Origin of the sequence: Variovorax paradoxus, from assembly GCF_030815975.1 — a bacterium.
Classification (GTDB): Bacteria; Pseudomonadota; Gammaproteobacteria; order Burkholderiales; family Burkholderiaceae_C; genus Variovorax; species Variovorax paradoxus_N.
In genome coordinates this window covers 5,222,813-5,276,981 of sequence record NZ_JAUSXL010000002.1, presented here as the reverse complement: position 1 = coordinate 5,276,981, position 54,169 = coordinate 5,222,813, and the positions used below count along the sequence as shown (strand labels likewise).

At 67.9% G+C, this 54,169-nt stretch carries 56 protein-coding genes and 1 pseudogene (2 of these 57 cut by a window edge); 29 read left to right on the top strand and 28 right to left on the bottom strand.

Translation table 11 applies throughout. From position 1 onward, the window contains the following. On the top strand, positions 1–1,115 hold the end of the coding sequence (locus QFZ47_RS28665; RefSeq protein WP_307658845.1) for a malto-oligosyltrehalose synthase. The gene continues 3,982 nt to the left of window position 1, outside the view; only the last 1,115 of its 5,097 coding nucleotides appear in the window; the start codon falls outside the window, past its left edge; its stop codon occupies positions 1,113–1,115. A gap of 267 nt (positions 1,116–1,382) precedes the next feature. Here the strand turns inward: QFZ47_RS28665 and QFZ47_RS28660 are convergent, their stop codons facing one another. Together QFZ47_RS28660 and QFZ47_RS28655 are read right to left on the bottom strand one after the other, a co-directional pair. Beyond that, positions 1,383–1,721, bottom strand: coding sequence for a PRC-barrel domain-containing protein (locus QFZ47_RS28660; RefSeq protein WP_125964896.1), 339 nt, complete (start codon positions 1,719–1,721; stop codon positions 1,383–1,385). A 155-nt stretch (positions 1,722–1,876) separates the two neighbouring features. Continuing rightward, positions 1,877–2,317 (bottom strand): helix-turn-helix domain-containing protein, encoded by a 441-nt coding sequence (locus tag QFZ47_RS28655; protein WP_307658844.1) that lies wholly within the window; start codon positions 2,315–2,317, stop codon positions 1,877–1,879. 74 nt (positions 2,318–2,391) lie between these two features. Here QFZ47_RS28655 and QFZ47_RS28650 point away from each other — a divergent pair, with 74 nt between their 5' ends. Then, positions 2,392–3,252, top strand: coding sequence for a class I SAM-dependent methyltransferase (locus QFZ47_RS28650; RefSeq protein WP_307658843.1), 861 nt, complete (start codon positions 2,392–2,394; stop codon positions 3,250–3,252). A 6-nt stretch (positions 3,253–3,258) separates the two neighbouring features. On the opposite strand, the gene QFZ47_RS28645 is transcribed toward QFZ47_RS28650, so the two are convergent. Genes QFZ47_RS28645 through QFZ47_RS28635 form a run of 3 tightly spaced genes read right to left on the bottom strand, consistent with a single transcriptional unit; the run spans position 3,259 to position 7,141 of the window. After that, a complete protein-coding gene (locus QFZ47_RS28645) occupies positions 3,259–5,790 on the bottom strand; it encodes a cbb3-type cytochrome c oxidase subunit I (RefSeq protein ID WP_307658842.1) in 2,532 nt (843 codons plus the stop codon). Continuing rightward, positions 5,787–6,743, bottom strand: coding sequence for a cytochrome c oxidase subunit II (locus QFZ47_RS28640; RefSeq protein WP_307658841.1), 957 nt, complete (start codon positions 6,741–6,743; stop codon positions 5,787–5,789). Before QFZ47_RS28640 ends, QFZ47_RS28645 begins: the two co-directional genes overlap by 4 nt. Beyond that, a complete protein-coding gene (locus tag QFZ47_RS28635) occupies positions 6,740–7,141 on the bottom strand; it encodes a c-type cytochrome (protein ID WP_307658840.1) in 402 nt (133 codons plus the stop codon). Before QFZ47_RS28635 ends, QFZ47_RS28640 begins: the two co-directional genes overlap by 4 nt. A gap of 87 nt (positions 7,142–7,228) precedes the next feature. Between QFZ47_RS28635 and QFZ47_RS28630 the strand changes: the two genes are divergently transcribed. After that, positions 7,229–8,092 carry a c-type cytochrome gene (locus tag QFZ47_RS28630; RefSeq protein WP_307658839.1) on the top strand — a complete coding sequence of 288 codons (864 nt, stop codon included), beginning with the start codon at positions 7,229–7,231 and terminating at the stop codon, positions 8,090–8,092. 12 nt (positions 8,093–8,104) lie between these two features. Here the strand turns inward: QFZ47_RS28630 and QFZ47_RS28625 are convergent, their stop codons facing one another. Next, entirely contained in the window at positions 8,105–8,368 is a 264-nt protein-coding gene (locus QFZ47_RS28625) for a hypothetical protein (protein ID WP_307658838.1), read from the bottom strand. Positions 8,369–8,402: 34 nt separating this feature from the next. Continuing rightward, on the bottom strand, positions 8,403–8,834 hold the full coding sequence (locus QFZ47_RS28620) for a hypothetical protein (protein ID WP_307658837.1): 432 nt from the start codon (positions 8,832–8,834) through the stop codon (positions 8,403–8,405). A 243-nt stretch (positions 8,835–9,077) separates the two neighbouring features. On the opposite strand from QFZ47_RS28620, the gene QFZ47_RS28615 reads away from it, so the two are divergent. Beyond that, positions 9,078–9,515 carry a hypothetical protein gene (locus QFZ47_RS28615; RefSeq protein ID WP_307658836.1) on the top strand — a complete coding sequence of 146 codons (438 nt, stop codon included), beginning with the start codon at positions 9,078–9,080 and terminating at the stop codon, positions 9,513–9,515. 12 nt (positions 9,516–9,527) lie between these two features. On the opposite strand, the gene QFZ47_RS28610 is transcribed toward QFZ47_RS28615, so the two are convergent. Continuing rightward, positions 9,528–11,309 (bottom strand): thiamine pyrophosphate-requiring protein, encoded by a 1,782-nt coding sequence (locus QFZ47_RS28610; RefSeq protein ID WP_307658835.1) that lies wholly within the window; start codon positions 11,307–11,309, stop codon positions 9,528–9,530. 255 nt (positions 11,310–11,564) lie between these two features. Between QFZ47_RS28610 and QFZ47_RS28605 the strand changes: the two genes are divergently transcribed. Together QFZ47_RS28605 and QFZ47_RS28600 are read left to right on the top strand one after the other, a co-directional pair. Continuing rightward, positions 11,565–11,879 (top strand): plasmid stabilization protein, encoded by a 315-nt coding sequence (locus QFZ47_RS28605; protein WP_307658834.1) that lies wholly within the window; start codon positions 11,565–11,567, stop codon positions 11,877–11,879. Between the two features lie 24 nt (positions 11,880–11,903). Then, positions 11,904–12,377, top strand: a complete 474-nt coding sequence (locus QFZ47_RS28600) for a CBS domain-containing protein (RefSeq protein WP_307658833.1) — start codon at positions 11,904–11,906, stop codon at positions 12,375–12,377. A gap of 26 nt (positions 12,378–12,403) precedes the next feature. Here QFZ47_RS28600 and QFZ47_RS28595 read toward each other — a convergent pair whose 3' ends face one another. From QFZ47_RS28595 to QFZ47_RS28585, 3 genes are all read right to left on the bottom strand, one after another. Next, positions 12,404–12,796: a VOC family protein gene (locus QFZ47_RS28595; RefSeq protein WP_307658832.1), complete on the bottom strand. Its 393-nt coding sequence runs from the start codon at positions 12,794–12,796 to the stop codon at positions 12,404–12,406. Positions 12,797–12,814: 18 nt separating this feature from the next. Beyond that, positions 12,815–13,417 (bottom strand): cysteine hydrolase family protein, encoded by a 603-nt coding sequence (locus tag QFZ47_RS28590; protein ID WP_307658831.1) that lies wholly within the window; start codon positions 13,415–13,417, stop codon positions 12,815–12,817. Positions 13,418–13,539: 122 nt separating this feature from the next. Then, on the bottom strand, positions 13,540–13,740 hold the full coding sequence (locus tag QFZ47_RS28585) for a hypothetical protein (protein WP_307658830.1): 201 nt from the start codon (positions 13,738–13,740) through the stop codon (positions 13,540–13,542). A gap of 380 nt (positions 13,741–14,120) precedes the next feature. Between QFZ47_RS28585 and QFZ47_RS28580 the strand changes: the two genes are divergently transcribed. The 6 genes from QFZ47_RS28580 to QFZ47_RS28555 all read left to right on the top strand — a co-directional run bounded on the left by QFZ47_RS28580 (position 14,121) and on the right by QFZ47_RS28555 (position 20,402). After that, a complete protein-coding gene (locus QFZ47_RS28580) occupies positions 14,121–15,293 on the top strand; it encodes a DUF3182 family protein (protein WP_307658829.1) in 1,173 nt (390 codons plus the stop codon). After that, complete coding sequence (locus QFZ47_RS28575; protein ID WP_307658828.1) at positions 15,274–16,053, top strand: alpha/beta hydrolase family protein; 780 nt, start codon at positions 15,274–15,276, stop codon at positions 16,051–16,053. Before QFZ47_RS28580 ends, QFZ47_RS28575 begins: the two co-directional genes overlap by 20 nt. Positions 16,054–16,073: 20 nt before the next feature. Next, a complete protein-coding gene (locus tag QFZ47_RS28570) occupies positions 16,074–16,556 on the top strand; it encodes a hypothetical protein (protein ID WP_307658827.1) in 483 nt (160 codons plus the stop codon). A 95-nt stretch (positions 16,557–16,651) separates the two neighbouring features. Continuing rightward, positions 16,652–17,146 (top strand): hemerythrin domain-containing protein, encoded by a 495-nt coding sequence (locus QFZ47_RS28565; protein WP_307658826.1) that lies wholly within the window; start codon positions 16,652–16,654, stop codon positions 17,144–17,146. A gap of 144 nt (positions 17,147–17,290) precedes the next feature. Beyond that, positions 17,291–17,890 carry a hemerythrin domain-containing protein gene (locus QFZ47_RS28560; protein ID WP_307658825.1) on the top strand — a complete coding sequence of 200 codons (600 nt, stop codon included), beginning with the start codon at positions 17,291–17,293 and terminating at the stop codon, positions 17,888–17,890. Positions 17,891–17,981: 91 nt separating this feature from the next. Beyond that, positions 17,982–20,402 carry a catalase gene (locus QFZ47_RS28555; protein ID WP_307658824.1) on the top strand — a complete coding sequence of 807 codons (2,421 nt, stop codon included), beginning with the start codon at positions 17,982–17,984 and terminating at the stop codon, positions 20,400–20,402. Positions 20,403–20,427: 25 nt separating this feature from the next. Here QFZ47_RS28555 and QFZ47_RS28550 read toward each other — a convergent pair whose 3' ends face one another. Both QFZ47_RS28550 and QFZ47_RS28545 read right to left on the bottom strand, forming a co-directional pair. Next, positions 20,428–21,741 carry an NAD(P)/FAD-dependent oxidoreductase gene (locus QFZ47_RS28550; RefSeq protein WP_307658823.1) on the bottom strand — a complete coding sequence of 438 codons (1,314 nt, stop codon included), beginning with the start codon at positions 21,739–21,741 and terminating at the stop codon, positions 20,428–20,430. Beyond that, positions 21,742–23,166 carry a homospermidine synthase gene (locus QFZ47_RS28545; RefSeq protein WP_307658822.1) on the bottom strand — a complete coding sequence of 475 codons (1,425 nt, stop codon included), beginning with the start codon at positions 23,164–23,166 and terminating at the stop codon, positions 21,742–21,744. 192 nt (positions 23,167–23,358) lie between these two features. Between QFZ47_RS28545 and QFZ47_RS28540 the strand changes: the two genes are divergently transcribed. After that, complete coding sequence (locus QFZ47_RS28540; RefSeq protein ID WP_307658821.1) at positions 23,359–25,014, top strand: phospholipase D family protein; 1,656 nt, start codon at positions 23,359–23,361, stop codon at positions 25,012–25,014. Between the two features lie 31 nt (positions 25,015–25,045). On the opposite strand, the gene QFZ47_RS28535 is transcribed toward QFZ47_RS28540, so the two are convergent. The 4 genes from QFZ47_RS28535 to QFZ47_RS28520 form a co-directional block, all read right to left on the bottom strand. Continuing rightward, on the bottom strand, positions 25,046–25,549 hold the full coding sequence (locus QFZ47_RS28535) for a murein hydrolase activator EnvC family protein (protein WP_307658820.1): 504 nt from the start codon (positions 25,547–25,549) through the stop codon (positions 25,046–25,048). 102 nt (positions 25,550–25,651) lie between these two features. Beyond that, positions 25,652–26,155 (bottom strand): CreA family protein, encoded by a 504-nt coding sequence (locus QFZ47_RS28530; protein WP_370880624.1) that lies wholly within the window; start codon positions 26,153–26,155, stop codon positions 25,652–25,654. Positions 26,156–26,163: 8 nt separating this feature from the next. Beyond that, a complete protein-coding gene (locus QFZ47_RS28525; protein WP_307658819.1) occupies positions 26,164–26,715 on the bottom strand; it encodes an NUDIX hydrolase in 552 nt (183 codons plus the stop codon). A 19-nt stretch (positions 26,716–26,734) separates the two neighbouring features. After that, positions 26,735–27,436 (bottom strand): fumarylacetoacetate hydrolase family protein, encoded by a 702-nt coding sequence (locus tag QFZ47_RS28520; RefSeq protein WP_307658818.1) that lies wholly within the window; start codon positions 27,434–27,436, stop codon positions 26,735–26,737. A 90-nt stretch (positions 27,437–27,526) separates the two neighbouring features. On the opposite strand from QFZ47_RS28520, the gene maiA reads away from it, so the two are divergent. Both maiA and pgeF read left to right on the top strand, forming a co-directional pair. Beyond that, on the top strand, positions 27,527–28,165 hold the full coding sequence (gene maiA / locus QFZ47_RS28515; RefSeq protein ID WP_307659041.1) for a maleylacetoacetate isomerase: 639 nt from the start codon (positions 27,527–27,529) through the stop codon (positions 28,163–28,165). Between the two features lie 14 nt (positions 28,166–28,179). Then, the gene (gene pgeF, locus QFZ47_RS28510; RefSeq protein ID WP_307658817.1) at positions 28,180–28,956 is read left to right on the top strand and encodes a peptidoglycan editing factor PgeF; all 777 of its coding nucleotides are present in this window, start codon (positions 28,180–28,182) and stop codon (positions 28,954–28,956) included. Here pgeF and QFZ47_RS28505 read toward each other — a convergent pair. Beyond that, the gene (locus tag QFZ47_RS28505; RefSeq protein WP_307658816.1) at positions 28,888–29,211 is read right to left on the bottom strand and encodes a hypothetical protein; all 324 of its coding nucleotides are present in this window, start codon (positions 29,209–29,211) and stop codon (positions 28,888–28,890) included. The two genes, pgeF and QFZ47_RS28505, sit on opposite strands and share 69 nt — an antisense overlap. Before the next feature lie 116 nt (positions 29,212–29,327). On the opposite strand from QFZ47_RS28505, the gene phaC reads away from it, so the two are divergent. Next, on the top strand, positions 29,328–31,079 hold the full coding sequence (phaC, locus tag QFZ47_RS28500; RefSeq protein WP_307659040.1) for a class I poly(R)-hydroxyalkanoic acid synthase: 1,752 nt from the start codon (positions 29,328–29,330) through the stop codon (positions 31,077–31,079). A 48-nt stretch (positions 31,080–31,127) separates the two neighbouring features. Further along, positions 31,128–32,306, top strand: a complete 1,179-nt coding sequence (locus tag QFZ47_RS28495; RefSeq protein ID WP_307658815.1) for an acetyl-CoA C-acetyltransferase — start codon at positions 31,128–31,130, stop codon at positions 32,304–32,306. Between the two features lie 487 nt (positions 32,307–32,793). Here QFZ47_RS28495 and QFZ47_RS28490 read toward each other — a convergent pair whose 3' ends face one another. Next, positions 32,794–33,705, bottom strand: coding sequence for a LysR family transcriptional regulator (locus QFZ47_RS28490; protein ID WP_307658814.1), 912 nt, complete (start codon positions 33,703–33,705; stop codon positions 32,794–32,796). Between the two features lie 161 nt (positions 33,706–33,866). Between QFZ47_RS28490 and QFZ47_RS28485 the strand changes: the two genes are divergently transcribed. The 5 genes from QFZ47_RS28485 to QFZ47_RS28465 all read left to right on the top strand — a co-directional run bounded on the left by QFZ47_RS28485 (position 33,867) and on the right by QFZ47_RS28465 (position 38,871). Beyond that, entirely contained in the window at positions 33,867–34,844 is a 978-nt protein-coding gene (locus QFZ47_RS28485; RefSeq protein ID WP_307658813.1) for a Bug family tripartite tricarboxylate transporter substrate binding protein, read from the top strand. A gap of 8 nt (positions 34,845–34,852) precedes the next feature. Continuing rightward, complete coding sequence (locus QFZ47_RS28480; protein WP_307658812.1) at positions 34,853–35,761, top strand: HTD2 family dehydratase; 909 nt, start codon at positions 34,853–34,855, stop codon at positions 35,759–35,761. A gap of 17 nt (positions 35,762–35,778) precedes the next feature. Continuing rightward, entirely contained in the window at positions 35,779–36,960 is a 1,182-nt protein-coding gene (locus QFZ47_RS28475; protein WP_307658811.1) for a CaiB/BaiF CoA transferase family protein, read from the top strand. Then, a complete protein-coding gene (locus tag QFZ47_RS28470; RefSeq protein ID WP_307658810.1) occupies positions 36,957–37,817 on the top strand; it encodes an HpcH/HpaI aldolase/citrate lyase family protein in 861 nt (286 codons plus the stop codon). Before QFZ47_RS28475 ends, QFZ47_RS28470 begins: the two co-directional genes overlap by 4 nt. Before the next feature lie 85 nt (positions 37,818–37,902). Then, positions 37,903–38,871, top strand: a complete 969-nt coding sequence (locus QFZ47_RS28465; RefSeq protein WP_370880652.1) for a tripartite tricarboxylate transporter substrate-binding protein — start codon at positions 37,903–37,905, stop codon at positions 38,869–38,871. 89 nt (positions 38,872–38,960) lie between these two features. On the opposite strand, the gene QFZ47_RS28460 is transcribed toward QFZ47_RS28465, so the two are convergent. From QFZ47_RS28460 to QFZ47_RS28450, 3 genes are read right to left on the bottom strand one after another with little or no spacing between them, the layout of a single operon-like run. After that, the gene (locus QFZ47_RS28460) at positions 38,961–39,209 is read right to left on the bottom strand and encodes a toxin-antitoxin system YwqK family antitoxin (protein ID WP_307658808.1); all 249 of its coding nucleotides are present in this window, start codon (positions 39,207–39,209) and stop codon (positions 38,961–38,963) included. A gap of 14 nt (positions 39,210–39,223) precedes the next feature. Next, positions 39,224–39,742 carry a CinA family protein gene (locus QFZ47_RS28455; protein ID WP_307658807.1) on the bottom strand — a complete coding sequence of 173 codons (519 nt, stop codon included), beginning with the start codon at positions 39,740–39,742 and terminating at the stop codon, positions 39,224–39,226. Beyond that, positions 39,735–40,367, bottom strand: coding sequence for a DJ-1/PfpI family protein (locus tag QFZ47_RS28450; RefSeq protein WP_307658806.1), 633 nt, complete (start codon positions 40,365–40,367; stop codon positions 39,735–39,737). Before QFZ47_RS28450 ends, QFZ47_RS28455 begins: the two co-directional genes overlap by 8 nt. A 203-nt stretch (positions 40,368–40,570) precedes the next feature. Here QFZ47_RS28450 and phbB point away from each other — a divergent pair, with 203 nt between their 5' ends. From phbB to QFZ47_RS28435, 3 genes are all read left to right on the top strand, one after another. Continuing rightward, on the top strand, positions 40,571–41,308 hold the full coding sequence (phbB, locus tag QFZ47_RS28445) for an acetoacetyl-CoA reductase (protein WP_215247264.1): 738 nt from the start codon (positions 40,571–40,573) through the stop codon (positions 41,306–41,308). Between the two features lie 125 nt (positions 41,309–41,433). Beyond that, positions 41,434–42,777 (top strand): dicarboxylate/amino acid:cation symporter, encoded by a 1,344-nt coding sequence (locus QFZ47_RS28440; RefSeq protein ID WP_307658805.1) that lies wholly within the window; start codon positions 41,434–41,436, stop codon positions 42,775–42,777. A 47-nt stretch (positions 42,778–42,824) separates the two neighbouring features. Further along, positions 42,825–44,528: a cation:proton antiporter domain-containing protein gene (locus QFZ47_RS28435; protein ID WP_307658804.1), complete on the top strand. Its 1,704-nt coding sequence runs from the start codon at positions 42,825–42,827 to the stop codon at positions 44,526–44,528. A 13-nt stretch (positions 44,529–44,541) separates the two neighbouring features. Here the strand turns inward: QFZ47_RS28435 and QFZ47_RS28430 are convergent, their stop codons facing one another. Then, positions 44,542–44,946, bottom strand: a complete 405-nt coding sequence (locus tag QFZ47_RS28430; protein ID WP_307658803.1) for a hypothetical protein — start codon at positions 44,944–44,946, stop codon at positions 44,542–44,544. A gap of 395 nt (positions 44,947–45,341) precedes the next feature. Here QFZ47_RS28430 and QFZ47_RS28425 point away from each other — a divergent pair, with 395 nt between their 5' ends. After that, positions 45,342–46,700: a homoserine dehydrogenase gene (locus QFZ47_RS28425; RefSeq protein WP_307658802.1), complete on the top strand. Its 1,359-nt coding sequence runs from the start codon at positions 45,342–45,344 to the stop codon at positions 46,698–46,700. Between the two features lie 9 nt (positions 46,701–46,709). Here QFZ47_RS28425 and QFZ47_RS28420 read toward each other — a convergent pair whose 3' ends face one another. The 4 genes from QFZ47_RS28420 to QFZ47_RS28405 all read right to left on the bottom strand — a co-directional run bounded on the left by QFZ47_RS28420 (position 46,710) and on the right by QFZ47_RS28405 (position 51,636). Then, a complete protein-coding gene (locus QFZ47_RS28420; RefSeq protein WP_307658801.1) occupies positions 46,710–47,702 on the bottom strand; it encodes a Bug family tripartite tricarboxylate transporter substrate binding protein in 993 nt (330 codons plus the stop codon). Between the two features lie 52 nt (positions 47,703–47,754). Continuing rightward, positions 47,755–48,951 carry an acyl-CoA dehydrogenase family protein gene (locus QFZ47_RS28415; protein WP_307658800.1) on the bottom strand — a complete coding sequence of 399 codons (1,197 nt, stop codon included), beginning with the start codon at positions 48,949–48,951 and terminating at the stop codon, positions 47,755–47,757. A gap of 12 nt (positions 48,952–48,963) precedes the next feature. Then, a complete protein-coding gene (locus QFZ47_RS28410; RefSeq protein WP_307658799.1) occupies positions 48,964–50,538 on the bottom strand; it encodes an AMP-binding protein in 1,575 nt (524 codons plus the stop codon). A 105-nt stretch (positions 50,539–50,643) separates the two neighbouring features. Further along, a complete protein-coding gene (locus QFZ47_RS28405) occupies positions 50,644–51,636 on the bottom strand; it encodes a LysR family transcriptional regulator (RefSeq protein WP_307658798.1) in 993 nt (330 codons plus the stop codon). Between the two features lie 219 nt (positions 51,637–51,855). Between QFZ47_RS28405 and QFZ47_RS28400 the strand changes: the two genes are divergently transcribed. Further along, positions 51,856–52,200, top strand: a complete 345-nt coding sequence (locus tag QFZ47_RS28400) for a DUF1090 family protein (protein WP_307658797.1) — start codon at positions 51,856–51,858, stop codon at positions 52,198–52,200. A 9-nt stretch (positions 52,201–52,209) separates the two neighbouring features. Here the strand turns inward: QFZ47_RS28400 and QFZ47_RS28395 are convergent, their stop codons facing one another. Next, complete coding sequence (locus tag QFZ47_RS28395) at positions 52,210–53,061, bottom strand: PA4780 family RIO1-like protein kinase (RefSeq protein WP_307658796.1); 852 nt, start codon at positions 53,059–53,061, stop codon at positions 52,210–52,212. Between the two features lie 303 nt (positions 53,062–53,364). On the opposite strand from QFZ47_RS28395, the pseudogene QFZ47_RS28390 reads away from it, so the two are divergent. Both QFZ47_RS28390 and QFZ47_RS28385 read left to right on the top strand, forming a co-directional pair. After that, positions 53,365–53,649, top strand: a pseudogene (locus QFZ47_RS28390) (helicase SNF2); the annotation flags it as partial. A gap of 141 nt (positions 53,650–53,790) precedes the next feature. Next, on the top strand, positions 53,791–54,169 hold the beginning of the coding sequence (locus QFZ47_RS28385; RefSeq protein ID WP_307658795.1) for a Bug family tripartite tricarboxylate transporter substrate binding protein. The gene runs 590 nt beyond the window's last position; only the first 379 of its 969 coding nucleotides appear in the window; the start codon lies at positions 53,791–53,793; its stop codon lies beyond the right edge, outside the window.

Genomic DNA, 54,169 nt, shown 5'->3' with positions numbered 1-54,169 from the left:
TCCACCTGCTCAGTGCCGACCGCGCCCTGCACTGGCCACACACCATGCTCGCGACCTCCACGCACGACAACAAGCGATCGGAAGAGGTGCGCAACCGCATCGACGTGCTCTCCGAAATGCCCGGCGAGTGGCGCGATGCGCTCGCGCGCTGGCATGCGCTCTGCCGCGGCGGCGAGCCGGCGGGCGCGGCGCCTTCACGTGCCGACGAATACCTGCTCTACCAGACCCTGCTCGGCACCTTGCCCCTCGGCGGGCTCGATGCCGCCGGCGCGCCGGCCTACGCCGCGCGCGTGTGGCAGTACATGCAGAAGGCCGCGCGCGAAGCCAAGCTCCACACGCGGTGGACCCAGCCCGATGCGCCGTACGAAGCGGCGCTCGAAGGCATGGTGCAGCGGATTCTTTCGGACCTGTCGAAGGACGGATGCCTTGCGAACATCCAGCGCCTGGCCGATCGCCTGTCGTGGTTCGGCGCCTGGAACGGCCTGACGCTCACGCTGCTGAAGTACGGCTCGCCCGGCGTACCCGATCTCTATCAGGGCAGCGAGCTGGTCGACCTGAGCCTGGTCGATCCTGACAATCGGCGGCCGGTGGACTATGACCTGCGCAGCCGGCGGCTCGAAGAACTCCGGGCGATGGCGGATGAGCCTGACCAGGCAGCGCGCGTGCAGGCACTTGCCGAGGCGCCGCACGACGGCCGCGCGAAGCTCTGGTTCATCTGGCGGCTGCTGTCGATGCGGCGCGAGCACGCGGAGCTTTTCCGCGAAGGCAGCTATGAAGGGCTGGCGGTCGAAGGGCCGTTGGCGCGGCATGTGGTGGCCTTTGCGCGCAGGCACGAAGGGCGCACGCTGGTGGTGATGGCGGGGCGGCTGTTTGCCGGGATGGCACGCAGCGGGCTGGAAGGCGCCGCGCCGATGCTTCCGGCCGCGGCCGCCTGGCGGGGGACGAAGGTGGTGCTGCCCGAGGCGCCCGCAGGCAAGGGGTGGGAGAACTTGCTGACGGGGAATGCGCTGGTGGTCGACGGCAACGCCGTGCGGCTCGAGGAGGCCTTCTGCCTCATGCCCTGGGCGGCCTTGAAACCCGCGAATCCCGTCCGCCAAGCCGGAGACGCACGTTGATCTGGAAGCGCAATTGTTTGAACTATCCCCGTAGTTGACGGAAAACAGTCGCCGGAGCAACACTGCAGGAAAGGGGCCAACCCTGCGAGGAGACCGAAATGCTGTTCAGCCTGGGCCAACTGTATCGCCGTGGTTGGCTGCGCCAGATGGATGCGTTGCTCCTGTTGACCACATTGACTGCCTTGTCCTCCTGGCTCGTGTTCTGGTTCGGCGAATGATCGTCCGGCGGCCGCGGCCGCCGTGTCCGGGGCCTGCGGCCGTGGGCTCCTAGAGCCCGTAGTACTTGTCCACCGTCCCGCTGTACGCATCGTCGTATTCGGGCACCCGGTCGCTCGCATACTTCGGCGCGCCCTCGATCTGCGCCTTGGTCAACGGCACCACATAGCCGTCCTGCGAGGTGTCGTACTTCAGCATGGACCAGGGGAGCGGATAGCGGTCCGTGCCCATGCCCAGGAACCCGCCGAACTCCAGCACCGCATAGCGGACCTGGCCCGAGATCTTGTCGATCATGAGTTCATCGATGCTGCCTAGCTTGTCTCCCGACGTGTTGTAGACGGATGTCCCCTCGACACGTTCCGACGAAATGACTGGATTGGCGCTCACCATGGAATAGTCTCCGGCCGGCATCTCTGGGGGATGACGGCATAGATTGCAGTGCCCAGGAGTGCAACTTTCGACCTGGAAAATTTCCGCCGCATCGGCCGAGAGACCGTCGTGTTGTAGGAGGCTGTCTGGCACCCGGGCGCCGCATGAGGCGGTGCCTACCTGGGCAGCCGGGGCGCTTTCTTTTCGCGCGCGCCAATCGCTCCGGAAGCCGCTGCGCGCACGATGCGCCGGAAGGTCGGGCATTCCATGTGGCTGGGCGCGGGGCAGGCCGCGGCGTGCCGCAGGCCGTCGCGCATGGCGCTCAATTTGCGGATGGTGCGGTCGAGTTCTTCCGCCTTGGCTGCGAGCATCCGCCGGTCGATGCGTGGCCCGCCCCCGGGTGCGAACATGCGTGCGATCTCGTCGAGCGAGAAGCCCGCGGCGCGTCCCACGGCGATCAGCGCCAGGCGTTCCAGCACGCCACCATCGAACAGGCGGCGCAGGCCGCGCCGGCCGGTCGAGGCGACGAGCCCCTTTTCCTCGTAGAACCGCAGCGTCGATGCGGGGACGCCGGATTGCTGTGCCACTTGGGCGATGTCCAGATGTTGTGCCGCCATCTCTTGACCTCAAGTCGACTTGAAGTTGCACAGTCTAGCCTCCGCCTCTTCAGGCAAGCCAAGGACCAACCATCATGGACATCGCGCAGCAGCAAGACAACGAGCAAGCCGCCCTCTGGAATGGCCGTGCAGGCCGCGCCTGGGTCGATGCGCAGGAGTCGCTCGACCGGTTGTTCGCGCCGTTCGAGAACCTGCTCGTGGACGAGGCGCGCGCCGCGTCCGCGCGCCGGGTGCTCGACGTCGGCTGCGGCACGGGCGCCACCACGCTGGCCATTGCACAGGTGCTCGGCGCCGCGGGGCATTGCGTCGGCGCCGATATTTCCGAGCCGATGATTGCCGCCGCCCGGGCGCGTGCCGAACGGGCGGGCGCGCCGGCAAGCTTCATCTGCGGCGACGTGCAGAGACAGGCCTTCGAACCGGCGAGCTTCGACCTGATCGTTTCGCGCTTCGGCGTGATGTTCTTCGACAGCCCGGTGCAGGCTTTCGCGAACCTGCGGCATGCCGCGAAGGATGGCGCCGCGCTCCGGGCCATCGCATGGCGCAGCGCCGCGGAGAACCCGTTCATGACGACGGCCGAGCGCGCCGCCGCACCGCTGCTGCCGAATCTGCCGGCGCGCAAGACGGGTGCGCCGGGACAGTTCTCCTTTGCGGACTGCGATCGGATTTCTTCGATCCTGGAGGAGAGCGGCTGGGCCGGCATCGACATCCGGCCGATCGATGTGGAATGCACATTGCCCGAGAAGGCGCTGCATGGCTATCTCACGCGGCTCGGTCCGGTTGGCCTGATTCTTCAGGAGGCGGACGAGCCCACGCGCGCACAGGTCATCGAAACCGTGCGTACGGCGTTCGAGCCTTATGTGCACGGCAGCGAAGTTCGCTTCACCGCCGCCTGCTGGATGATCAACGCCCAGGCACTTTCCGCATCAGCCGCCTAGCGATTCTCAGCCCAGCAACCGCGGCACGCCTTGCACCGCGAGCGCCCCGATGATCCCTTGCACCGTCACGCAATGCCACATCAGCCCGGTGTTGTCGAGGGTCGCACGGGCCGCGGGCTGCAGCCGGCCCGCCCACGAGCGCACCAGCAGGTAGCCGCCCATCAGCAGCAGCACGGCGATGTGGAAGGCCTGGTAGCCCAGCAGCATGCCGACGGAGGCGCTCCAGCCTTGCGCGCGCGGATCGAGCCCGGCGAGCTGATGGCCGCCGATGTCGAGCGCGGCCGCACCGGCAGCGCAGGCCATGGCCAGCGCTGCGAGCATGCGCAGCCAACGCTGGCCGCGCGGATGCGCCGCATGCAGCTTGCGCGTGGCCAGCGCCATGGCCGCCGAGCCGGCCGCGAGCAGCAGCGCCGCGCCCAGCGGCCAGCGCATGGGCGGCAGCGCGGCGCCAGGCGGCGGGCACACGTCGCTGGCCATCGACAGGTGCACGTGGGTGTACAGCAGCGAGACGAAGATCGTCATGTCCACCGCAATGAGCACGACCATGGCCCACCATGAATGCGAGGCCCGGCCATGCGCACCGACCGGCAGCTGCACGCCATGGCCCGCATCGACTGTGGCCAACGGCGGCGGACGGTCGGAGTCCCACAGCCAGCGCAGGATGCATGCGACCGCGATCACGCCGCAGGCAAACGCAGGCAGCGTCTGTGACACCGTAAGAAGCAGGAAGAAGCCCGCGGTGCCCGCCGCCGCCGCCAGCGGCCACCAGCTGTCGGTCGGCAGGCGCAGCAGGTGCATCGGCCGCGCCTCGCGCGGGCTGGTCACCAGCGTTTCGCGGCCGCCGAACACCGTGCCCGGCAGCCAGTGGCGCCCGGCCTCGACCTCCTGCGGCAGCGCGGGCTGCCGCCACAGCGGATAGCGCGAATCCACTTGCGGAATGCTGCGCACGCCGTATTCGCGCGGCGGCAGCCATTCGAGCGTGCCCGCGCGCCAGGGATTGCCGTGGTCCTGCTGGGGCCGGCGCAGCGTGCGCGCCGCATCCACCATGAAGAGCAGCACGCCGGCTGCCAGCGCGTAGGCGCCGAGGGTCGACAGCATGTTCAGCGCGTTCCAGCCCAGGTCGCCGGCATAGGTGTACACGCGCCGCGGCATGCCGAGCATGCCCGCGATGTGCATCGGGAAGAACGCCAGGTTGAAGCCGCCGAACATGAGCCCGAACACCCAGCGGCCCCAGCGCTCCGAAAGCCGGTGGCCGTTGAAGACCGGCGCCCAGTAGTAGAAGCCCGCGAACACCGGAAACACCATGCCGCCGATCAGCACGTAGTGCAGGTGCGCGACGATGAAGTAGCTGTCGTGCGCCTGCCAGTCGAAAGGCAGCACCGCCACCATCACGCCGGTGAGGCCGCCCAGCACGAAGATGAAGTGAAAGCCCAGCAGGAACAGCGTGGGTGCATCGAGCACGACGCGGCCGCGCCAGAAGGTGGCGATCCACGCGAACACCTGCACGCCGCTCGGCAGGGCGACGATGAAGCTCGCGGCCGACACCACCAGCAGCGAGAGGTTGCCCAGGCCGGCGGTGAACATGTGGTGCACCCACAGCGCGAAGCTCACCGCGCCCACGCCGATGAGCGCCAGCACCACCGCGCGGTGGCCCACCAGCGGCGTGCCCGCGAGCGCGGCCACCATCATCGACACCATGCCGGCCGCGGGCAGGAAGATGATGTAGACCTCCGGGTGGCCGAAGAACCAGAACAGGTGCTGCCACAGCAGCGGATCGCCGCCGCGCGCGGGAATGAAGAAGGGCCAGTCGAACGCGCGCTCCAGCTCCAGCAGCATGGTGGCCGCGATCACGGCGGGGAACGCAATGACGATCATCAGCGCGGTGACCAGCATGGCCCAGGCGAAGATCGGCATGCGCATCAGCCTCATGCCGGGCGCGCGCGTGAACAGGATGCCGACGATCAGCTCGATGGCGCCCGCAATGGCCGAGATCTCGATGAACCCGATGCCCAGCAGCCACCAGTCGGCGCCGCGCCCGGGCGAGAACTCCTTGCCGCTGAGCGGCGGATACATGAACCAGCCGCCGTCCGGCGATACGCCGAAGAACAGCGTGCAGAAGAAGGCGATGCCGCCGATGGCATAGGCCCAGAACGCGTAGGCGGAGAGCATCGGAAAGGGCAGGTCGCGCGCGCCCAGCATGCTCGGCAGCAGGTAGATGGCCACGGCCTCGACGATGGGCACCGCGAACAGGAACATCATCACGGTGCCGTGCATCGTGAAGAGCTGGTTGTAGGTGGCGGCATCGATCAGGCGGTTGTCGGGCACCGCGAGCTGCGTGCGCATCATCAGCGCGAGGATGCCGGCCAGCACGAAGAAGAGCATGGCCGTGGCGATGTAGAACACGCCGATGCGCGTGTTGTTCACCGCCGAGAGATGCCGCCAGCCGGTGGGCGGGCGCCACGCGCGCTCGAGCGCCTCGCGCTCGCCCGCGGGGCGCGGCGGTGGGCTGGAAGGGGCTTCGTCGAGAACTTGCGTCATTTCAGTTGCGCGAGCCAGGCCGCGATGGATTGCAGGTCGGCCTCGCCGATGCGCCCGCCGGAAGACGGCATGCGTGCGCCCGGTTTCAGCTGCTGCGTGTGGGCCACCCATGCAGCGAGCTGTGCGGGCTCGTTCGCCACGGTGCCGGCGCCCAGGTGCAGCCGGCTGCCCACGTGGGTGAGGTCGGGCCCGAGGCGGCTTTCCTCGCTCACGCCGCGCACCGTGTGGCAGGCGTTGCACCGGTGCGCGAGGAAGGCTTCGCGGCCGCGTTCGATCTCGCGCGGCGGCGCCGTTGTCGAAGCGGCCGCCGGCCTGGCCTGCGCCGCGAGCCATGCGTCGAAGGCCGCGGGTTCCTCCGCCACCACGTGCAGCGCCATGCGCGCATGCTGCTCGCCGCAGTATTCGGCGCACTGTCCGCGCCAGACGCCGGGCCGGTCGGCCTGCAGCTGCAGGTGCTGCACGCGGCCGGGCAGCATGTCCATCTTGCCGCCGAGCGAGGGCACCCAGAAGCTGTGGATCACGTCGGCGCTGCCAAGGCCGAAATAGATCGGGCGGCCGACCGGGATGCGGATCTCGTTCGCCGTGACCACCTCGGCGCCGGTGGCGGGGTCGCGGTAGCGCACCTCCCACCACCACATGTGGCCCGTGACGCCGACGATCAGCGCACCGGGCGGTGGAATGGGCCGCCACGGCGGCCGGTGGAATTCGCTGTAGACGAAGAGCGCCGAAAGCACCACCGTCGGAAAGACAAGCCCGCCGCCGAGCAGCCACCAGCGCGTGTTCACCTTGCCGCCGCCCCGCCGGCGAATGGCGAAGGCCAGCAGCAGCATGACGCCGGCGAAGATCAACGCACCGCCCACCACCAGCACGGCGCTCACTTCGAGCAGCGTTTGCGCGACGGGCCCGGCAGCCCGCAGGGCGGATTGGGGCAGGCCCGTGCTCGTGGCGTTCATCGTTCGAGCGCGAGCAGGTAGGTCGCCATGTCGCGCGCATCCTCGGGCGAGACGCCCATGGCCGGCATGGTGGTGCCCGGCACCACCGCGGCCGGCGCGACGATCCACCGCACCAGAGCGTCGCGGCCGTTCGGCACCTGGCCGGCGATGTAGCTGCGGCGGCCGAAGGCGGCGAGCGTGGGGCCGGTGCGGCCGCGCGCCGCCTGCACATCGGGAATGGCGTGGCAGCTTCCGCATTGGTACTGGGCCAGCAGCAGCCTTCCGCGTTCGCGCTGTGCGGGCGGTGCCTGGCCGAAGGCGGGGCCGTCTTCTTCTTGCGGTGTGCATCCGCCCGCGAGCATCGCCAGCACCAGCAGGGCGAGCGGGCACACAGCGCGACGTGACGGGGCGGCCACCATGGCGCGATTCTGCGGATCGGAATGCGGCTTGCGCCGACACGGCGGCGCTGGTGCGCGTCGGACAATGCCGCCAATTGAATGCCGCCGATGGGTGCACCCAAGATCGTCCTGCTCACTCTCGCTGCGCTCGGCCTCGCGGGCGTGGCGGCGGGCGCGCTGGTGGTGTATGGCGGCCTCTACGACGTGGCGGCCACGAAGCAGCATTTCCAGCCGGTCTATACGCTGCTGGAAACCGCCATGCACCAGTCGGTGAAGATGCGTGCCCGCAGCATCGAGGCGCCGCAGCTCGACGACGAACGGCTGGTGATGCGCGGTGCGGCCTGCTTCAGGGACAAGTGCGTGCAATGCCATGGCGCGCCGGGCGTTGCGCAGGGCGACATCGGAAAGAGCATGCAGCCGTTGCCCGGACCGCTGGTGGATGCGCGGCACCACTGGAAGCCGCGCGAACTTTACTGGCTGACCAGGCACGGCATCCGGATGAGCGGCATGCCGGCCTGGGAGTTCAGGCTGTCCGAGGAAGACCTGTGGTCGGTGGTGGCGTTCATGGCGCGCCTGCCCGACCTCACGCCGCAGCAATATGCGGAAGCGACGCGCGTGGAGGCCACCGGGGCGCGGGGCGTGCCGGCACGGCCGGCATGCGGGCCGGCAGCCGGCGCGGCGCCGGTCCAGGCGGGCGATGCGGAGCGCGGGGCGCGCGCGCTGTCCCAGTACGCATGCAGCGCCTGCCACACGATTCCGGGCATCACGGGCTCGTCTCCGAACGTGGGGCCTCCGCTCGCGGGCATCGGCGGCCGTTCGCTGATCGCGGGAAAGCTGGCCAACACGCCGGACAACATGGTGCGCTGGCTGCGCCATACGCACGAGGTCGATCCGCTCACGGCCATGCCGGAAATGGGAGTGGCCGAGCAGGACGCGCGCGACATCGCCGCCTACCTTGCGGCGCTGCGATGAACGGAAGCGCTTCTAGAATTTGGCTGCGGTGCGTTCGCCGTCGACCGTGGCGATGCGCAGGCGGGCCCGCTCGTGCTTGATGACGAGCTTGGCGCAATGCTCCTGCATGGAAGGATCCGTGGGTTGCTGCTCGCTGCAGTCCACGAGAAGCTGCGACTCGGCGAAGTCGAGGCCATGAAGAACCTCCTGCCCATGCGAATTGATGGCCAGGAGGTTGTCCGCCGACAAATGGGCGCGCAGGGCTTCGGAAATGGCGAGCGTCTGCAAGGGCTTCACCGCTTCTCGGGTCCGGTGCCGGGGTTGTCCGCCATTACTTCTTCATTGCCTTGATGTCGGCCTTGCCCTTGGCCTCGGTGGCCTTGGCTTCCTTCACGCAGGCATTCTTGGCGTCGCCCTTCTGGTCGTCGCACTTTTCCTTGGCAATGCTGTAGGCGACTTCCACCTTGGCTTCGGCGACCTTGCGGGCATTGCTGTCGCTGGGCTTCTGCTTCTGCTCGAGTTCGGCCTTGGCAATCTTTTCCTTGCCCTTGGCTTCTTCCATGCAGACGTCCTTGGCGTTGTCCTTCATGGCATCGCAGGCCGCCTTGTCGGCCTTGTAGTCGGCCGAGATCTTGTCGCGCGCGGCCTTGTATTCGGCCATGGCCGGATCGGTGGCCGCCGACGGAGGCGGGTTCACTTGCGCGTGGACCTGGACCATTGCCAGGCAGGAAGCTGCGGTGCACATCAATAACAGTTTCTTCATGGTTGGGCTCCTTGACGCCGGTGGTTTTTCTTGCAGGGGGGAATCCGGCGTCCGAAGTCAATATAGAAGTCGGCAGCGGTGCAGCGGTAGGACGCCTTGCGAAGCGGTCGTAAGCACATGCTGACGCTTTCCCGTGCGAGCGGCGGTGCGTCGGCAGCGCCCCCGGCCGGCGTGGGCGCACGTCCTACCGGCGCGGCAGGCGCGGCGCGCACACTGGCCGAAGCGGACTGAAAGGAGATCGCCATGCAAGAAAAAATGCTTCACACGTTGTTCGCTTCCGCGGCGCTGTGGGCGGCAGTGCTTGCAGCGGGCGCGCAAACCTCGCCGCCGCTTCCGGCCGAGATCGATCCGGCCATCGTCGAATACGGCGCCGCGCGGGAGCGGATCGGCGCCAACCTGAAGGCCGCGCTGGAACAGTGCGAGAAGCAGGTCGAGCCTGCCAGGGCGGTCTGCATCAAGGAGGCCCAGGGGCGGCAGAAGATCGCGCTGGCCGAGCTCGACCATCAGCGCAGTCCCAGCGACGCCAATGCCCGCAGGCTCGCCGAGACGAGGGTGGCGGTGAACTACGACATTGCCAGGGAGAAGTGCAACGAGCGGCAGGGCGGCGACAAGGCCGCCTGCCTGTCGCGCGCCAGCGAGGAAGAATCGAAGGCCAGGGCGGTCGTCAAGACCGGGCAATAGCAGCCAACAGGCTCACGCCGTCACGCTGGCCCAGTATTCCCGCATGGTGGCCTTGATGGTTCGCATCGCCTCGGGGTCGCCCTGCCAGAGGGCCGAGAGATACGCCTTGGCCTGGGCGAGCGAAACGTCGGGCGGAAGGGGCGGCACGGCGGAGTCGGTGACCATTTCCAGCAGCATCGGCCGGTCGGCCGCAAAGGCGGCGTCCCATGCCGGCCCGATGGCTTCGGGTGCGTCGACGCGCAGGGCTGCGAGGCCGAGCATTTCGGCAAAGCGCGCATACGGAAAGTCGGGCAGCTCCTGCGAAGCATTGAACTTCGGATCCCCGCCAAGCACGCGCTGCTCCCAGCTCACGAGGTTGAGGTCGCGGTTGTTGAGCACCATGACCACGAGGCGCGGATCGGCCCAGTCGCGCCACATGCGCGCCAGAGTGATGAGGGCATTCAGGCCGTTCATCTGCATGGCGCCATCGCCGAGCATCGCGACCACCGGCCGGTCGGGATGAACCAGCTTGGCCGCAATCGCATAGGGAAGGGCCGGGCCCATGGTGGCCAGGCCGCCGGACAGGCTCGCCTTCATGCCGCGGCGCAGTTTGATGTCGCGGGCATACCAGTTGGCGGCCGTACCGCTGTCGCAGGTGAGCACCGTTTCTTCGGGCAGGCGCGAAGACAGCTCCCAGAACACGCGCTGCGGATTGACCGGCGACGCCTCGACGTGGGCGCGCGCCTCGAGCACGCGCCACCACCGCGCCACTTCGGCCTCGATGCCGTGGCGCCAGGGGCCGTGTTCCTTGTGGTCGAGCAGCGGCAGCAGGGCGGCGAGCGTGGCGCGGCTGTCGCCGACCAGGCCCAGCTCCGTGGGGTAGCGCAGCCCGACGGCGCGGGGGTCGGTGTCGATCTGGACGCAGCGGGCCTGCCCCTCGGGCGGCAGGAATTCGGCGTAGGGGAACGACGAGCCCACCATCAGCAGGGTGTCGCAGTCCTCCATCATGCGCGAGCTTGGCCGTGTGCCGAGCACGCCGATGGCGCCGGTCACGAAGGGAAGATCGTCGGGCACCGCCGCCTTGCCGAGCAGGGCCTTGGCAATGCCGGCCCCGAGCCGCTCGGCCAGGTGGATCAGCTCGTCGGTGGCGTGCAGGGCGCCCGCGCCGGCCAGGATGGCGACCTTGCTGCCCGCATTGATGATGTCTGCCGCCTGCCCCAGCGCCGCCGCATTCGGCACCGCGGCGCTGGCCGTGCGGCCGATGCCGCTGTGCACCGTGCCGTGCTCGCGCGGCGGTACCGGCACCGCGGGCAGCTCCTGCACATCGTTGGGAATGATCACGCAGGTGACGGCGCGGCGGTCGCGCGCGATACGCATCGCGCGATCGATCAGGTGGCGCACCTGCTCCGCGCTGGTGGCCATCTGCACGAACTCGTGCGCCACGTCCTTGAACAGCGAGATCAGGTCCACCTCCTGCTGGTAGTCGCCTCCGAGCGCGCTGCGCTGCTGCTGGCCGACGATCGCCACCACGGGCTGGCGGTCGAGCTTCGCGTCGTAGAGGCCATTCAGCAGATGGATCGCTCCGGGGCCTGAAGTGGCGAGGCAGACGCCCACCTCGCCGGAGAACTTGGCGTGCGCACAGGCCATGAAGGCGGCAAGCTCCTCATGGCGGCTTTGTATGAACCCGATGGCGCCATTGGCCCTGTCGAGCGCGCCCATCAGGCCGTTGATGCCGTCGCCGGGGTAGCCGTAGACGCGCCGCACGCCCCAGTCGTACAGGCGCTGGACCACGAAATCGCTGACTGTCTTTTTCATCGGGGCTCCAATTCCATTTGCCGGACGCCGCCGGCGTTGATCTGGCAGTCGGACAGCTTCCCCTTCGGCGGTGAAGGCGGGTGTCGTGCAATCGGCCCCAGGCACCGTCGGCGCAATCCCACAGCCGCCGTCGCGCCGCCATGCTGCGCTGCGCGGGGCCAGACTGCTCCCACGCACAAGCCCTGTGTCTTCCGACCCGCGGCGGGCACGAAACGCGCAGCATGAAACGCTTCTTCACCCTCCAGGAGAGATCAAATGCCAAGAGGCGACAAGTCGTCCTATACGGACAAGCAGAAACGCAAGGCCGAGCACATCGAGGAAGGCTATGAGCACCGCGGTGTGGGCAAGGGCGAAGCCGAAAAGCGCGCCTGGGCCACGGTCAATGCCGAAACCGGCGGCGGCAAGAAGAGGGGCAGCGGCCGCGGCAAGGCAGAGAACCATGGGCCGTCGCGCACCGGCGGCCACAAGGGCGGTGCCGCGGCGGCATCCCGCACGGCCGCCGAGCGCTCGGCATCGGCCAGGAAGGGCGCCGCCACCCGCAAGCGCAACGCCGAGCGGCGCAGCGGTTGAACCCATCACCCAAGAGAACATGCAATGACACGCGTATCCGAACTGATGACCCGCGGCGTGCGCACCCTGTCGCCGTCCGACACGGTGGCACTGGCCGCCCAGGCCATGGACGAGCTGGACATCGGCGCCATTCCCGTGTGCGATGGCCAGCGGCTGCTGGGCATGGTGACCGACCGCGACATCGTGCTTCGCGTGGTCGCGCAGACGCGCCCGCTGGACACTGCGCTGTCCGAGGTGATGTCGAAGGACGTCAAGTGGTGCAGCGAAAGCGACAACGTCGAAACCGTGATGGATGAGATGGCCGGCTACCAGGTGCGGCGCATGCCGGTGGTGGACCGCGGCCGCAGGCTGGTGGGCATGCTCTCGCTGGGCGACACCGCCGCGAAGGGCGACATCGGCAAGGCCGGCGACACGCTCAACATCATCTCGCAGCCGGCCGAGCCCGACCGCTCGGGGCAGTCCGCTGCAAGCGGGCCCAGCGGCGGAGGCTCCTCGTAGCCCGGGACGGTGCAGGTTTCGTTCGCTTACGGCGTGTGCACGAAGCACAGCTTGTGCCCTTCCGGGTCCAGGCAGTAGGCGGCATAGAAGTCTTCGGCATAGCGCGGCCGCAGGCCGGGCGCGCCGACGTCCGTGGCGCCATGGGCCAGGGCGCTTTTCCATGCGGCATCGACGGTCTCGCGCGAGGCAGCCAGAAAGCTCACCTGCGAGCCATTGGCGGTATTCGGTGGGGCGCCGTTGACCGGATGATTGATCACGAACTGCGGCCAGCGCGCGCCCGGATGCCGCCACAGCACGCCCGCCGGCCCCAGGCGCGCGAGATCGGTGAAGCGCACCATGCCGAAGTGGCGCAGCACCTCGTCGTAGAAGGCGGCCATGCGGGGAAGGTCTTGCACGCCGATCTGGATGTGCGCATACATGGTTGTCCTCCAGCGGGGTCAGTGCTTCGCAGGCAGGCGGATGCGCGGCCCGGGCGTGGTGGAGACCCGCAGCGCTTCCTCCGCCTGGCGCAGGAAGCGCTGGTTGCGTGCGGTCGTCTGCGATGCGACGCAGTCGCGCGGAACAATGGCCTCGAGGTCGCGCATGCCCGCGTCGGCCGCGGTGGCCCAGATGCACTGGTCGCTCGCCACGCCGGTCACGATCAGCCGCCTGGCCTTCAGGTAGGCGAGCAGCAATTCGAGCGGCGTCGCAAAGAAGGCGGACTGCTTGGGCTTGAGCACGAAGTAGTCCGTTTCCTCGGGCAGGAGCGCCGAGGTGATCTCGGCGCCCGCGCCGCCCGCGGCCAGCGACAGTTCCACCAGCCTGGGAAAGTCCGAGCGCCAGCGTCCGCGGTTGTCGTTGACGTAGATGGCAGGTACCCCGGCGCGCGTGCAGCGCGCCTTCAGCGCCGCAATGCGCCCGGCAATGGCGTGCGCGCCGGGCAACAGCTTTTCGGCATCGGGAAAGTCCCAGCAGCTGATCATGTCGATGATCAGGAGGGCCGTGTGGCCGGCGGCGGGAACGGGTGCGAGGGCGGGGGGCCGGGAACGGGAAGGCGCCATGAACCGGGATTTCTGTGAGCGGAAGCTCCACCATTCCCAATGCCCGCCGCCGCGGCCGTAGGAAAGCCGCGCATGATGGCGGCGAAAGCGGCCGCCGCGCACGTCGGCCAGCGCCGGGCCGCTTACTCGGCGTTCGGCACGCCGTACGCCGCGCGCATCTCGTCGAGCCGTGCCTGCGCGACCTCGAAGCACTCGGCCAGCTGCTGCGGCGTGGCCGGTGGGTAGCCGGCCGGCGGCTGCAGTGCATTGCCCAGCCGTTCCCAGGATGCCTCCCAGGCCAGCTTGGCGAGCGCGCGGGACTCCGGGGTCGAGGGAGCGGGCATGGTCGTCCTTGGTTGTGACGCAACCGAGTATGCGCCCGCGAGGGGATGGATGGTTTTGGGGGCACCGCGTAGGAGGCCTCTTTCAGAACGACGCGCGTTATCCCGCCCCGCGCGGCCGAAAGCTGTCCGACCATCGGCGCGAGGACAACGCCTGCTGCAAGCCTGCTGCAAAGAAGCCAAAAAACTAGGCGCATGCGGGAAGGCCTTCTGTAGGAACCGGACTCATCGAGATGCGCGGATAGCCCCCGTGCACCCAGCCAACCGTTCACAAGGAGTTCTCCCGATGAACAATCCCGCTTTCACACGGTCTTTCGCCATCGTCACCGGCGCTTCCTCCGGCATCGGCCTGGAGGGGCGCCGCTAGCACCGGGGCGCATGCCATGGACACCCTTTTCGGCTCGGGAATGGCCCTCGTGGACACGGTCCTCAAGAGCACCGGCGGCAGCGTCGTGGTCTGGAGCGCGGATCCGCAGGCCTACGGCAGCGATCACGAACGGGCCACGCGCAGCAATTTCGCGCAGCGGCTCGCGGCGCTGAAGCAGTTCCGCTTCGCAGGCGAATACGACGCCTCGCGCGCGCACGAGAACACGCCGCTGTACTTCGTGCCGAGCGACACCATCTCCAGTACGCAGCTTGCGCGCTCGCTCGGCATCTCGACGCTGCACGACCTGTTCGGCGGCGTGGTTCCGCATCCCTTCGTCGCCACCAAGGCCATCACGCACCCGCTGGCGGGCAGGGCGGCCGCCTGCCCCGAGGGGTGGGAGCCGGCCTTTGCCAGCACCGTGTCGCATGCGGTGCTCGGCGGCTTTTCCGCGTTTTCTCTCGAAGACGCGCGATGGGCCGGGCGCCATCTGCTGGAAAGCGGCGCGGTGCGCGTCAAGCCGGTGTGCGCCACGGGCGGCCGGGGCCAGGCCATGGCCACCGATGCCGTTGCCCTGGACCACTGCCTCGCGGCCATGGACGAAAGCGAGATCGCGCTCCATGGCGTGGTGCTGGAAGAGAACCTCGCGAGCCCGGAGACCTACAGCGTCGGGCAGGTGCTGGTCGACCAGATGATCGTGAGCTACTACGGCCGCCAGCGGATGACGCGCGACAACGCCGGCCAGAACGTCTACGGCGGCTCCGACCTGACGCTCGTGCGCGGCAACTTCGATGCGCTGCTTGCCATGACCAGCCCGCCGCCGGCGCTTTGCCTGGCCATCGACCAGGCGCGGCGCTACCACCATGCGGTGATCGCCTGCTACCCGGGTTTCTTTGCCTCCCGCGTGAATTACGACGTGGCGCAGGGCCTGGGCGCGGACGGCGCCTGGCGCTCGGGCGTGCTCGAGCAGTCGTGGCGCGTCGGCGGCGCCACCGGGGCCGAAATGGTCGCGCTCGAATGCTTCTGGCGCGATCCCGCGCTCGAGCGCGTGCGCATCTCCTGCTTCGAGGCGTATGGTGAGACGGTGGCGATCCCGGCCGACGCAACGGTGCACTACCGCGGCGTCGACTCGCAGATCGGACCGCTCGCCAAATACGCATTGTTCCAGCCCTATGACAGCGACACGACATAACTTCATAGACATATCCGTAGACGGCCAGCACATTGCCGGAACGCTGGTCGCCGCCTCCACGATGGTGCCCGGCGTTCTCCTGGTCCATGGCTGGGATGGCAGCCAGGAGCAGTACATCGCGCGTGCGCACGAGATTGCCGCGCTCGGCTGCGTCTGCCTCACCTTCGACCTGCGCGGCCATGCGCGCCATGCCTCGCTGCGCCAGGAGGTCACGCGCGAGGACAACCTGCGCGACGTGCTCGCCGCCTACGACACGCTCATCAGCCACCCGACCGTCGACCCGCAGGCCATCGCCATCGTCGGCAGCAGCTACGGCGGCTACCTGGCGGCGATGGTCAGCACCATGCGGCCGGTGCGCTGGCTCGCGCTGCGGGCTCCGGCGCTCTACCGCGACCGCGAGTGGCTCGCGCCCAAGGGCCAGCTGAGCAGGCCCGATCTCGTGGCCTACCGCCGCACGCTGGTCGGCCCGCGCGACAACCGGGCGCTCGCGGCCTGCGAGGCATTCACGGGCGATGTGCTGATCGTGGAGTCGGAGCACGACCAGATCGTGCCGCACCCGGTCATCGAGAACTACCTGGGCGCCTTCAAGCGCGTGCGCTCCGCGACCTACCGGGTCATTTCCGGTGCCGACCATGCCTTGTCGAAGCAGGCGCACCGCCAGGCCTATGGACAACTCCTCGTCTCCTGGATGACGGAAATGACACTGGGTGCCCGGGCGACCGGCACCATGACGCGGCCCGTCTCGGTGAGTCCCGCATAGACAGGTTCCTTATGAAGACCATGACCGAAAGACAACTGTCCACGCTGCGAATCGGCCTGATCGCCGGAACCCTCGCAAGCATCGCCTCCACCGCCGGGCTGATGCTGTGCGGCCGCCGCGAGGCCGGCAGCATGGTGGCACCGACCAATGCCACCAGCCACTGGCTCTGGGGCGACCAGGCTTTCGAGGTGTACCGGCCCACGCTGAAGCACACCGGGCTGGGCTATGCCACGCACCATGCGAGCGCCATCTTCTGGGCGCTGATCTATGCCTGGCTGCACGCCAGCCGGCATCCCGCGCAGTCGGCTCCCGCAGCGCTCACTAGCGCCGGCGCCGCGACCGCGCTGGCCTGTGCGGTGGACTACACCATCACCCCGCGCCGGCTCACGCCGGGCTTCGAGCACCATCTGTCCAAACGCTCGATGGGCCTGGTCTACGGCCTCTTTGCCGTGGGGCTGGCGGCCGGATGCCTGCTGGCCCAGCGCCGGGGCGCACGCGAGTAGTGCGCTGTGCTACGCGCACACAGGGAGCTTTCCTACGCCGCGGCGCCGGCAGCCCTTTCATCGTTCGGCTTCCATCAACCACACCGGAGCCCACGATGCCCAACTCCACCAAGCGCGCAGCACCCGATGCATGCAGCCTTCTCGATTCGGATCACCGCAACGTCAAGAAGATGTTCAAGGAGTACGAGGAACTGACCCATTCGCGCGCCGCCGGTGCGCAGCAGAAGAAGCGCGAGCTCGCCAAACAGATCTGTACCGAGCTGACCGTCCATGCCCAGATCGAGGAAGAAATCTTCTACCCGGCCGTGCGCGAGGCCATCAGCGAAACCGATCTTCTCGACGAAGCCGAGGTCGAGCACGCCAGCGCCAAGGAACTGATCGCGCAGATCGAAGCCGCCACCGAGGTGGACGACAAGTTCGACGCCAAGGTGATCGTGCTGGGCGAATACATCGACCACCACGTGAAGGAAGAGCGCAACGAGATCTTCGTCAAGGCACGCGCGGCCCGGGGGCTCGACCTGGTCGCCATGCGCGAACAGCTCGCCGCGCGCAAGGAAGAGCTCATGGAAGAGCTCACCGCAGCCGCCTGACTGCACACAACCCGCGACGCACCAAGCCAGCGACGGCCCAGTCCAGCGCACCCGTGGAACCGGCTCCGCCGGGCCACCGGGTGCGCCCCCCAGTGGGGGGAGGCGCCGAAGGCGCTTCGGGGGCGTCTTATTCTAGAGATCACCATGACAAACATCGTCTCCCGGCTCTTTCCCACGGCGACCCACATGATTCGCCTGGACCACACGCACGTGCTTTCCACCTTCCACCAGTACAAGGCCAGCGCGCCGGCCCGCGTGAAGAAGGGGCTGGCCAACACCATCTGCACCACGCTCGAGATCCATGCGCAGCTCGAGGAAGAAATCTTCTATCCCGAGATGCGCAAAGTCTGCGAGGACGACGAACGCATCACCAAGGCGCTCGAGGAGCATTCCGAGATGCGCCGCCTCATCGGCCTGCTGCGCGCCATGGAGCCGGAAGCGCGCGACTACGACGACACCCTGTCGGCGCTGATGCGCGACGTGATGCACCACGTGGCCGACGAGGAAACCATTCTCCTGCCCGCGGCCGAGAAGCTGCTGGCCGACCGGCTCGGCGAACTGGGTGCGCAGATGACCAAGCGCCGGCTGCAGCTGGCCGGGCCGCGCACCGGCGAGATCGCGCTCGACATGGGCCGCGCAGCATCCGGCAACACGGCCGCCATTGCCGTGGTCGGGCTGGCCGCGGCCGGGCTGCTGCTCGCGCGGCGTTCCGGCCATCTGCGCCGGCACCACGCGCGCGCCTGAACACGAGTGCCCGAGTGCAAGGTGGCGCGCGAGCAAGCACCGCGCTGAACCGCGCCGCCGTTCCCCCTTTTTCTCATCGAACGGAGTTTTCATGCCGCCTTCCAAAACGCCTCCTGATTCCGGCAGCGCCGCCACCAGCGCATCGGCGGCGGCCCGCAACACCGACAGCGGCGCCGCCAACCTGCCCGGTGGCCCGCCGTCCGACCCGCCTTCGCAGAAGGCCGCGCATGCGCAGGCGCTGGCGGCCGCGATGCCCTTCAATGCGAACAAGCCACTGGAGCACGGGCATGACAACGCGCTGCGTCCACAGGCCGGGCAGACAGTCCAGCCGCTGTCGTCCGCGGCAACGGCCAGCACCCTGTCGGAAGAAATCGACTCGGAAAAGACCGGCGGCATGGCCATGCCGGGCCTGAATGCCACCATCGAATCGCTCGACCGGGTGCGCGTCGACTCGGGCGGCCAGCGGCTCACCACCAACCAGGGCGTGCCCATTGCGGACAACCAGAACTCGCTGAAGGCCGGCCTGCGCGGCCCCGCGCTGCTGGAAGACTTCATCCTGCGCGAGAAGATCACGCACTTCGACCATGAGCGCATTCCCGAGCGCATCGTGCATGCGCGCGGCTCCGGCGCCCATGGCTACTTCGAATGCTACGAAGGCATCCCGCAGTTCACCAAGGCGGCGCCGCTGCGCGAAGGCGGAAAGATCACGCCGGTGTTCGTGCGCTTTTCCACCGTGGCCGGCGAGCGCGGCTCCAAGGACACCGCACGCGACGTGCGCGGCTTTGCTGTCAAGTTCTACACCGACGAAGGCAACTGGGACCTGGTGGGCAACAACATGCCCGTGTTCTTCATCCAGGACGCGATGAAGTTTCCCGACCTCGTCCACGCCGTGAAGCCCGAGCCGCATCACCAGATGCCGCAGGCCGCGAGCGCGCACGACACCTTCTGGGACTTCGTCGGGCTCATGCCCGAGTCGACGCACATGCTGATGTGGCAGATGTCCGACCGCGCCATCCCGCGCAGCTTCCGCATGATGCAGGGCTTTGGCGTGCACACCTTCCGGCTTGTGAACGAGGCCGGCGATTCGGTGTTCTGCAAATTCCACTGGTCGCCCGTGCTCGGAACCCATTCGCTGGTGTGGGACGAGGCCGTGAAGATATCCGGCGCCGACCCCGACTTTCATCGCCGCGACCTGTGGGAAGCCATCGAGGCCGGGGAGTTTCCGGAGTGGGAGCTCGGCCTGCAGATCTTCACCGAGGAAGAGGCCGATGCCTTCAGCTTCGACGTGCTCGACGCCACCAAGATCGTGCCGGAGGAACTGGTGCCGCTCACGCCGGTCGGGCGCCTGGTGCTCAACCGCAATCCCGACAATTTCTTTGCCGAGACCGAGCAGGTGGCCTTCTGCGCCGCGCACGTGGTGCCGGGCATCGATTTCACCAACGACCCGCTGCTGGCCGGGCGCATCCATTCGTATGTCGACACGCAGATCACGCGGCTGGGCGGCCCCAACTTTCATGAGTTGCCGATCAACGCGCCGGTCGCGCAGGTGCACAACAACCAGCGCGACGGCATGCATCGCCAGGCCATCCACCGCGGCCGCGCGGCCTACGAGCCCAACTCGCTGGGTGGCGGCTGCCCGTTCCAGGCCGGGGCCTCGGCGGGCTTCATGACATTTCCGCAGCGCGTGGAGCAGGACAAGGTGCGCGGCAAGCCCGAGAAGTTTGCCGACCACTACACCCAGGCCACGCTCTTCTTCGAAAGCCAGACGCCCACCGAGCAGGCCCACATCGCGGCGGCGTTCCGCTTCGAGCTCTCGAAGTGCACCGTGCCTGCCGTGCGGGAACGCGTGGTGGCGAGCCTCGTCAATGCGTCGCCGCTGCTGGCGCAGCAGGTAGCCGACGGCCTGGGCATGCCCCTGCCGCCCGCGCTGCCCAGGGCGCTCCCGCAGCCTGCAAAGCCGGAGGTGACGCGCTCGCACGCACTGTCGCTGACGGCGCGGCCCGGCGATGGTTCCGTGCGCACGCGCAAGGTGGCGTTGCTGGTGGCGGACGGCGTGCAGGGCGAGCAGATCGCGGCCCTCCAGGCGGCGCTGCTGGCCGAGGGCGCCGTGGGCCGCCTGGTGGGCCCGCGCATCGGGCCGTTCCGCACGGCAGAGGGCGAGACGATGGAAGCCGACGCCTCGCTGGAAAACGAACCCGGTTTCCTGTTCGATGCGCTCGTGCTGCCCGATGGCCCGGAAGGCGTGGAGCTTCTTTCCGCCAATGCCCATACCGAGCAGTTCATCAAGGACCAGTTCCAGCACGGCAAGACGATTCTCGCGCTTGGCGCGTCGGCAACGCTGCTGGCCGAAGCGAAGGTTCCCGAGACCCTGCCATCGGGCGATAGGGATCCTGGCGTGCTGCGCGGCGCGGCGGAGAATCTCGAATCCACCATCGAGGCCTTCGTGACAGCGCTCGCGAAGCACCGGCATCCGGCGCGTGAAATCGGCGCGCTGGTCGCGGACGACACCTGAACCACAGCAGGCCTTCGGCACCTTTCTAGAGGAAGTCCCGCAGCCGGTAGTACATCATCCCCAGCACCAGCGCGGGCGTGCGCAGCAAGGTGCCGCCCGGAAAGGCGTGGTGCCCGATGCGCGCAAAAAGGTCGAAGCGCTCGGCCTGGCCCGCAATGGCCTCGGCCGCCAGCTTGCCCGCCATGCCCGTGAGCGCCAGGCCATGGCCTGAGAAGCCCTGCAGGTAGTAGATGTTGGTTCCGATGCGCCCGAAGTCCGGCGCCTTGTTCATGGTGATGTCGACGAAGCCGCCCCATGCGTGGTCGATGCCCAGGTCCGAGAGCTGCGGAAACACACCGAGGAGGCTCTTGCGAATCTTGTCGATGAGGTTGCGCGGCGTCCTCGCGCTGTAGCTGTCGCCCGAGCCGAACAGCAGCCGATGGTCAGCGCTCAGGCGGAAGTAGTCGAGCACGAAGTTCGTGTCCGACGCGGCCGGCCGGCCGCGCATGAGCGCTTCCGCGCGCGCCGGCTCCATCGGTTCGGTCGCGATCATGTAGGTGCCCACGGGCATGATGCGCGACGACACCTCGGGCGCCACGTCGTCCCCGTATTCGGCCAGGTAGACGTTGCCCGCCAGCACGACAAAGCTGCACCGCACCTCGCCCTGCGCGGTCTTGACCACCGGCCGCGCGCCGCGCTCGATCACCTGCACCGCCGAGTTCTCGTGCAGCTGCGCGCCGGCCGCACGTGCCGCGGACGCCAGTCCCAGCGAATACTTCAGCGGATGCAGATGGCCCGAGCGTGCGTCGAAGGCGCCGGCATCGAAGCGCTGGCTGTCCACCCATTGCGCGACTTCGCCGGGGCCCAGCCACTGCAGCGGATAGCCATGGACGCGGCCCACGTGGTCCATCCATTCGCGAAGCGCGCGCGACTTCGCGGGCTTGACCGACAGGTTCAGGTAGCCGGCCTGCCAGTCGCAGTCGATCGCGTGGCTTGCGATGCGGTCCTGCAGCAGCTCCAGCCCCTCGACGGAAATGTTCCAGGCGCGGCGCGCGTCTTCGGACGAGAACTGCTTTTCGATGGCCGCTTCGCCGTCCGATCCGAAGCCGACGATCACCTGCCCGCCATTGCGTCCCGAGGCGCCCCAGCCCACGCGCTGCGCCTCGAGCAGCACCACCGCATAGCCGCGCGAAGCGAGCTCGAGCGCGGCCGACAGCCCCGCGAGCCCGCCGCCCACCACGCAGACATCGGCAGTGGCAATGCCTTCGAGCGGACGCGCCGCCTCGAAGCGTGCCGCCCGCTGCACGCTGGCTTCGTAGTAGGAGTTCTCGACGACGCCGAGTTCTTTGCGCAGCAGCAATCAGGCCACCCGGAAGTTGAGGAACTGCCAGGGGTCGTCTTCGTCCTTCTCCTCATGGAAGAGCGGGCTGCGGTCTTTCAGCGGCGTCCAGTCGCCGTACACCCCCACCACCTCGCCGAGGTAGGGCATGGCGGCTTCCAGCACCACGCGGTGATCGATGTCGTCCGGCTCCACCAGGCCAGCATCGGGATTGCGCAGCGCCCACGACATCCCGCCCAGGATGCCGGCCACCACCTGCAGGCTGGTGGCGCTGTTGGCGGGCGCCAGTTCGCGCGCCCGCTCGATGGTGAGGCGCGATCCATACCAGTAGGCCCCCTTGGAATTTCCCATCAGCAGCACGCCGAGTTCGTCCATGCCTTCGGCGATCTCGTCGCGCACGATCCTCTGGCGATGCTGCAACCGCCAGTTCTTTCCCGCCACCTCGTGCAGCGAGAGCACGGCGTCGTCGCAGGGATGGTAGGCGTAGTGCACCGTGGGGCGGTACACCACCTCGCCGTCCTTGCGCAGCGTCAGGTGGTCGGCAATGGATATCGATTCGGCGTGCGTCACCAGGAAGCCGTGGTACGGGCCCTCCAGCGGCGTCCAGCTGCGCACCCGCGTGCCGATGCCCGGGCGCCCCAGGTAGATGGCCGCATCGCTGCCGAAACCATGCCGCGCGGCGTCGGCCGGCCAGTGCCGCTCGTGCGTTCCCCATCCCAGTTCGGCGGGCTGCAGGCCCTCGTCGACGAAGCCCTGCACCGACCAGGTGTTGACGAATTCGTCGCGCTGCTTGCGCTGCGTTGCCACCTGGGTGTCGCGTTCGGCGATGTGGACGACTTTGATGCCAAGCTGCTGCGCGAGCGCGGCCCAGTCCTCGTAGCTCGCGGGCATGGATTCGAGCTGCGCGTGCGTGTCGGCAGCGATGTTCAGCAATGCCTGCTTGAGCAGGGCCGACACCAGCCCCGGATTGGCGCCTTGCGTGATCACCGCCGTGGGCCCGCTGCGCTTGTCGAGGCGGTAGGCCAGCAGCTCCTCGCGCAGGCTGTAGTTCGAGCGGCGCGAAGGGGGCAGTCCGGGGTTGTCGTAGCGGCCGCACCAGGGTTCGTTGCAGGTGTCCAGATAGAGCGCGCCGCGTTCGCGGCAGAGCTTGATGAGCGCCAGGCTCGAAACGTCGACCGACAGGTTGACCATGAAGTCGCCCTTGTCCAGCAGGGGCTCGAGCACGGCGGCGAAGTTGCCTTCCTCCAGCCGGGCGGAGATGACTTCCACGCCCAGTTCCCGGGCCAGGCCGCTGCGGTCTTCGCCGGCCTTCACGATCTTGACGTTGGCCGCCTTCAACCCGAAGTGGCGCAACAGCAAGGGCAGCAGCGCCTGGCCGATGGAGCCGAAGCCGATCATCGTGAGCCTGCCGTCGAAGCGAGCCAGCAATTCATTCTTCTTGGTCATCCATCACCTCGCTGAGTGGCGCCGGAGGGCCGGCCTTTTCGGGTCCCTCGCAAAAAATGTGGCGTGCCCCGGCCGGCGGATGCGTCAGCTTGCCTTTGCCGATGGTGTAGGAGGACTCCATGAGCGAGGTTTTCGCCCGCTGTCATGGTAGAAACCGGCCACCCTGCGCACGTCGCGCATTGCATTGAACCGATGGCAGAAGACCTTTCCTTCAATCCACGACATTCCGTCCCGCCAACCTGCGCTGGCCTGCGCGCGGGGCGCGCGTCCTGGCTGCTGTTGCTCGGCCTGGCCCTGCTGCTCCTGGGCGGCTGTGCGGGGCTGCCGGCCGGGGTGGAGCGCAAGCCATCGGTGGCCATCGCCGATGGTGCCGACACCATGCTGGGGCGCCTGGTGGCAGCGGCTTCGCCACCGGGGCAGGGGCTGAGCGGTTTCCGGCTGCTGCCGATGCCGCAGTTTTCGCTGCATGCGCGCATCGAACTCGCGCGCCGCGCCCAGCGCTCGATCGATGTGCAGTACTACCTGGTGCAGAACGACGAAACCGGCCGCTACCTGCTGCGCACGCTGCGCGACGCGGCCGATCGCGGCGTGCGCGTGCGCCTGCTGGTGGACGATCTCTACACGGCAGGCGCCGATCCGCTGTTCGCGGGCTTCGCGGCGCATCCGAATGTCGAGGTGCGCTTCTTCAATCCGTTCCCGGCCGGCCGCGATCTGCTGGGCACGCGCTGGGCAGCGTCGCTGCTCGACTTCGACCGCGTGCACCGCCGCATGCACAACAAGCTCTTCGTGGTGGACAACTCGATGGCGGTCATGGGCGGGCGCAACATCGCCAACGAGTACTTCCTGCGCGATGGCGGCTCCAACTTCATCGACATCGACACGCTGGTGGCCGGCACGGTGGTGCCGCGGCTGTCGTCGCTGTTCGACATGTACTGGAACAGCCCGTATGTCTATCCGATCGAGTCGCTGGTCTCCAATGGCGGCGCCACGCCGCAGCAGCTGCGCGAACGCTTCGAACACCTGACCGCGGGGCCGGACACGCTGCATCCCGAGCCGCTGGACTCCACCGACCTGCTGGGCAACAACGCCCTCGCCAAGGACCTGGGCGAGGGCGCGCTGTCGCTCGTCTGGGCGCGCGCCGAAGCCTATGCCGACGCGCCCGCCAAGGCACTGGGCCCCACGGACGAGGCCCGCGGATTGCCGGCCGACGAATCGGCCGACAGCGTGCTTTACAACATGCGGCGCTACCTGCGCGGCGCCCAGCAGGAGATTCTGCAGACCACGCCCTACCTGATTCCGGGGCGCGGCGGCATGGAGTCGATCCGCCTCGTGCGGCAACGGGGCGTGAGCTACACCATCGTGACCAATTCACTGGCGGCCACGGACGAATCGCTGGTGCACATCGGCTATCGCCGCTACCGGCCCGAGATGCTCAGGCTCGGCGTGGAGCTGTATGAACTGAGCCCCAAGCGCATCGAGCAGACCAAGCGCTTCGGCATCTATGGCTCGGCCAGCGGCCGGCTGCACGGAAAGTCGGCGGTGGTCGACCGCAGCATGGTCTTCATCGGCTCGATGAATTTCGACCCGCGCTCGATGCTGCACAACACCGAGATCGGCATCTTCATCTTCAGCCCGCAGATTGCCCAGCAGCTCACCAGCCTGATCGGTTTCATCCGGCTCGACGGCGCCTACCAGCTGCAGCTGGGCCCGAGCGGCGGCATCGAATGGGTGAGCCCGGCCTCGGGCGACGGCGCCGACACCATCCTGCACGTGGAGCCGGAAACGGATTTCTGGTCACGCTGGAAGCTGGAGTTTTTTGCGCCGCTGGTGCCCGAAAGCCTGCTGTAGGGCGCTTCCGCCGGCGCCTCGGCAGCCGCCGCTACTGCTGCAGGCGGCCGCTCAGGTAGGGCTCCGGATCGACCGCGGTGCCGTTCTTTCGGATCTCGAAATGCAGCTTCACGCGGTCGGTTTCGCTCTTGCCCATCTCGGCAATCTTCTGGCCTTGCCGGACCACCGCGTTTTCCTTCACGAGAATGGTCTGCGCATGGGCGTATGCGGTCAGGAAGGTATCGTTGTGCTTGACGATGACCATGTTGCCGTAGCTGCGCAGCTCGCCGCCCACGTACACCACGCGGCCGTCGGCCGAGGCCACGATGGGGTCGCCCAGGTTGCCGGCGATGTCGAGGCCCTTGCTGCGCACGCCGTCGAAGCGGGCAATGGTGGTCCCGCTGGCGGGCCGGATGAACATGGCCTGGGGCTGCTGCGCGGGCGGCGGAATGGTCACGCCGGGCCGCGCGGGCGGTTGCGGCGTGGTGCAGGCGGCAAGACCGGCGGCCACGAGAAGCGCGGCGCCGGTACGAAAGGCAAAAGTCTGGAGGTGCATGGCTCTGTTGGAACGAATTCGTTGCTGAGGGTTCCCGCGGTCGGCGCGCCGGGCGAGCCACCTCGTCCATGCTAGCAAACTCGGGCCAGTCCCCCGGGGCGGCTACTTGAGCGGAATCGGCGTGCCGCGGTCGATGGGCACCGCCGTCACGCTGTTTTTTGGCGAACCTTCGATCAGCAGGTCGGAATAGGTCAGGTAGACCAGCGTGTTGCGCCTGGCGTCGACCATGCGCACCACGCGCAGCCGCTTGAAGAGAATCGACAGCCGCTCGCTGTAGACCTCTTCGCGCTTGGGCAACGGCTGCGTGATGCTGACCGGGCCCACCTGCCTGCAGGCAATGGAGGCTTCGGACTTGTCTTCCGCAACGCCGAAGGCGCCCGCCAGCCCGCCGGTCTTGGCGCGCGAGACATAGCAGGTCACGCCGTTCACCTTGGGGTCGTCGTAGGCCTCCACCACGATCTTGTGGTCGGGTCCGATGAGCTTGAACACGGTGTCCACGTCGCCCACCGTTTCCGCGTGCGCGGCCGAGGCCAGCGCAAGGCCCAGCGCCATGCCGGATGCGAAGGCCCGGCGAAGGGGGAAGGGCGCGCGGCGTGCCTGGGTCATGGAATGTTTCAAACGATGCTGAGTTCGTGCACGCGGTCGAAGCTGCCGCGCCGCCGGTCTTCGAAGAAGTGTTCCAGCGCCTCGCGCACGGTTCGAAACGCGATCTCTTCCCAGGGAATCTCTTCCTCGGTGAAAAGCCGGGCCTCGATGGTTTCGTGGCCGGGGTCGAAGCGGTCGTCGAGCAGGCGGGCGCGGTAGAACAGGTGCACCTGGCCCACGCGCACCACGCTGATCACCGCGTACAGGCCCTGCATCTCGTAGTGGGCGCCGGCCTCCTCGTCGGTCTCGCGGGCCGCGCCCTGGGCCGCGGTTTCGCCCAGTTCCATGAATCCCGCGGGCAGCGTCCACTTGCCCCAGCGCGGCTCGATGTTGCGCTTGCACAGCAGCACCTTGTCCCCGAGCACGGGAATGGTGCCCACCACGTTCAGCGGGTTTTCGTAGTGGATGGTGCCGCAGGCCGGGCAGACGGCGCGCTCCTTGGTGTCGCCGTCGTCGGGGACGCGGTAGACCACTGCGGTGCCGCAGTTCTTGCAGTGCTTGATGGGGACGCGCAGGATCATGGAGCGGGGCGCGGCGGTGTCAGACGATCTTGACCGTCAACTTCGGCAGGCCGGCCACTTCGCCCACCAGCGTGTCGCCCGCCACCACTGCCGCCACGCCTTCGGGCGTACCGCTGTAGATCAGGTCGCCGGGCTGCAGCTCCCACGCGGCCGACAGGTGCTCGATGGTTTCGGCCACGTTCCAGATCAACTTGCTCACGGTGCTGCGCTGGCGGTCGGTGCCGTTGACCTGCAGCGAGATCTCGGCGTTCTGGGCGTCGCCGGCCTCGGCCACGGGCACGATGGGGCCGATGGGCGCGCTCTGTTCGAAGCCCTTGCCGATGTCCCAGGGGCGGCCCTGCTTCTTCATGTCGTTCTGCAGGTCGCGCCGCGTCATGTCCAGGCCCACGGCATAGCCGTAGATGTGCTTGTGCGCATCGGCGGCCGCAATGTTCTTGCCGCCGGTCCCGATGGCCACCACGAGCTCGATCTCGTGGTGCAGGTTCTTGGTGAGCGTGGGGTAGGCCATGGTGCCGGTCTGGCCCGCATCGACCACCACCAGCGCATCGGCCGGCTTCATGAAGAAGAAGGGCGGCTCGCGGCCGGTGAAGCCCATTTCCTTGGCGTGATCTTCGTAGTTGCGGCCCACGCAGTAGATGCGGTGCACCGGAAAACGGGCCGGCTGGCCGACCACGGGAATCGAAACGGCCTGGGGCGGGGCGAAAACAAACTCGGAAGCCATTGCGTCTGTCCTTTTGAGCGGAACGGAGAAAAAACGGCAGTGTGCCAGAGGCAGGCCCGGGCTGCCTCCGAGCGCTATGCTTGGGGAATGATGAAGCTGCACAACTACTTCCGATCCTCCTCGTCATTCCGCGTGCGCATTGCGCTCCAGCTGAAGGGCCTGGAGTTCGACTACGTCCCGGTGCACATTGCCCGCGGCGAGCATCGCACGGGGCCTTACTCGGCCATTTCGGCCGACATGCTGGTGCCGCTGCTGGAAGACGAGGGCGAGCGCTTTTCGCAGTCGATGGCCATCATCGAATACCTGGACGAAACCAACCCCGAGCCGCCGCTGCTGCCGCACGATCCGGTGGGCCGGGCGCATGTGCGCGCGCTGGCCCAGTCGATTGCCTGCGAGATCCATCCGCTCAACAACCTGCGCGTGCTCAAGTACCTGGTGAAGGAGCTCAAACTCGACGACGAAGCCAAGAACACCTGGTACCGCCACTGGGTGCGCGACGGCATGCTGGCCTTCGAGCGCCAGCTCGCCCTGCATCCCGGCGGCCGGTTCTGCTACGGCGACACGCCCACCTTGGCCGACTGCTGCCTGGTGCCGCAGATCTTCAACGGCCGCCGCTTCGACTGCGACTTCAGCGGCCTGCCGCGCACCATGGCCGCCTTCGAGGCCTGCATGGAACTCGACGCCTTCCAGCGCGCCCAGCCTTCGCAGTGCCCCGACGCGGAAGCCTGAGCGAGCCCGCCGCCATGGACGCGCACTGGCTCGTTCCGGATTGGCCGGCGCCGCCCAACGTGCGTGCCGTGTGCACCACGCGGGCGGGCGGCGTTTCGCAGGGCCGCTACCAAAGCCTCAACCTGGGCGATCACGTGGGCGACCTGGCGGCGGACGTCGCCGAAAACCGCCATCGCCTGGCGCAGGCCATTGGCGGCGCGCGCCCGGTCTTTCTTCAGCAGGTGCACGGCACCGGGCTTGTGGCGCTCGATGCCGAAGCCGGCATGGTGGGCGACGGCACGCCGGCCGACGCCTGCACCGCCACGGCCATCGGCGTGGCCTGCACGATCATGGTGGCCGATTGCCTGCCTGTGCTCTTCACCGACGCATCGGGCCAGCGGGTGGCGGCCGCGCACGCCGGCTGGCGCGGCCTGGCCGGCGGCGTGCTCGAGGCGGCGGCCCGGTGCTTCGAGACCACTTCGGATGCCGCGAACGGCGGCGGCAGGGTCATGGCTTGGCTCGGCCCCTGCATCGGCCCCAGGGCCTTCGAGGTCGGGCCCGAGGTCAAGGCCGCGTTCGAGGCCCACGCGCCCGAAGCCGCGCTCTGTTTCCGACCCGCGCCGGCACCGGGCAAGTGGCTGGCCGACCTGCCCGCGCTCGCACGCCAGCGCCTCTGCGCAGCCGGTGTGGAATCGGTGCATGGCAACGACGGCAGCGACCAGTGGTGCACCGTCGCCAACCCGTCACGGTTCTTTTCGCACCGGCGGGACGGCGTCAGCGGGCGTTTCGCCGCGCTGGTCTGGAAGGCCTGAATCCGTGCCTGCCGCCGCGGCCGCCTCGCTTGCGGCGCGGCGCGCTTCTTCCTGCGCCTGGGCCTCGCGCTGCCGGAGCGCGCGGCGCCGTCCGGGAGTGCCCATCAGGTAAACCACCAGTGCGACAGGCGCCAATCCGTACAAAAGAAATGTGAAGATGGCACCCAGCACGGTGCCCGTGGTGTTGGTGGCCTCGGCCACGGCCATCATCAGGACGACGTAGAGCCAGCCAATCACGATCAGGTGGATAAACACAAGAAGTTTCAGTCGGTAAGTGAGCGGGGCGGCGTTGTGGGCGCCTTGCGAAATGCAGGATACTCAAAATACGCAAGCCATCCGGTTATCGATTCAGGTGAGGACCAGGAGACATGATGAAGCAACAAGTCACGGGGGCCGATGCGTTCGCGCCTTTCCAGCAGGCTCTTTCAGAGGGATGGGCCAAGGCACTGGAATCGCTCCAGCAATCCGCCGTCCAGGGGGCTTCGGCCTTCAACGGCGGCGGCACGCCGCTGTGGCAGATCCCGCAGACGGCCAAGATGCCCGACCTGCCGAAAATCTCCATCGCACCCGAGAAGCTGCAGTCCATCCAGCAGCAGTACATGGCTGAAGCCACCGAGCTCTGGCGCCGCGGCCTGGACGCCAGGCCCGAGGGCGACAAGCGCTTTGCGGGCGACGCCTGGGGCAGCAATCCGCTCGCGGCCTTCTCCGCGGCCGTCTACCTGCTCAACGGCCGCACCCTGCTCAGCATGGCCGAGGCCATCGATGCCGACGAAAAGACCAGGGCGCGCATGCGCTTTGCGGTCGAGCAATGGATGGCGGCCTCGTCGCCCAGCAATTCGCTCGCCTTCAACGCCGAGGCGCAGAAGAAGGCCGTCGACACACAGGGCGAGAGCATTGCCAAGGGCATCCAGAACCTGCTGCACGATGTGAAGCAGGGCCACCTCAGCATGACCGACGAGAGCGCCTTCGAAGTGGGGCGCAACGTGGCCACCACCGAGGGCGCCGTGGTGTTCGAGAACGAGTTGTTCCAACTGCTCGAATACAAGCCGCTCACGGCCAAGGTCCACGAGCGGCCGTTCCTGCTGGTGCCGCCGTGCATCAACAAGTTCTACATCCTCGACCTGCAGCCCGAGAACTCGCTGATCCGCTATGCCAACGAGCAGGGCCACCGCGTGTTCGTGGTGAGCTGGCGCAATCCCGACGAGTCGCTGGCCAACGCCACCTGGGACGACTACATCGAGAACGCCGCCATCAAGGCGATCCATCTCGTACAGGAGATCGGCGACAGCAAGCAGATCAACGCGCTGGGCTTCTGCGTGGGCGGCACCATCCTGAGCACCGCGCTGGCCGTGCTCGCGGCGCGCGGCGAAAAGCCGGCCGCCTCGGTCACGCTGCTCACCACCTTTCTCGACTTCAGCGACACCGGCATCCTCGACATCTTCGTCGACGAGGCCATGGTGGCGTACCGCGAAATGCAGCTGGGCAAGGGCGGCCTGCTGCCCGGCATGGACCTGGCCTCGACCTTCAGCTTCCTGCGCCCGAACGACCTGGTGTGGAACTACGTGGTCGGCAACTACCTGAAGGGCGAAACCCCGCCGCCTTTCGACCTGCTCTACTGGAACAGCGACGCCACCAACCTGCCGGGCCCGTTCTACACCTGGTACCTGCGGAACACCTACCACGAGAACAAGCTCGCAAAGCCGAACGCGCTCACGGTGTGCGGCGAGAAGATCGACCTCGGCAGGATCGATATCCCGGCCTACATCTACGGTTCGCGCGAAGACCACATCGTGCCCATTGGCGGCGCGTATGCCTCCACGCAGCTGTTGCCGGGCAAGAAGCGCTTCGTCATGGGCGCCTCGGGCCACATCGCGGGTGTGATCAATCCGCCTGCCAAGAAAAAGCGAAGCCACTGGATCCGCGAAGACGGCAAGTTCCCGAAGACCCAGGCCGAATGGCTGGCCGGCGCCACCGAGCACCCCGGCAGCTGGTGGACCGACTGGGCACAGTGGCTCAAGGGCCATGCGGGCAAACAGGTTCCCGCGCCCAAGGCCTACGGCAACGGCAAGGCCTACAAGGCCATCGAGCCGGCGCCCGGACGCTACGTCAAGGCAAGAGCCTGATCCGATCCTTCACAACCCCGACTTCAAATCACTTCAACGGAGAACCTCATGGAAGACATCGTCATCGTTTCGGCTGCACGCACGGCGGTCGGCAAGTTCGGCGGCTCGCTCGCCGGCATTGCAGCCACCGAGCTGGGCGCCCTCGTGATCAAGGAAGTGATTGCGCGCGCCAATCTCTCGGCCGAGCAGGTCGGCGAAGCCATCATGGGCCAGGTGCTCGCGGCCGGTGCGGGCCAGAACCCCGCGCGCCAGGCGTGGCTCAAGAGCGGCGGCACCAAGGAAACCCCGGCACTCACCATCAACGCCGTGTGCGGCTCGGGCCTGAAGGCCGTCATGCTGGCGGCGCAGGCCGTGGCCACGGGCGACAGCGAGATCGTGATTGCCGGCGGGCAGGAAAACATGAGCGCTGCGCCGCACGTGCTGCCCAATTCGCGCAACGGCCAGCGCATGGGCGACTGGAAGCTGGTCGACACCATGATCACGGACGGCCTGTGGGACGTCTACAACCAGTACCACATGGGCATCACGGCCGAGAACGTGGCCAAGAAGTTCGGCATCGACCGCGCCGCGCAGGACGAGCTCGCGCTCGGCAGCCAGACCAAGGCGGCGGCCGCGCAGGACGCCGGCAAGTTCAAGGACGAGATCGTGCCCGTGAGCATTGCGCAGAAGAAGGGCGACCCCATCGTCTTCGACAAGGACGAGTTCATCAACCGCAAAACCAGCGCCGAAGGCCTGGCCGGCCTGCGCCCCGCCTTTGACAAGGCCGGCGGCGTGACCGCGGGCAATGCCTCGGGCCTGAACGACGGGGCAGCCGCCGTGATGGTGATGACGGCCAAGAAGGCCGCCGCCCTGGGCCTGAAGCCGCTGGGCCGCATCGCGAGCTATGCCACCGCCGGCCTCGATCCGGCCATCATGGGCATGGGCCCGGTGCCCGCATCGACCAAGGCGCTGCAGCGCGCGGGCTGGAAGGCGGCCGACCTCGACCTGCTCGAGATCAACGAGGCCTTCGCCGCGCAGGCCTGCGCCGTGAACCGCGAAATGGGCTGGGACGTGAACAAGGTCAACGTGAACGGCGGCGCCATTGCCATCGGCCACCCGATCGGCGCGTCGGGCTGCCGCATCCTGGTGACGCTGCTGCACGAAATGCAGCGCCAGAACGCGAAGAAGGGCATTGCGTCGCTCTGCATCGGCGGCGGCATGGGCGTGGCGCTGACGATCGAGCGATAGGGCTCTTTCGAGGGGGACGCTCGCTGCTGCTGTTCAGGGCGGCGCTCCCGCCGACGGGGTACCTTGCTCCGCGAATGTCCTCCGGCCTGCGGCCTCCCCCTTGATTTCGCTGCGCAAGGCACCCCATCGGCGGGAGCGTTATGCGCAGCGGTCGTTGATCAGCTGTACACCAAGAGCGTGCCCAGGTGCACAGGGCATCGGGTGCTCCACGCAGCGAAATAAAGGAGGAGGGCGAAGCCCGGGGGACATTCGCGGAGGGGAGTACCCGGTGGCCTGTGCACGCGCCCTGAACAAGCGCTGCTAATCGCGACAGGCGCATGCCACGTTGTTCACCGCTCAAATTTTGAGCAAACTGATTATTCCCCTTGTAAAACAACGAGTTAAATCGGCTTTACAAGGAAGAACATCAGTTATCCCCAAAGTTGTCCACGGAAATTGGGGACGGCATCGACTTCCTCACAATTCGCCTGCAAGTCCTTGTTTGCACTCAGTCGATGGCGGCCTGCTGCACGGCATAGTGCTGGCATAGCGTCTCGACCAGCGCCTGCGCATAGATCGGCAACACCGCCCGGTCACGCACCAGCAGGTACCGCTCCCGCACGCACCACGCATCGCTGAGGTCGATCAGCGCGAGCTGCATGCTTTCCTGGTTGCGCCGCGCGGCCGACTCCGGCACCACGCCGATGCCCACGCCGCTGCCGATCATCCGGCACATGGCGTCGAAGCTGCCGAGCTGAATGCGCAGCTTCTGCCGCTTGCCGAGGTTGTCGGTGATCTGCGCGAGAAAGGTCTGCAAGGTGCTGCCCTGCTGCATGCCGATCGCGTCTTCGTCGAGCGTCTCCGCGAATGAAATCCTGCGGCGCTTTGCGAAGCGGTGCTTGCGCGAGGTGACGAGCACCAGCCGGTCGGTGCTGAAGTGGATCGCTTCGAGGCCCAGCGTGTCGACGCGGCCCGCCACGATGCCGATGTCGGCGCGGCCGTCGAGCACGCCGCGCGGGATCTGAGCATTCGGTTTTTCCTGAAGGTCGACGTTGATGCGTGGGTTGCGCGCGAGGAAGCCCGGCAGGATTTCAGGCAGGAAATCGGTCACCGCCGTGGTGTTGGCGAACACGCGCAGATGGCCGCGCAGCCCGCCGCCGTATTCGAGCAGGTCGGCGCGCAGCTGCTCGGTCTGGTGCAGCACCAGGCGCGCGTGGTGCAGGAAGGCTTCCCCCGGCGGCAGCAGGCGCACACCGCGGGCCTCGCGTTGCAGCAGTTGCAGTCCGGCCTGGGTTTCGAGCGCCTTGATGCGCGCGCTGGCCGCCGCAAGCGACAGGTGCTGCCGCTCGGCCGCGCGCGTGAGGTTGCCGAGCTCGGCCGTGGCAACGAAAAGGCGCAGGTCGGTCAGGTCGAAAAGCATGGCGCCATCGTACCCAAGCCTTCGGAATCTCAGAAGGCTGGGTTCCGAAATCGCAGATTGCGCGCAGGGGCGGGGCAGAACACCATGCGGCCATGGAGACACCACAACACGAACCAGTGACCAGCGGATTAAAAGTCCGCTGCTCTACCGCCTTGGCAAACATGGGACTTCGCGCACTTGCGCAGCTAACCTTTGCCACCGCAGCCATCCTGCTCCACGCCGGCCCGGCCGCCGCGCAGCCTTACCCCTCGCGCCCCGTCACGCTCGTCGTGCCGCAGGCCGCGGGCGGCACCAACGACATCGTCGGCCGGCTCGTGGGCCAGAAGCTCGGCGAAGTGATGAATGCGAGCGTGGTGGTCGACAACCGGCCGGGCGCCGGCGGCAACATCGGCACGCAGCTGGTCGCCAAGGGACCGAAGGACGGCTACACGCTGCTCATGACCATCAGCAGCAGCCAGGCCATCAACCCCGCGCTCTACAAGAACCCGGGCTTCGATCCGGTGAAGGACTTCAGGCCCGTGGGCCTGGTCGGCGCGGTGCCCAACGTGCTGCTGGTCCATCCCTCGTTTCCTGCCAAGGACTTCAACGAGTTCCTGAAGCTCGCGCGGCAGAAGGGCGCCAACTACCAGTACGCCTCGGCCGGCAACGGCACGCTCAACCACCTGCTCGGCGAAATGCTCAACAGCATGGCGGGCATCTCGCTGCAGCACGTGCCATACAAGGGCGTGGCGCCCGCGCTCAACGACGTGCTCGGCGGACAGCTGCCAATCGTGTTCGCGAGCCTGCCTTCGGCGCTCTCGCACATCAAGGGCGGCAAGCTGCGTGCGCTGGCCGTGAGCGGCGAGAAGCGCTCGCCGGTGCTGCCGGACGTACCCGCCATTGCCGAGGCCGTGCCGGGCTACAACGGCACGCTCTGGATCGGCCTGTTCGCGCCAGCGGGTGTGCCGGCCGACGTGCTGGCCACGCTGCAGGATGCGACGCGCAAGGCGCTGGCCGCGAAGGACCTGCGCGACAAGCTCGACCAGCAGGGCGTCGAGATCGCGGCGCCGACTTCCCCTGAACAATTTTCGAAACTGCTGCAGGACGACCTCGCCAAGTGGGCACGCATCGTCAAGGCATCCGGCGCTGCAGTGGACTGAAAGAACCCATGAGCAACTCCACCCAAGAGACATCCCCCGGCGCGATCGGCAGCGACACGCTCGCGAAGCTCCAGGCCTGGCAAGGCCGCAGCGAAACGCTGGCCGACGACATCACCGCCGCGCCCGTGCGCGCGCTCTCGGCCACGCTCGACCGCGACGACGCGCTGCCCACTGCCGGCACGCGCTTGCCCGAACTCTGGCACTGGCTCTACTTCCTGCCGCACCACCGCCAATCCGAGATCGGCGAGGACGGCCATGCGAAGCGCGGCGGCTTCCTGCCGCCTGTGCCGCTGCCGCGCCGCATGTGGGCCGGCGGCCGGCTGGCGTGGGAGCAGGGCAATCCGCTGCAAGTCGGCGACAGGGTCGAGCGCACCTCGACCATCGCCTCGGTCACCCACAAGGCCGGCCGCACGGGCGAGCTGATGTTCGTGCTGGTGCGCCATGAAGTACGCAACGAACGCGGCCTTGCGCTGACCGAGGAGCACGACATCGTCTACCGCGCCGCGGCCGCGCCCGGCGAGAAGGCGCCACCGCCCACGCCGGCACCGAAGGACGCCGCCTTCAGCCGCGAGATCGTGCCCGACGACGTGCTGCTGTTCCGCTATTCGGCGCTGACCTTCAATGGCCACCGCATCCACTACGACCGCCGCTACGTGACGCAGGTCGAGGGCTATCCGGGGCTGATCGTGCACGGCCCGCTGATCGCGACGCTGCTCGTGGACCTGCTGCGCCGCAACGTGCCGGGCGCGCAGCTCGCTCGCTTCGAGTTCCGCGCCGTGCGGCCGACCTTCGACATCGCGCCGTTCCGCGTGCACGGCAAGCCGGCCGAAGGCAGTGCAGACGGCAAGACCTTCAGCCTCTGGGGCGAGGACGCCGACGGCTGGCTCACGATGCAGGCCACGGCCGTGCTCGCATGAACAGGGAAAACACGCCCATGACAAGACCCCTCGACGGCATCACCGTGGTTTCGCTCGAACATGCGATTGCCGCGCCGTTCTGCACCCGGCAGCTGGCCGACCTCGGCGCCCGCGTCATCAAGGTGGAGCGCCCCGGCGTCGGCGACTTCGCGCGCGCCTACGACGCGCGCGTGGGCGGCGAGGCCTCGCACTTCGTGTGGGTGAACCGCTCGAAGGAAAGCCTCACGCTCGACCTCAAGCAGCCTGCCGCGCTCGCGGTGCTGCAGGAGCTGGTGGCCGATGCCGACGTGCTGGTGCAGAACCTCGCGCCCGGCGCGGCCGCGCGCATGGGCCTGGGCGCCGAGGCGCTGCGGGCGTTGCATCCGCGGCTCATCGTCTGCGATATCTCGGGCTATGGCGAGGACGGCCCCTACCGCGACAAGAAGGCCTACGACCTGCTGATCCAGAGCGAGGCGGGCTTTCTCTCGGTCACGGGCACGCCGGACGATCCATGCAAGTCGGGCAATTCCATCGCCGACATCGCGGCGGGCATGTACGCCTACACCGGCATCCTCGCGGCGCTGCTCCAGCGCGGCAAGACCGGCAAGGGCTCGCATATCGACGTGTCGATGCTCGAATCGCTTGCTGAATGGATGGGCTATCCGATGTACTACGCCTACGACGGCGCTCCGCCGCCGCCGCGCAGCGCCGCCTCGCACGCCACCATTTATCCCTACGGGCCGTTTCCCGCCGGCGACGGCGGCACGGTGATGCTGGGCCTGCAGAACGAGCGCGAATGGCGCGCCTTCTGCGAGAAGGTGCTGCTGCAGGCAGGGCTCGCCACCGACGCGCGCTTCGACAGCAACGCGCGGCGCAACGAGAACCGCGATGCATTGCGCGCGATCATCGTGGAGACCTTCGCCGCGCTCGGCACCGCGCAGGTGGTCGAGCGCCTCGATGCCGCGCAGATCGCCAACGCGCGCATGAACGACATGGCCGGGCTGTGGGCGCATCCGCAGCTGCAGGCGCGCGAGCGCTGGCGGCAGGTGGGCTCGCCGGCCGGCGACATTCCGGCCCTGCTGCCGGCCGGGCGCCAAAGCGCCTTCGACTACCGCATGGATGCGATACCGGCCGTGGGCGAGCACACCGACGCCATCCTGCGCAGCCTCGGCCGCAGCGGGGCGGACATCGCGGCATTGCGCGAGGCGGGGGCGGTGTGAGCACGGCCGCGCTCACATTGGCGCGCACCTTTCTCTTCGTGCCCGCCGACCGGCCCGAGCGCCATGCGCGCGCGCTGGCTACCGGCGCAGGCGCAGTGATCGTCGACCTGGAAGACGCGGTGGCGCCGGAGCGCAAGGCTGCGGCGCGCGAAGGCCTTGCGGCCTCGTTCGCCGCGCTGCCCGGCGCCGACCGGCAACGCCTGATGGTGCGCATCAATGCCGCAGGGACGCCGTGGCACGAGGACGACCGCGCGGCCACGGCCGGGCTGGTGGCGCAAGGCTTGGTGGCGGGCGTGGTACTGCCCAAGGCGGAGCGGGCCGGCGACCTGCGGCTACTGGCTGAGGCGATTGGGCCGAAGGGCGTCATCGTGCCGCTTGTCGAATCGGCGGCCGGCCTTGCGGCGATCGATGAACTCGCGGCGGCTTCACAGGTGCTTCGGCTCGCCTTCGGCAATCTCGATTTCCAGGCCGACCTTGGCCTGGCCTGCGATGCTCAAGAAGTCGAGCTGGTGCCGGTGCGCCTTTCGCTGCTGCTGGCCTCGCGCCGCGCCGGCCTGCCCGCACCCATCGACGGCGTGACGGCCGACTGGCGCGACGCGCAGCGCCTGGCGGCCGACACGGCACGCGCACGCCGCGGCGGCTTCGGCGCCAAGCTTTGCATCCACCCCGACCAGGTTGCGCCGGTGCAGGCCGCACTGGCCCCGAGCGCCAGCGAACTCGCATGGGCGCGCCGCGTGATCGAGGCCGTCCGGTCCGCCGGCGGCGGTGTGGCCAGCCTCGACGGACGCATGGTCGACGCGCCGGTGCTGCGCCTGGCCGAAAGGCTGGTGGCGCTCGATGCGCAGTCGCCGCCCTGAGCGGAGACGCAGAACAAGACAGACATCCAACAACCCAGGAGACAAGCAAGTGAATCTGAAGAAGAACTGGAAAGCGCGCACCCTGATGGCCGCATCGCTGGGCGCAGGCCTGCTGGCCGCGCAATCGCCGGCCGCCGCGCAGGCGCCCTGGCCGGAAAAGCCCGTCACCATGGTCGTGCCGTACTCGGCCGGCGGCCCCACCGACGTGGTCGCACGCATGCTCGCGATTCCCATGGGCAAGTCGCTCGGTCAGACTGTGATCGTCGAGAACACCGTGGGCGCCGGCGGCACCATTGCACCCGGGCGCGTGGCCAAGGCGGCGCCCAACGGCTACACCATCCTGATCCACCACATGGGCATGGCCACCGCGCCCGCGCTCTACAAGAAGCTCAACTACGACCCGCTGAAGGATTTCGAGTACGTGGGCCAGGTGATGGACGTGCCCATGACCTTGCTCTCGCGCAAGGATTTTCCGGCCAACAACTTCCAGGAACTGCTGGCCTACGTGAAGACGAACAAGGACAAGGTGACGCTCGCCAACGCCGGCATCGGCGCGGTGTCGCAGCTGTGCGGCATGCTCCTTGCGCACCAGATCGGCGTGCAGCTCACCACCGTGCCCTACAAGGGCGCCGGCCCGGCGCTCAACGACCTGATGGGCGGGCAGGTCGACCTGCTGTGCGACCAGACCACGCAGACCGCGCCGGTCATCAAGGACGGCAACCGCGTCAAGGTGTTCGGCGTGACCACGCCCAGGCGGCTGTCCAGCATGCCCAACATCCCCACGCTCGACGAGCAGGGCCTGAAGGGTTTCGACGTGAAGGTGTGGCACGGCATCTACGCCCCCAAGGGCACGCCGCCGTCCGTGATGGAGAAGCTCAACACGGCCCTGCGCGCCGCGCTGCAGGACGACATGGTCAAGCACCGCTTCGCCGAACTGAGCACCGAGGCCGTGCCGATGGACAAGGTGACGCCCGAAGCCCTGCGCACCCACCTGGCGGCCGAGACCGAGAAGTGGGGCAAGGTGATCCGGGCTGCGGGGGTGCAGGCGGATTAATACAGGTGAGCGATCCTCGGTCCGCCTGGGCTCCCTGGTCCACGGCGGGCCGGAACCGCTGACCAGACACGCCGGCCGCGGACAGATGCTCAAGCGCCGGTCGGCGGCTTCTTCGGCTTCATGCGCGTGACCTTGTACACAGCGCCTTCCTTGTCGTACGTCGTCCATTCGCCGATCTGTTCGCCGTTCTCGAAATGGCCGGAGCGCATCCGGGTTCCGTCGCTGCGGAACCATTCCCAATAGCCCGTCAAGACACCCTCGGGCGTCTTCTGCCCACGCGCCCAGACGCTGCCGTCCTTGTGGTACTGCACATGAGGTTGCGTGGTCGGTTTCTTCATTGGCACCTCGTTGTTCAGCCAGGTGTTCCTGAATGGGCCCGCAGCGTCTCGTGGAACAGCAGGAGCAGCTGCCGCGCAAACACGTCCATGTTCGACACGCGGTCCGGGTCGGCGGTTTCGATCGTCCTGCTTGCCGCGGCCGCTCCGGCGATGGCCACGCACACATGCCCCGGCGCGTCGCCATACGGGCTGCCGGAAGGGCCGGCCGCGCCGCTCTCGGCAAGTCCCCAGGTGGCGCGGTGGCTGTCGCGGATCCGGCCCGCGATGAACCTGGCGTAGGGTTCGGTTTCGGCGCGCATGCCGGCCATGTCTTCGGCCGTCAGCCCCAGCAGCGCTTTTCCGGCCCGGCGCGAATAGACGACCGCGCCGCCGAGGAAGAAAGCCGAAGCACCCGGGATGGCGAGCAGGGCGGCCGACACCAGTCCGCCGGCCGAGGATTCGGCCACCGCCACCGTCTGGCGCCGCTCGCGAAGGATGGCGCCCACACGGGCGGCCAGCACGGGAAGCGGCTCGAGGCCGGCGCTGTCAGACATCGGAACGCCGCACGTACGCCGGCGCCCGCTCATGGCTGGCCGCGCTGCCGTACACCGTGTTCGCCGGGTAGTACTCGGCCTGCAGTTGCACCCGAGCGGCGGCTTCCTCGCCCGCCGCGTGTGCGATGAAGGCAAGCATCAGGTCGGTGCCGGCCGAGACGCCGGCCGAGGTCCAGACGTTGCCGTCCTGCACGAAGCGCCGCTCGACCACCTCGACATCGCCGAGTGCGCGCAGCCGGTCGAGCGAGGCCCAGTGGGTGGTGGCGGTTTTGCCGGAGAGCAGCCCGGCCGCGTGGAGCACGAAAGCCCCCGTGCACACCGACAGCAGCGCCTTGCAGCCGGGCGCCTGCGCGGCCAGGAACCGCACCATCTCGGGGTTGTCGACCTCGCGGCGCGTGCCCATGCCGCCCGGCACGAGCAGGTAGTCGAGCGGCGGGCAGTCGGCAAAAGACACATGCGGATTGACCGACAGGCCCTTGGCGCAGACCACCGGCTCGCGCGCCTGGGCGACGATCAGGCAGTTCGCGGGGCCGGCGGCGAGCTTGCTCCACAGGGTGAGCATTTCCCAGGGGCCGACGAAATCGAGTTCCTCGACCTCCGGAAATATGACGATTCCGAAATTCATACTTTCGAACTCCTTGCAAGCAAAGGGGTGTGCGCGGGGGGCGCGAACTCATGCAATATGGTTGCACATGCGGCCGCATCGTGACAGCTGGTTGCAAGCTCGGCTCAGTGTTTTCCTCAGAGTTCGACGGCTTGAAACTCGCTAGAGTGAAGGCGGCCGTTCAGGCTTTTGCTTTTGCTACATACACATCAAGGGAAAATTTCATGAGCAAGAAAGTTGCATATGTCACCGGAGGCATGGGTGGCATCGGAACAGCCATCTGCCAGCGCCTTCACAAGGACGGCTTCACCGTCGTTGCAGGCTGCGGCCCCACGCGCGACCATGCCAAATGGCTGGCCGAGCAGAAGGCCCTGGGCTTCGAGTTCCACGCCTCGGTCGGCAATGTCGGCGACTGGCAATCCACCGTCGAGGCTTTTTCCGCCGCCAAGGCAGCGCATGGCCCCATCGATGTGCTGGTCAACAACGCCGGCATCACGCGGGACCGCATGTTCCTGAAGATGACGCCCGAAGACTGGAGCGCGGTCATAGAGACCAACCTCAACAGCATGTTCAACGTCACCAAGCAGGTGGTGAGCGACATGGTCGAGAAGGGCTGGGGCCGCATCATCAACATCAGCTCGGTCAACGGCGCCAAGGGCCAGGCGGGGCAGACCAACTACTCGGCGGCCAAGGCCGGCATGCATGGCTTCACGATGGCGCTGGCGCAGGAGCTGGCGAACAAGGGCGTCACGGTCAACACCGTGAGCCCGGGCTACATCGGCACCGACATGGTCAAGGCCATCCGCCAGGAAGTGCTCGACAAGATCGTGGCCACCATCCCGGTCAAGCGCCTGGGCGAGCCGAGCGAAATTGCCTCCATCATCGCGTGGCTCGCCACGGACGAGGGCGGCTACAGCACCGGGGCCGACTTCTCGGTCAACGGCGGCCTGCACATGCACTGATCATGCTGACCGGCACCTGATCGAAAAGACCCGCCTCGGCGGGTCTTTTCATTGGGGCGGTGTGGCTTTTACGAATGGAAAGTGGCCGAATCGGCTCTACAGTTTCCAACCCCTCCGGAGGCAACATGGCAGACACAACAATCACACCCACCAGAAAGCTCCCTCTCTACCGCTCCCTTTACGTGCAGGTGATCACGGCGGTGATCATCGGCGTGCTGCTCGGCCATTTCTATCCCGCGCTGGGCGAGGCGATGAAGCCGCTGGGCGACGGCTTCATCAAGCTCATCAAGATGATCATCGCGCCGATCATCTTCTGCACGGTGGTGGTCGGCATCGCCGGCATGGAAGACATGAAGAAGGTCGGCAAGACCGGGGGCCTGGCGCTCCTGTACTTCGAGATCGTGAGCAGCATCGCGCTGGTGGTCGGCCTCTTGCTGGTCAACCTGCTGAAGCCCGGCGCGGGCATGAACATCGACCCGTCCACGCTCGACACCAAGGCGCTTGCGTCCTACACCGGCCCGGGCAAGATGACCGGCACGGTCGACTTCCTGCTCAACGTCATACCCAGCACGCTGGTCGATGCCTTCGCCAAGGGGGAGATCCTGCAGGTGCTGCTGATCGCGGTGCTGTTCGGCTTTGCGCTGCACCGCTTCGGCGGGCGCGGCACGCTGGTGTTCGACATGATCGAGAAGGGCTCGCACGTGCTGTTCGTGATCGTGGGCTACATCATGAAGCTGGCGCCCATCGGCGCCTTCGGCGCGATGGCGTTCACCATCGGCAAGTACGGGCTGGGCAGCCTGTTCTCGCTCGGCAAGCTGATGGGCACGTTCTACCTGACCTGCCTGCTGTTCATCTTCGTGGTGCTGGGGCTCATTGCGCGCTTTCATGGCTTCAGCATCTGGAAGTTCATCAAGTACATCAAGGAAGAACTGCTGATCGTGCTGGGCACCTCGTCCTCCGAGTCGGTGCTGCCGCGCATGATGGAGAAGATGGAGAACCTGGGCGCCAACAAGGCCTGCGTGGGCCTGGTGATTCCCACCGGCTACTCGTTTAACCTGGACGGCACCTCCATCTACCTGACGATGGCGGCCGTGTTCATTGCGCAGGCCACCAACACGCCGATGACGCTGATGCAGGAGATCACGCTGCTGGCCGTGCTGCTGCTCACGTCGAAGGGCGCGGCGGGTGTCACGGGCAGCGGCTTCATCGTGCTGGCCGCCACGCTCTCGGCCGTGGGCCACGTGCCTGTGGCGGGCCTGGCGCTGATCCTGGGCATCGACCGCTTCATGTCGGAGGCGCGCGCGCTGACCAACCTGATCGGCAACGGCGTGGCCACCATCGTGGTGGCCAAGTGGACCAACGAGCTCGACACCGAACGGCTGCAGGCCGGGCTCAACAACGAGAACTGGGTGGAGGCGCAGGAACCCGAAGTGCTCGAAGGCGCCCGAACCAGCAAGATGGCCGATTGATGTCCGTGTGAAGGAAGAGGGGCGCATCGTTCCTGCAAAATGGAGCGATGCCCCACAGCGTTTCCCTGATCAACACCATTGCCGCTGGCCTGGGGCTGGCGCTCGTGTTCGGTTTCCTGGCGCTGCGGCTGCGGCTGCCGGCCCTGGTGGGCTACCTGCTCGCGGGCGTGATCATCGGGCCCTTCACGCCGGGCTTCGTGGCCGACGCGGGCATCGCTGCGCAGCTGGCCGAAATCGGCGTGATGCTGCTGATGTTCGGCGTGGGGCTGCATTTTTCGCTCGACGATCTGCTGGCGGTGCGCAAGATCGCGCTGCCGGGTGCACTGGCGCAGATCGCGGTGGCCACGCTGCTGGGCGGTGCGCTGGCGCTCTGGTGGGGCTGGCAGTGGGGCGAGGCGCTGGTCTTCGGGCTGGCGCTGTCGGTGGCGAGCACGGTCGTGCTGCTGCGGGCGCTCGAGAACCTGGGCATTCTCGATTCGTTCACCGGGCGCATTGCGGTCGGCTGGCTGGTGGTCGAGGACCTGGCCATGGTGCTGGTCCTGGTGCTGATGCCGCCGCTCGCAGGCGCTCTGGGCGGCCATGCCGACACTTCAGCCAACCCCGCCGATCCGCTGTGGCAGACGCTCGGCGTCACGCTGCTGCAGGTGGGCGGGTTCGTGGCGCTGATGCTGGTGGTGGGGCGGCGCGCGTTTCCGTGGATTCTCTGGCAGGTCACGCGCACCGGCTCGCGCGAGCTGTTCACGCTGTGCGTGATCGCGGCCGCGGTCAGCATCGCCTTTGCCTCGGCGGCGCTGTTCGGCGTGTCGTTCGCGCTGGGCGCTTTTTTCGCGGGCATGGTGATGCGCGAATCGGAATTCAGCCACCGCGCGGCGCAGGAGTCGCTGCCCCTGCGCGATGCCTTCGCGGTGCTGTTCTTCGTGTCGGTGGGCATGCTCTTCGATCCCTCGGTGCTCGTCGAGCGGCCGCTGCAAGTGCTGGCGGTGGTGGGCGTGATCGTGCTGGGCAAGTCGATTGCCGCCTGCGCGCTGGTGCTGGCGTTCCGCTATCCATTGGGCACGGCGCTCACGGTGAGCGCCAGCCTCGCGCAGATCGGGGAGTTCTCTTTCATTCTTGCGGGGCTTGGCGTGTCGCTCGGCCTGCTGCCGGTGGAAGGGCAGAGCCTCATCCTGGCCGGCGCGCTGATTTCCATCGCCACCAATCCGCTGTGGTTCAGCCTGATCGCGCCGCTGCAGAAATGGCTGCATGGCCGTGTCTCCCTGGCGCGTGGCCTCGAATCGCACGACCATCCGCTGGCCGAATTGCCGACCACCACCGAGGCCAGGTATCTCTCCAGCCAGGTGGTGCTCGTGGGCTACGGCCGCGTCGGGCGCCGCATTGCGTCGGAGCTGGAGGCGCACGACATTCCCTACGTGGTGGCGGAGCACAACCGCGAACTGGTGGAAAAACTGCGCGAGGCCGGCGTAGCGGCGGTATGGGGCGACGCGGCGGAACCGGCCGTGCTGATCCAGGCGCACATCGCGCGTGCCCGGGTATTGGTGGTGGCCATCCCGGACGCCATGAACGTGCGCCAGATGATGGAGACCGCCCGCACCCTCAACCCGGCCATCGAAACCGTGATCCGCAGCCACAACGAGGAGGAAGCGCAGCTGCTGACGCGAGAGATGGCCGCCACGGTCTTCCTGGGCGAACAGGAACTCGCGCAGGCCATGGCGCGCGACGTGGTGCGGCGCGCAGCAGCGGCTGCCGCCTGAGTCCAAGGGAGTTTCAGAGGTCTTCGATGACCAGCGTGCGATAGCGCTGCGCGATCGAATAGGGCACGGTGCGCACCACCTCCATCAGGTGGTTGGCTGCTTCTTCGTTCTTGGTCCTGATCAGAAGGCCGGTATGGCCTTCGCGCGCGAGCTTGGTGTAGGCGCGCACAGTGGCCGCGTCGGTTCCGGCCGACGGCAGCGGCTCGTCGGCTTCCCTCACGGTGGGTGAGATCTCCTCCAGGATCGTTGCCGCGGGAAGCAGGTAGATCTCGTCGCCGCTCACGCCGTTTTCGATCAGTTTGTGACCGATGCGGTTGGCGTCTTCCGCGCTTGGAAACATCACCATCGAATAGCCTGTGGGGTAGAAGGCGCCGCCGATGCTGGAGCGCATGCGGGGCTCTAGGACGAAATTCTTCATGATTGCTGCCTCCTGGTGATGCAGTTCTTTGTCCACAACCCTAGGCCCGCTGCCGATGCAGCGCTGTAGGCGTGATCCCCGAAATTCCGCAGGTTGGGCACGGCAGTCCCCCGGCCGGCCAGCCGGGCTCTTGTACACTCGCACCTTCATGTCGTGTCATCTCTTCCCCGCCACCGTCTGCGCAGCCTCCATGGCCCGCATGATGCCGCCTGCCTTCGCGCTGGCGGATGGGTCATTGGTTGCACGAATGATTACCACCATTACCACCGCGGCCACCTGAGCACGCGCAGGTGGCCGTTTCGGCAGCCACCTGGTGTATCGCTCTTCTTCTCCGAATGAATGAATGAAACCCAGCTCTGGCAGCTGGGTTTCTTGTTTTTCATCCGGAGATTTCCATGTACCGCGATCCAGTCCAGTCACTCGAACCCCTGCCCAGCCGCCCTGCGGCCATTCGCGCGCTGCGCGTGGGCATGATCGGCATCGGCACCGTCGGCTCGGGCACGTTCCGGGTGCTGGCGCGCAACCAGGCCGAGATCGCGGGTCGCGCGGGCCGGCCCATCGAGCTGGTGATGGTGGCGGCGCGCAACCTGGAGCGCGCCGCCGGCGTCGTGGGCGGGAATGTTCCATTGACGGACGAGCCGCTGCGCGTGGCCACCCACCCCGATGTCGATGTGGTGGTGGAAGTGGCCGGCGGCACCGGCCCGGCGCGCGATTGGGTGCTGGCCGCCATCGCGCACGGCAAGCATGTGGTCACGGCCAACAAGGCCTTGCTTGCGGTGCATGGTGCCGAGATCTTTGCCGCGGCCCGGCGGCATGGCGTGGCCGTGGCCTACGAGGGTGCGGTGGCGGTGAGCATCCCTATCGTCAAGGCGCTGCGCGAGGGCCTCACGGCCAACCGCATCGAATGGGTGGCGGGCATCATCAACGGCACCACCAACTTCATCCTGAGCAAGATGCAGGACGAAGGCCTGGACTTCGAGTCCGCGCTGGCACAGGCCCAGGCACTGGGCTATGCCGAGGCCGATCCGGCCTTCGACATCGAGGGCATCGACGCCGCGCACAAGCTCACGCTGCTGGCCGCCAATGCGTTCGGCACGTCCGTACGCCTGGCCGATGTGCAGGTGGAAGGCATCACGGCGCTGCAGCGGGTGGACGTGGCCTGCGCCGAACAGCTGGGCTACCGCATCAAGCTGCTGGGCGTCGCGCGGCGCAGCGAAGAGGGCATGGAGCTGCGCGTGCAGCCCGCGCTGGTGCCCGCATCGCACCTGATGGCGCATGTGAACGGATCGATGAACGGCGTCATGGTCAAGGGCGATGCGGCCGGCGTCACGATGTACTACGGCGCGGGCGCCGGCTCCGAGCAGACCGCATCGGCGGTGATTGCCGACCTGGTCGACGTGGCGCGGCTGGCCGGCACCCATGCCGCGCAGCGCGTGCCGCACCTCGGGTTTCATGCGCATGCGATGGGCGAGCTGCCGGTGCTGCCCCGTGCCGCAACGTGTTCTTCGCACTACCTGCGCATACCCGTGCATGCCGCAAGCCAGATCGAGGCGGTGTCGGGCTGGCTGACCGGGCAGCAGGTGCCGGTGCGGCAGGTGGCGCTGGCGGCCGCGCAGCTCGGCATGGGCGCGCAGGTGCTGGTGCTGACACAGCCGATGCGGCAGGGCGCGATGGACCTGGCGCTGCATGCGCTGCAGTCGCATCCCTCGGTCGCGGGAAAAGTCACGGCGCTGCGGGTGGAGGAACTGGCGTGAGCGCCGTCTTCACATCGGCGCCAGCCGCGCCTTCTTCATCATGGTTTCGGTCAATGCCATCTCCTGCGCGAACAGCCTGAGGTATTCCTCGGAGCTCGAAAGACTGACGCTGGCTCCCGAGGCTTCGACGGCCGTGCGCACGGCCGGCTGCGCCATGGCGCTTTCGAAGGCGGCCCGGATCCTGGCGACGACGGGCGCGGGTGTGCCGGCCGGCACGGAAACGCCGCCCCAGGAGGTGAGCGACACGCCGGGCACGCCCGCTTCGGCCAGCGTCGGCACTTCCGGCAGGGCGGCGTTGCGCATGGTGCCGACGACCGCCAGCGCCTTGAGCCGGCCGGCCTGCACGTGCGGAAACGCCACGCCGAAGATGGGCATTGCAAAGGCCACCTGCTTGCCGAGCACGGCATTGACCAGTTCCGAGGCGCCCTTGTAGGGCACGTGCGTGGCCTGCACGCCGGCCGCGCTCAGGAACAGTTCCACGCCCAGGTGGGAGGGCGTGCCCACGCCGCCGGATGCGTAGTCGAGCTGGCCGGGATTCGCGCGTGCCCGTTCGACCAGTTCGCGCACCGAGCCGATGCCCGACGACGGATGGACGATCAGGAGAATGTCCGAGGTTGTCAGCCGCATGATGTGCCGGAAATCCTTGACCGCGTCGTAGCCCGGTACGGCGTACATGCGCATGTTTGCCGCCATCGGCGCGGCCGAATAGATCCAGGTATAGCCGTCGGCCGGCGCGCGCGCCACCAGCCTGGCGCCGATGTTGCCCGCCGCGCCGCCGCGGTTCTCGATCACCACCGGCTGTCCCAGCAAGGGGCCCAGGGCCTCGGCCAGCGTGCGCGCGGTGGTGTCGGGACCGGTGCCTGCGAGGTAGGGCAGGACCCATTTGATCGGCCGGCTGGGCCAGTTGCCGTCCGCCGCCAGCGAAGGCCAGGCGGCGGGCCACAGCGATGCGGCCAGCGCCTTGCACAGCTGGCGCCGGGTGGGCATGCATTCTCGATTCATTGCGTTTGTCTCCTGATCTGTCTTTGTCTTTCTGCCGAACCGCGGCGCGAACCTAAGGCCCGGGATCGCCGAGCAGTTCGCGCGCGATGGTGTTGCGCTGGATCTCGCTGGTTCCGGTCAGCACCCGGTACATGCGCAGCATGCGGAACAGGAACTCCACGCGGCGGCCCTGCACGATGCCTTCGCCGCCGTGGATCTGCACGGCAGAGTCCGCGATGCGGAAGGCCGCTTCGGAGCAGAACAGCTTGGCCATCGAGGCCTCGGCGCGCGCTTCGCCGCCGGCGTCGAGTTGGCGCGCGGTCGCGATCATCAGGCCGCGCGCGGCCGCGAGTTCGGTCGCCATGTTGGCCAGCATGTGCTGGATCGCCTGGAACTGCGCAATCGCGCGGCCGAACTGCCGGCGGCCCTTTGCGTAGGCGATGGCGTCGTCCAGCGCCACCCGCGCGAGGCCCACCATGGCGGGGCAATGCAGAAGCCGGTTCACCGTGATGCGTCCGAGCGCCAGCGCCAGCCCGCGCCCGCGTTCGCCGATCATGTTGCGTGCGGGAATGCGGCACGCCTCCAGCACGATGTCGCCCGTGTGCGACTGCCCCGCCATGGTCTTGTAGCCCGACTCCACGCGCGCGCCCGGCAGGCCCAGGTCGACGAAGAAGGCGGAGACTTCGCGCTGCCCCGGCTCGTCGGCCGTCGAGGCCATGACCAGTGCAAAGTCGGCGAACGGCGAGCCGGAAATGAAGCGCTTGCGGCCGGTGAGCACATAGTGGTCGCCCTGCAGCTTGGCCCGCGTCTGCACCGCGCCGGCATCCGATCCTGCCTCGGCCTCCGTCAGGGCAAAGCAGATGGCCTTGTCGGCACGGGCCACCGGCAGTATGAACTGCTCGAGCTGGTAGGGCGTTGCCTGCCGCGCGAGCGCGCCCACCCGCGGCGGGCCGCTCAGCTCGCCGAAGACATGCGGCGCCAGCGGCGAGCCGCTCGCGTAGATGAACTCCTTGATCAGCACGTGGTCGAGCACCGAAAGGCCCATGCCGCCCATGGCCTTGGGCAGCGTGATGCCGTAGAAGCCGAGCTCGTTCGAGCGGCGCCAGACGCGCCGCAGCGTTTCGCGGTCGGCGCTGCGTTCATGGTCGAGGCCATGCTCGGCGACAATGGCGGCAAGCTCGCCGTGGAGGAAATCGCCGATGCGGGCGATGAGCTCCGCCGCCTGCGCGGAACCTTCGAAGGGCACGGTGGATGGGTGCGATATGTTCATGCGTGCAGCTCCTCAGTTCACGCGCCGGGCGCGGTCGGACCAGTACGGCGCCTGGATGGCCTTGCGCGCCACCTTGCCGTTGGCGTTCTTCGGCAGCGCGGCAACGAACTCGATCATGCGGGGCCGCTTGAAGCCGCCGAGCCGCTCGGCGCAGAACGCATCGAGCGCCGCGGCATCGGCCGACTGCCCGGCCTTGAGCACGATGTGCGCGGCCACCGCTTCGCCCCACTTGTCGTCGGGCACCGCGAACACGCAGGCGTCGGCAACGGCGGCGTGCTGGTAGAGCACGGCCTCCACCTCCGAGGGGTAGACGTTGAATCCGCCGGTGATCACCATGTCCTTCTTGCGGTCGACGATGTAGATGTAGCCCTCGTCGTCGGCACGCGCCAGGTCGCCCGTGTGGTAGCCGCCGTTCTTCAGCACCTCGGCCGTCAGCTCGGGCGCGCGCCAGTAGCCTGCGAACACGTCGGGTCCGCTGACCACGATCTCGCCGATCTCGCCGACTGCCACGGGTTGGCCTTCGTCATCGACGATCTCGACCTGCGATTCCAGGAACGGGCGCCCGCACGAAGCCAGGCGCTCGGGCCGGGCGGCGCGCGCGAACAGGTGGTCTTCCACCGAGAGGCCGCAGACGCCCGACGTGGTCTCGCCGGCGCCGTAGCCCTGGGACAGGATCGGCCCGAACACATCCATGGCCTGCAGGATGCGCGCGGGAGCCATCGGTGCCGCGCCGTAGCCGAGCCGCCGCAGGTCGGGCAGGGGCAGATATTTTCCTCCGAGCTCGGCGAGCAGCATGTTGATCATCGTCGGCACCATGAAGGTGTGCGCAACGCGGTCGGCGCGCATCTCCGCGAGGAAGCGGCCAGGTTCGAAACCGTCGAACAGCCGGATGGTGGCGCCGCTGCACAGCGCCGGCACGAGCTGCATGCCCGACGCGTGCGTAATCGGGCCCACCAGGCCCAGCAGCTCGCCGGGGCGCATGCCGTCCGCGCGCATGAGGAACTTGCGCAGCTGCGCGAGCCGATTGCCGAAGGTCTGCATCGCCGCCTTCAATACGCCGCTCGAGCCCGAGGTGTAGTGCAGCACCGCCAGTTCGTCCGAGTGCACGCGGGCGGTCTCGAACGATGCGCTCGCGCTGGCCAGTGCGCCTTCGTAGCTCAGCGCGCTGCCCTCGGGCTGGTCGACCAGCAGCAGCCGGGGCGCGGCGGTCTTCAGCAGCGGAAGAAAAGCCTCGGCGCGGGCGGAGGTGGTCACGATCAAACTTGCTTCGCTGTTGGCGATGACTTCGGCCACCTCCACCGGCGACAGCCGCGAATTGATGGGTGCCTTCACCAGCGCAGCCTTGTAGCAGGCCAGCTCGACCTCCACCACCTCGATGCAGTTGGGCAGGCACACGCCCACGCGCGCCCCGCGCGCCAGGCGCTGTGCATGTAGGGCGTTGGCCAGCCGGCTGGCGCGCTGGTCGAGGGCTTCGTAGGTGATGGACCGGGTCGGGCTCTTGATCGCGACCTGTCTGGAGAATGCGCGGGAAGCGCGCGAGACGAGGGCGCCGACGTTGGCGACCTCGAAGGATGCGGAATTCGACAAAGGGCTATCTCCTGTGTGCCACGTCGCTCTGTTTGCGCGTGGACTGGCGCCACTATCGCGGCGCCGGGGCACAAGGAGGAAATACCGTTTACTGATGCGAAGGCATCAATCTTTTTGATGGCCGCCCAGCAGTTCGGCGTCCCAGCGGCCTTCATCGACCATGCGTGCGATTTCTTCCCGCAGAACCTCGGCCACTGCCTGCACCACGGCATCGGCGGGTCGGCTGGCTTGGGTGGCCAGCGTGTAGCTGCGAAGCAGCTCAGGCTGTGTCACGCGCGCGCACACCCAATCCTTCCTGCCCAGGGCCGAATCGTCGAGCGCGCATGCCGGCGTGAACGTGAAGCCCGCGCCGGCCTGGTACAGGGAGCGGATCACGCGCGCCGAATCGTGCTCGTAGGCAATGTTCAGTTCGATGCCCAGGCCCGAGGCCGCCTCTTCGACCGCCTGCCGGATGCTGAAGCGCCGCGACTGCACCACAAGCGGCAGCCGTGCCGCCTGTGCGAAACGGATCTGCGCCGCGCCGCGACCGGCCGCTGCAGACGGGCGGCGCTTTGGCTCCAGCATGGGCGCGGCCATGCCGTCCGTGTCGAAGCCGCAAAGAAAGATCGACTCTCGCGCCAGCGGCTCGCACAGGACGCCTTCGAGCGCCTGTGTGTCCACCAGGATGCCCACGTCCGCGCGGTGGTCGAGCATGGCTTTCTTCACCATCAGGCTCAGGTCGTCCAGCACGAAGACACGCACGCGCGGATGCCGCTCCTTCAGTCGCATCAGCACGGCGCCCATCAGCAGCGATGAAAGCAGCGTGGGAACCGCGATGGTGACCGAGCCTTCGAGGCCTTCCGGCGCGCGCTGGAAACGTTCGCGCAGCGCCGCGGCGTCCGAGAGCAGCCGGCGCGCGTCGTGATAAAGCTGCATCCCGGCTGCGGTGGGCGTGACGCCGGCGTGCGAGCGCTCGAAGAGCAGGGCGCCGAGTTCGCCTTCGAGCTTCTTGATCTGGGCCGTCAGGGCAGGCTGGGCCACGTACAGCGAGCTTGCTGCGCGTGAAAGGCTGCCGGCTTCCAGCACGGCGATGAAGTAGCGAAGGGCGCGAAGGTCCACGGGCTCGGTGTGCGTTGTCGAAGTGGAAAAGAGGCGCTGCGGTCGAGGCAGTTCGAAGAGCCTATTGTCGGCACGAAACGGTGGCTTGCCTTGGCGCGCCAGGCTCTGGCAAGCTGAGACAGAATGAGGCACGGCGGACACTGGCTCCGCCGATGAAACGGGAGTCGCAATGGAGTTCGATCGGCACGGTGGCCCTCAAGACCACGACGGGAGCCGCGCGTGAAACGCTGCGTCCTCGCCGTTGCGCTGGCCCTGGCGATGCCCGCCTTCGCCCAATCCACGCAGTCCGCGCAACCCGGGGACCCGGCACAGGGCGCGTCCTGCCAGGCGGAAGAAGCCGCGCTGGAGCGCGACATCGACCTTGCGCGCTCCAGGGGGCAGATGCTGCGCCGGCGGCAACTCGCCGAGGCACTGGCCGCGCTGCGCACGCGCTGCCACGGGGCTGAACCCGCTCAGAGCCGCGCGGCGCGCATCGACAAGCTGGAGCACGACATCCGGCTGCTTCGGGCAGACCTCGAGCATGCCGAAGAGCAACTGCGCGAGTTGAAGAACGAACGGCCCTGACCGCCAGCGTCAGAGCCGCGGCAGCTGCATGCGCAGGCGCCGCGCCGCTTCTTCCTCGCGCGCATCGTCCACCTCGCGCAGCACATTGCCCAGATCGACGGGGCCGGTGTCGCGCACATGCGTGCCGGCCAGCACCGATTCGACGCGCAGCAGGCCGCGCTCGTACAGGTGCCAGATCTCGTCGCCGTAGTGCGTGCCCAGGAGTTCCGGCGCGAACTGGCCGAAGAAGTTGCGCAGGTTCTCCACGTCGCGCAGCAGCATGCGCTTGGCGTGGTTGTTGCCCGCCGCATCCACCGCCTGCGGCAGGTCGATCACCACCGGCCCATCGGCCGCCAGCAGCACGTTGAACTCCGAGAGGTCGCCGTGCACGACGCCCGCGCACAGCATGCGCACCACTTCCTTCAGCAGGCTGGCGTGGTGCTGCACGGCTTCGTCGCGCGTGAACGCCACGTCGTTGAGCCGCGGCGCCGCATCGCCGTGGGCGTCGGTCACCAGCTCCATCAGCAGCACGCCTTCGAGGAAGTTGTAGGGCACGGGCACGCGCACGCCGGCCGCCGCCAGCCGGTAGAGCGCATCGACCTCGGCGCTTTGCCAGATGGCCTCGGTCACTTGGCGGCCGAAGCGTGTGCCCTTGGCCATGGCGCGCGTCTCGCGCGAATTGCGCACGCGGCGGTTCTCGGTGTAGTCGACGGCCTGGCGGAAACTGCGCTTGTCGGCTTCCTTGTAGACCTTGGCGCAACGCGTCTCGTCGCCGCAGCGCACCACGTAGACCATGGCTTCCTTGCCGCTCATCAGCTGGCGTACCACCGTGTCGATCAGGCCTTCGTCGACCAGCGACTGCAGTCGTGGTGGTGCTTTCATTGATACCGCTCCGTCAGGTCCAGCGGGCGGGTCGAGAGGAAGGCCCTCAGGCTTTCCGGGCCGATCTGGTAGGCCCCAATCATGCCTGCGCGGCGTGCGCCCTCCCGGAATGCCGATCGCTAGCAGCTTTCGCGCATCGATTCAAAGAGCGGCCGGCTGTTTCCACGTCGCGATTGCCGAAATTCCGCTTCCTAGGGGTTTGTACTTGGATGCCGTCGCAGAATTGATTTCTCGGACCAGCCCAAAAAGCAAAAACGGTTCGACGTGTTCCCATCAATTCATTGAAAAGGAAATCCGAATGACACCTCCGCCGAGAACCGCGCCGATGTGGCCGCGGGCGCCGTGGTTGCCGCGCGCATCGGCAATCCCTATGCCACCGGCGTCGATGCCGGCCCGATGCATCCGCCTGTCGCCTTGAACAGCCGCGACGCGGTGCGTGCCGAAGCAGTGGCCGCTGCACGCGCGCCCGACCCGTACGCCGAAGGTGCCTCTTCGGGCCCCGCGCCGATCGTCGCCGGTGCGGTGGATCGCGCGACGGTGCGGGCCGAAGCCTATGCCGCCGCACGCGGCCACGCGCTGCCGCTGTAGTTGCAGCCACTCGTCCGCAAGGACGTGGGTACGAGAAAGAAGGCCGGACCTGCGAAAGCAGGCCCGGCCTTCTTGCGTGGAAAACCAGCCGGCGGAGCAGCCGGCCGATGTAAGGTTGCGGGCTCAAGCAGAGATCGAAAAATGACCAAGAGCAAGCTCGCCGCATTCCTCCTCGCCTGCGCATCGGCCATGGGCGCTTCCGCCCAGGAGTGGCCGACGAAGCCCGTGCGCCTGATCGTTCCCGCGCCGGCCGGCAGTTCGCTCGACCTGATCGCGCGCACGCTGGCCGACCGGCTGCGCCCCATGTGGAAGCAGCCCATCGTCATCGAGACCAAGCCCGGCGGGGGCGGCCTGATCGGCATGGATGCCGTCGCCAAGGCACCGAACGACGGCCACACGCTGGGCATCGGCTTCAACGGGCCGATTGCCTTCGGGCCCTACATGTACAGCCGCATGCCGTATGCGCCCGCGCGCGACCTGCAGCCGATCGTGCTCACCACTTCGCAGCCCAACGTGCTGG

What these genes read in the sequence shown, in the direction of transcription:
- QFZ47_RS28660 (WP_125964896.1), bottom strand. Translation starts at nt 1,721, where the DNA reads ATGGTGAGCGCCAATCCAGTCATTTCGTCGGAACGTGTCGAGGGGACA.
- QFZ47_RS28655 (WP_307658844.1), bottom strand. Translation starts at nt 2,317, where the DNA reads ATGGCGGCACAACATCTGGACATCGCCCAAGTGGCACAGCAATCCGGC.
- QFZ47_RS28650 (WP_307658843.1), top strand. Translation starts at nt 2,392, where the DNA reads ATGGACATCGCGCAGCAGCAAGACAACGAGCAAGCCGCCCTCTGGAAT.
- QFZ47_RS28645 (WP_307658842.1), bottom strand. Translation starts at nt 5,790, where the DNA reads ATGACGCAAGTTCTCGACGAAGCCCCTTCCAGCCCACCGCCGCGCCCC.
- QFZ47_RS28640 (WP_307658841.1), bottom strand. Translation starts at nt 6,743, where the DNA reads ATGAACGCCACGAGCACGGGCCTGCCCCAATCCGCCCTGCGGGCTGCC.
- QFZ47_RS28635 (WP_307658840.1), bottom strand. Translation starts at nt 7,141, where the DNA reads ATGGTGGCCGCCCCGTCACGTCGCGCTGTGTGCCCGCTCGCCCTGCTG.
- QFZ47_RS28630 (WP_307658839.1), top strand. Translation starts at nt 7,229, where the DNA reads ATGGGTGCACCCAAGATCGTCCTGCTCACTCTCGCTGCGCTCGGCCTC.
- QFZ47_RS28620 (WP_307658837.1), bottom strand. Translation starts at nt 8,834, where the DNA reads ATGAAGAAACTGTTATTGATGTGCACCGCAGCTTCCTGCCTGGCAATG.
- QFZ47_RS28615 (WP_307658836.1), top strand. Translation starts at nt 9,078, where the DNA reads ATGCAAGAAAAAATGCTTCACACGTTGTTCGCTTCCGCGGCGCTGTGG.
- QFZ47_RS28610 (WP_307658835.1), bottom strand. Translation starts at nt 11,309, where the DNA reads ATGAAAAAGACAGTCAGCGATTTCGTGGTCCAGCGCCTGTACGACTGG.
- QFZ47_RS28605 (WP_307658834.1), top strand. Translation starts at nt 11,565, where the DNA reads ATGCCAAGAGGCGACAAGTCGTCCTATACGGACAAGCAGAAACGCAAG.
- QFZ47_RS28600 (WP_307658833.1), top strand. Translation starts at nt 11,904, where the DNA reads ATGACACGCGTATCCGAACTGATGACCCGCGGCGTGCGCACCCTGTCG.
- QFZ47_RS28595 (WP_307658832.1), bottom strand. Translation starts at nt 12,796, where the DNA reads ATGTATGCGCACATCCAGATCGGCGTGCAAGACCTTCCCCGCATGGCC.
- QFZ47_RS28590 (WP_307658831.1), bottom strand. Translation starts at nt 13,417, where the DNA reads ATGGCGCCTTCCCGTTCCCGGCCCCCCGCCCTCGCACCCGTTCCCGCC.
- QFZ47_RS28585 (WP_307658830.1), bottom strand. Translation starts at nt 13,740, where the DNA reads ATGCCCGCTCCCTCGACCCCGGAGTCCCGCGCGCTCGCCAAGCTGGCC.
- QFZ47_RS28580 (WP_307658829.1), top strand. Translation starts at nt 14,121, where the DNA reads ATGGACACCCTTTTCGGCTCGGGAATGGCCCTCGTGGACACGGTCCTC.
- QFZ47_RS28575 (WP_307658828.1), top strand. Translation starts at nt 15,274, where the DNA reads ATGACAGCGACACGACATAACTTCATAGACATATCCGTAGACGGCCAG.
- QFZ47_RS28570 (WP_307658827.1), top strand. Translation starts at nt 16,074, where the DNA reads ATGACCGAAAGACAACTGTCCACGCTGCGAATCGGCCTGATCGCCGGA.
- QFZ47_RS28565 (WP_307658826.1), top strand. Translation starts at nt 16,652, where the DNA reads ATGCCCAACTCCACCAAGCGCGCAGCACCCGATGCATGCAGCCTTCTC.
- QFZ47_RS28560 (WP_307658825.1), top strand. Translation starts at nt 17,291, where the DNA reads ATGACAAACATCGTCTCCCGGCTCTTTCCCACGGCGACCCACATGATT.
- QFZ47_RS28555 (WP_307658824.1), top strand. Translation starts at nt 17,982, where the DNA reads ATGCCGCCTTCCAAAACGCCTCCTGATTCCGGCAGCGCCGCCACCAGC.
- QFZ47_RS28545 (WP_307658822.1), bottom strand. Translation starts at nt 23,166, where the DNA reads ATGACCAAGAAGAATGAATTGCTGGCTCGCTTCGACGGCAGGCTCACG.
- QFZ47_RS28540 (WP_307658821.1), top strand. Translation starts at nt 23,359, where the DNA reads ATGGCAGAAGACCTTTCCTTCAATCCACGACATTCCGTCCCGCCAACC.
- QFZ47_RS28535 (WP_307658820.1), bottom strand. Translation starts at nt 25,549, where the DNA reads ATGCACCTCCAGACTTTTGCCTTTCGTACCGGCGCCGCGCTTCTCGTG.
- QFZ47_RS28530 (WP_370880624.1), bottom strand. Translation starts at nt 26,155, where the DNA reads ATGACCCAGGCACGCCGCGCGCCCTTCCCCCTTCGCCGGGCCTTCGCA.
- QFZ47_RS28525 (WP_307658819.1), bottom strand. Translation starts at nt 26,715, where the DNA reads ATGATCCTGCGCGTCCCCATCAAGCACTGCAAGAACTGCGGCACCGCA.
- QFZ47_RS28520 (WP_307658818.1), bottom strand. Translation starts at nt 27,436, where the DNA reads ATGGCTTCCGAGTTTGTTTTCGCCCCGCCCCAGGCCGTTTCGATTCCC.
- maiA (WP_307659041.1), top strand. Translation starts at nt 27,527, where the DNA reads ATGAAGCTGCACAACTACTTCCGATCCTCCTCGTCATTCCGCGTGCGC.
- pgeF (WP_307658817.1), top strand. Translation starts at nt 28,180, where the DNA reads ATGGACGCGCACTGGCTCGTTCCGGATTGGCCGGCGCCGCCCAACGTG.
- phaC (WP_307659040.1), top strand. Translation starts at nt 29,328, where the DNA reads ATGAAGCAACAAGTCACGGGGGCCGATGCGTTCGCGCCTTTCCAGCAG.
- QFZ47_RS28495 (WP_307658815.1), top strand. Translation starts at nt 31,128, where the DNA reads ATGGAAGACATCGTCATCGTTTCGGCTGCACGCACGGCGGTCGGCAAG.
- QFZ47_RS28490 (WP_307658814.1), bottom strand. Translation starts at nt 33,705, where the DNA reads ATGCTTTTCGACCTGACCGACCTGCGCCTTTTCGTTGCCACGGCCGAG.
- QFZ47_RS28485 (WP_307658813.1), top strand. Translation starts at nt 33,867, where the DNA reads ATGGGACTTCGCGCACTTGCGCAGCTAACCTTTGCCACCGCAGCCATC.
- QFZ47_RS28480 (WP_307658812.1), top strand. Translation starts at nt 34,853, where the DNA reads ATGAGCAACTCCACCCAAGAGACATCCCCCGGCGCGATCGGCAGCGAC.
- QFZ47_RS28475 (WP_307658811.1), top strand. Translation starts at nt 35,779, where the DNA reads ATGACAAGACCCCTCGACGGCATCACCGTGGTTTCGCTCGAACATGCG.
- QFZ47_RS28465 (WP_370880652.1), top strand. Translation starts at nt 37,903, where the DNA reads ATGGCCGCATCGCTGGGCGCAGGCCTGCTGGCCGCGCAATCGCCGGCC.
- QFZ47_RS28460 (WP_307658808.1), bottom strand. Translation starts at nt 39,209, where the DNA reads ATGAAGAAACCGACCACGCAACCTCATGTGCAGTACCACAAGGACGGC.
- QFZ47_RS28455 (WP_307658807.1), bottom strand. Translation starts at nt 39,742, where the DNA reads ATGTCTGACAGCGCCGGCCTCGAGCCGCTTCCCGTGCTGGCCGCCCGT.
- QFZ47_RS28450 (WP_307658806.1), bottom strand. Translation starts at nt 40,367, where the DNA reads ATGAATTTCGGAATCGTCATATTTCCGGAGGTCGAGGAACTCGATTTC.
- phbB (WP_215247264.1), top strand. Translation starts at nt 40,571, where the DNA reads ATGAGCAAGAAAGTTGCATATGTCACCGGAGGCATGGGTGGCATCGGA.
- QFZ47_RS28440 (WP_307658805.1), top strand. Translation starts at nt 41,434, where the DNA reads ATGGCAGACACAACAATCACACCCACCAGAAAGCTCCCTCTCTACCGC.
- QFZ47_RS28435 (WP_307658804.1), top strand. Translation starts at nt 42,825, where the DNA reads ATGCCCCACAGCGTTTCCCTGATCAACACCATTGCCGCTGGCCTGGGG.
- QFZ47_RS28430 (WP_307658803.1), bottom strand. Translation starts at nt 44,946, where the DNA reads ATGAAGAATTTCGTCCTAGAGCCCCGCATGCGCTCCAGCATCGGCGGC.
- QFZ47_RS28425 (WP_307658802.1), top strand. Translation starts at nt 45,342, where the DNA reads ATGTACCGCGATCCAGTCCAGTCACTCGAACCCCTGCCCAGCCGCCCT.
- QFZ47_RS28420 (WP_307658801.1), bottom strand. Translation starts at nt 47,702, where the DNA reads ATGAATCGAGAATGCATGCCCACCCGGCGCCAGCTGTGCAAGGCGCTG.
- QFZ47_RS28415 (WP_307658800.1), bottom strand. Translation starts at nt 48,951, where the DNA reads ATGAACATATCGCACCCATCCACCGTGCCCTTCGAAGGTTCCGCGCAG.
- QFZ47_RS28395 (WP_307658796.1), bottom strand. Translation starts at nt 53,061, where the DNA reads ATGAAAGCACCACCACGACTGCAGTCGCTGGTCGACGAAGGCCTGATC.